Annotated in this window: 51 protein-coding genes, 1 tRNA gene, 1 pseudogene and 2 riboswitches (2 of these 55 running past the window's edge); of the genes and pseudogenes, 21 read left to right on the top strand and 32 right to left on the bottom strand. The window is 61.6% G+C overall.

The features are described 5' to 3' along the window. The 5 genes from tnpC to ACMTA2_RS12450 form a co-directional block, all read right to left on the bottom strand. Positions 1–1,330, bottom strand: the 5' portion of a protein-coding gene (gene tnpC, locus ACMTA2_RS12470) for an IS66 family transposase (RefSeq protein WP_212795864.1). The gene continues 206 nt to the left of window position 1, outside the view; the window shows 1,330 of its 1,536 coding nt (coding positions 1–1,330); it begins with the start codon at positions 1,328–1,330; the stop codon falls past the left edge of the window. Positions 1,331–1,379: 49 nt separating this feature from the next. After that, complete coding sequence (tnpB, locus tag ACMTA2_RS12465) at positions 1,380–1,715, bottom strand: IS66 family insertion sequence element accessory protein TnpB (protein WP_244864294.1); 336 nt, start codon at positions 1,713–1,715, stop codon at positions 1,380–1,382. Then, a complete protein-coding gene (gene tnpA / locus ACMTA2_RS12460) occupies positions 1,712–2,044 on the bottom strand; it encodes an IS66-like element accessory protein TnpA (protein ID WP_212795725.1) in 333 nt (110 codons plus the stop codon). The genes tnpB and tnpA overlap by 4 nt, the downstream gene beginning before the upstream one ends. A gap of 155 nt (positions 2,045–2,199) precedes the next feature. Next, complete coding sequence (locus ACMTA2_RS12455) at positions 2,200–3,066, bottom strand: GIY-YIG nuclease family protein (protein WP_413795082.1); 867 nt, start codon at positions 3,064–3,066, stop codon at positions 2,200–2,202. A gap of 482 nt (positions 3,067–3,548) precedes the next feature. Next, on the bottom strand, positions 3,549–4,715 hold the full coding sequence (locus ACMTA2_RS12450; RefSeq protein WP_413795081.1) for a restriction endonuclease: 1,167 nt from the start codon (positions 4,713–4,715) through the stop codon (positions 3,549–3,551). A gap of 264 nt (positions 4,716–4,979) precedes the next feature. Here ACMTA2_RS12450 and ACMTA2_RS12445 point away from each other — a divergent pair, with 264 nt between their 5' ends. Both ACMTA2_RS12445 and ACMTA2_RS12440 read left to right on the top strand, forming a co-directional pair. Next, positions 4,980–5,600: a hypothetical protein gene (locus ACMTA2_RS12445; RefSeq protein ID WP_047294706.1), complete on the top strand. Its 621-nt coding sequence runs from the start codon at positions 4,980–4,982 to the stop codon at positions 5,598–5,600. After that, the gene (locus tag ACMTA2_RS12440; protein ID WP_047294708.1) at positions 5,593–6,705 is read left to right on the top strand and encodes an XRE family transcriptional regulator; all 1,113 of its coding nucleotides are present in this window, start codon (positions 5,593–5,595) and stop codon (positions 6,703–6,705) included. The genes ACMTA2_RS12445 and ACMTA2_RS12440 overlap by 8 nt, the downstream gene beginning before the upstream one ends. A 109-nt stretch (positions 6,706–6,814) precedes the next feature. Here the strand turns inward: ACMTA2_RS12440 and ACMTA2_RS12435 are convergent, their stop codons facing one another. The 7 genes from ACMTA2_RS12435 to ACMTA2_RS12405 all read right to left on the bottom strand — a co-directional run bounded on the left by ACMTA2_RS12435 (position 6,815) and on the right by ACMTA2_RS12405 (position 13,409). Continuing rightward, complete coding sequence (locus ACMTA2_RS12435) at positions 6,815–8,656, bottom strand: tyrosine-type recombinase/integrase (RefSeq protein ID WP_413795080.1); 1,842 nt, start codon at positions 8,654–8,656, stop codon at positions 6,815–6,817. Positions 8,657–8,878: 222 nt separating this feature from the next. Beyond that, positions 8,879–8,954 (bottom strand) — tRNA-Gly (locus tag ACMTA2_RS12430). A 63-nt stretch (positions 8,955–9,017) separates the two neighbouring features. After that, the gene (gene pgsA / locus ACMTA2_RS12425; RefSeq protein WP_003200282.1) at positions 9,018–9,578 is read right to left on the bottom strand and encodes a CDP-diacylglycerol--glycerol-3-phosphate 3-phosphatidyltransferase; all 561 of its coding nucleotides are present in this window, start codon (positions 9,576–9,578) and stop codon (positions 9,018–9,020) included. A 32-nt stretch (positions 9,579–9,610) separates the two neighbouring features. Next, positions 9,611–11,434: an excinuclease ABC subunit UvrC gene (gene uvrC, locus ACMTA2_RS12420; RefSeq protein WP_192263183.1), complete on the bottom strand. Its 1,824-nt coding sequence runs from the start codon at positions 11,432–11,434 to the stop codon at positions 9,611–9,613. Between the two features lie 3 nt (positions 11,435–11,437). Beyond that, positions 11,438–12,079 (bottom strand): response regulator transcription factor GacA, encoded by a 642-nt coding sequence (gene gacA / locus ACMTA2_RS12415; protein ID WP_003200277.1) that lies wholly within the window; start codon positions 12,077–12,079, stop codon positions 11,438–11,440. Between the two features lie 126 nt (positions 12,080–12,205). Continuing rightward, entirely contained in the window at positions 12,206–12,640 is a 435-nt protein-coding gene (locus ACMTA2_RS12410; RefSeq protein WP_413795079.1) for a GNAT family N-acetyltransferase, read from the bottom strand. Positions 12,641–12,647: 7 nt separating this feature from the next. Further along, on the bottom strand, positions 12,648–13,409 hold the full coding sequence (locus tag ACMTA2_RS12405; RefSeq protein WP_413795078.1) for a carbon-nitrogen hydrolase family protein: 762 nt from the start codon (positions 13,407–13,409) through the stop codon (positions 12,648–12,650). A gap of 157 nt (positions 13,410–13,566) precedes the next feature. Here ACMTA2_RS12405 and ACMTA2_RS12400 point away from each other — a divergent pair, with 157 nt between their 5' ends. Continuing rightward, the gene (locus ACMTA2_RS12400) at positions 13,567–13,695 is read left to right on the top strand and encodes a hypothetical protein (RefSeq protein ID WP_257785723.1); all 129 of its coding nucleotides are present in this window, start codon (positions 13,567–13,569) and stop codon (positions 13,693–13,695) included. A 332-nt stretch (positions 13,696–14,027) separates the two neighbouring features. Continuing rightward, positions 14,028–15,098 (top strand): 3-deoxy-7-phosphoheptulonate synthase, encoded by a 1,071-nt coding sequence (locus tag ACMTA2_RS12395; protein ID WP_413795077.1) that lies wholly within the window; start codon positions 14,028–14,030, stop codon positions 15,096–15,098. 159 nt (positions 15,099–15,257) lie between these two features. Here ACMTA2_RS12395 and ACMTA2_RS12390 read toward each other — a convergent pair whose 3' ends face one another. After that, the gene (locus ACMTA2_RS12390) at positions 15,258–16,319 is read right to left on the bottom strand and encodes a hypothetical protein (RefSeq protein ID WP_413795076.1); all 1,062 of its coding nucleotides are present in this window, start codon (positions 16,317–16,319) and stop codon (positions 15,258–15,260) included. Between the two features lie 325 nt (positions 16,320–16,644). Between ACMTA2_RS12390 and ACMTA2_RS12385 the strand changes: the two genes are divergently transcribed. The 6 genes and pseudogenes from ACMTA2_RS12385 to ACMTA2_RS12360 all read left to right on the top strand — a co-directional run bounded on the left by ACMTA2_RS12385 (position 16,645) and on the right by ACMTA2_RS12360 (position 23,642). Then, positions 16,645–17,514 carry an esterase/lipase family protein gene (locus tag ACMTA2_RS12385; RefSeq protein ID WP_413795075.1) on the top strand — a complete coding sequence of 290 codons (870 nt, stop codon included), beginning with the start codon at positions 16,645–16,647 and terminating at the stop codon, positions 17,512–17,514. Between the two features lie 80 nt (positions 17,515–17,594). Continuing rightward, positions 17,595–17,891 (top strand): annotated as a pseudogene (locus ACMTA2_RS12380) (peptidylprolyl isomerase); the annotation flags it as partial. 202 nt (positions 17,892–18,093) lie between these two features. After that, the gene (locus tag ACMTA2_RS12375) at positions 18,094–19,962 is read left to right on the top strand and encodes an extracellular solute-binding protein (protein ID WP_413795074.1); all 1,869 of its coding nucleotides are present in this window, start codon (positions 18,094–18,096) and stop codon (positions 19,960–19,962) included. After that, positions 19,962–21,020 (top strand): microcin C ABC transporter permease YejB, encoded by a 1,059-nt coding sequence (locus ACMTA2_RS12370; protein WP_305489680.1) that lies wholly within the window; start codon positions 19,962–19,964, stop codon positions 21,018–21,020. Before ACMTA2_RS12375 ends, ACMTA2_RS12370 begins: the two co-directional genes overlap by 1 nt. After that, a complete protein-coding gene (locus ACMTA2_RS12365) occupies positions 21,020–22,042 on the top strand; it encodes an ABC transporter permease (protein ID WP_413795073.1) in 1,023 nt (340 codons plus the stop codon). The genes ACMTA2_RS12370 and ACMTA2_RS12365 overlap by 1 nt, the downstream gene beginning before the upstream one ends. 25 nt (positions 22,043–22,067) lie before the next feature. After that, entirely contained in the window at positions 22,068–23,642 is a 1,575-nt protein-coding gene (locus tag ACMTA2_RS12360) for an ABC transporter ATP-binding protein (protein WP_413795639.1), read from the top strand. A gap of 6 nt (positions 23,643–23,648) precedes the next feature. Here the strand turns inward: ACMTA2_RS12360 and ACMTA2_RS12355 are convergent, their stop codons facing one another. The 3 genes from ACMTA2_RS12355 to ACMTA2_RS12345 form a co-directional block, all read right to left on the bottom strand. Further along, complete coding sequence (locus ACMTA2_RS12355) at positions 23,649–24,512, bottom strand: class I SAM-dependent methyltransferase (protein ID WP_413795072.1); 864 nt, start codon at positions 24,510–24,512, stop codon at positions 23,649–23,651. A gap of 26 nt (positions 24,513–24,538) precedes the next feature. After that, positions 24,539–24,928: an antibiotic biosynthesis monooxygenase family protein gene (locus tag ACMTA2_RS12350; RefSeq protein ID WP_413795071.1), complete on the bottom strand. Its 390-nt coding sequence runs from the start codon at positions 24,926–24,928 to the stop codon at positions 24,539–24,541. A 101-nt stretch (positions 24,929–25,029) separates the two neighbouring features. Continuing rightward, positions 25,030–25,923, bottom strand: a complete 894-nt coding sequence (locus ACMTA2_RS12345) for an NAD(P)/FAD-dependent oxidoreductase (RefSeq protein ID WP_413795070.1) — start codon at positions 25,921–25,923, stop codon at positions 25,030–25,032. A gap of 108 nt (positions 25,924–26,031) precedes the next feature. Here ACMTA2_RS12345 and ACMTA2_RS12340 point away from each other — a divergent pair, with 108 nt between their 5' ends. Next, positions 26,032–26,679: a TetR/AcrR family transcriptional regulator gene (locus ACMTA2_RS12340; protein ID WP_413795069.1), complete on the top strand. Its 648-nt coding sequence runs from the start codon at positions 26,032–26,034 to the stop codon at positions 26,677–26,679. Between the two features lie 196 nt (positions 26,680–26,875). Here ACMTA2_RS12340 and ACMTA2_RS12335 read toward each other — a convergent pair whose 3' ends face one another. After that, positions 26,876–27,091, bottom strand: coding sequence for a TIGR02450 family Trp-rich protein (locus tag ACMTA2_RS12335; RefSeq protein WP_413795068.1), 216 nt, complete (start codon positions 27,089–27,091; stop codon positions 26,876–26,878). Between the two features lie 175 nt (positions 27,092–27,266). Here ACMTA2_RS12335 and ACMTA2_RS12330 point away from each other — a divergent pair, with 175 nt between their 5' ends. From ACMTA2_RS12330 to ACMTA2_RS12315, 4 genes are all read left to right on the top strand, one after another. After that, positions 27,267–28,682 (top strand): sigma-54 interaction domain-containing protein, encoded by a 1,416-nt coding sequence (locus ACMTA2_RS12330; protein ID WP_413795067.1) that lies wholly within the window; start codon positions 27,267–27,269, stop codon positions 28,680–28,682. A gap of 304 nt (positions 28,683–28,986) precedes the next feature. Continuing rightward, complete coding sequence (locus ACMTA2_RS12325; RefSeq protein WP_413795066.1) at positions 28,987–30,378, top strand: GntP family permease; 1,392 nt, start codon at positions 28,987–28,989, stop codon at positions 30,376–30,378. Between the two features lie 7 nt (positions 30,379–30,385). Beyond that, positions 30,386–31,162, top strand: coding sequence for a 3-hydroxybutyrate dehydrogenase (locus ACMTA2_RS12320; protein ID WP_413795065.1), 777 nt, complete (start codon positions 30,386–30,388; stop codon positions 31,160–31,162). 98 nt (positions 31,163–31,260) lie between these two features. Beyond that, on the top strand, positions 31,261–33,216 hold the full coding sequence (locus ACMTA2_RS12315) for an acetoacetate--CoA ligase (RefSeq protein ID WP_413795064.1): 1,956 nt from the start codon (positions 31,261–31,263) through the stop codon (positions 33,214–33,216). A 117-nt stretch (positions 33,217–33,333) separates the two neighbouring features. Here the strand turns inward: ACMTA2_RS12315 and ACMTA2_RS12310 are convergent, their stop codons facing one another. Beyond that, positions 33,334–34,449: a PilT/PilU family type 4a pilus ATPase gene (locus ACMTA2_RS12310; RefSeq protein WP_413795063.1), complete on the bottom strand. Its 1,116-nt coding sequence runs from the start codon at positions 34,447–34,449 to the stop codon at positions 33,334–33,336. A gap of 132 nt (positions 34,450–34,581) precedes the next feature. Here ACMTA2_RS12310 and ACMTA2_RS12305 point away from each other — a divergent pair, with 132 nt between their 5' ends. Together ACMTA2_RS12305 and ACMTA2_RS12300 are read left to right on the top strand one after the other, a co-directional pair. After that, the gene (locus tag ACMTA2_RS12305) at positions 34,582–37,119 is read left to right on the top strand and encodes a hybrid sensor histidine kinase/response regulator (protein WP_413795062.1); all 2,538 of its coding nucleotides are present in this window, start codon (positions 34,582–34,584) and stop codon (positions 37,117–37,119) included. 48 nt (positions 37,120–37,167) lie between these two features. Then, on the top strand, positions 37,168–37,443 hold the full coding sequence (locus tag ACMTA2_RS12300) for a peptidylprolyl isomerase (protein WP_003182808.1): 276 nt from the start codon (positions 37,168–37,170) through the stop codon (positions 37,441–37,443). Between the two features lie 124 nt (positions 37,444–37,567). On the opposite strand, the gene ACMTA2_RS12295 is transcribed toward ACMTA2_RS12300, so the two are convergent. The 14 genes from ACMTA2_RS12295 to cobW all read right to left on the bottom strand — a co-directional run bounded on the left by ACMTA2_RS12295 (position 37,568) and on the right by cobW (position 53,688). Further along, on the bottom strand, positions 37,568–38,482 hold the full coding sequence (locus tag ACMTA2_RS12295) for a sugar kinase (protein ID WP_413795061.1): 915 nt from the start codon (positions 38,480–38,482) through the stop codon (positions 37,568–37,570). 152 nt (positions 38,483–38,634) lie between these two features. Continuing rightward, positions 38,635–39,852, bottom strand: a complete 1,218-nt coding sequence (locus ACMTA2_RS12290) for an amino acid deaminase (protein ID WP_413795060.1) — start codon at positions 39,850–39,852, stop codon at positions 38,635–38,637. A 40-nt stretch (positions 39,853–39,892) separates the two neighbouring features. Continuing rightward, complete coding sequence (locus ACMTA2_RS12285; protein WP_413795059.1) at positions 39,893–40,657, bottom strand: IclR family transcriptional regulator; 765 nt, start codon at positions 40,655–40,657, stop codon at positions 39,893–39,895. Positions 40,658–40,888: 231 nt separating this feature from the next. Continuing rightward, complete coding sequence (locus tag ACMTA2_RS12280; RefSeq protein WP_413795058.1) at positions 40,889–41,275, bottom strand: RidA family protein; 387 nt, start codon at positions 41,273–41,275, stop codon at positions 40,889–40,891. 25 nt (positions 41,276–41,300) lie between these two features. Beyond that, entirely contained in the window at positions 41,301–42,107 is an 807-nt protein-coding gene (locus ACMTA2_RS12275) for an amino acid ABC transporter ATP-binding protein (RefSeq protein WP_413795057.1), read from the bottom strand. Beyond that, on the bottom strand, positions 42,104–42,766 hold the full coding sequence (locus ACMTA2_RS12270; protein ID WP_028236639.1) for an amino acid ABC transporter permease: 663 nt from the start codon (positions 42,764–42,766) through the stop codon (positions 42,104–42,106). The genes ACMTA2_RS12275 and ACMTA2_RS12270 overlap by 4 nt, the downstream gene beginning before the upstream one ends. A 9-nt stretch (positions 42,767–42,775) precedes the next feature. Continuing rightward, entirely contained in the window at positions 42,776–43,438 is a 663-nt protein-coding gene (locus ACMTA2_RS12265) for an amino acid ABC transporter permease (RefSeq protein WP_014338685.1), read from the bottom strand. Between the two features lie 54 nt (positions 43,439–43,492). After that, on the bottom strand, positions 43,493–44,341 hold the full coding sequence (locus ACMTA2_RS12260; protein ID WP_413795056.1) for a transporter substrate-binding protein: 849 nt from the start codon (positions 44,339–44,341) through the stop codon (positions 43,493–43,495). 389 nt (positions 44,342–44,730) lie between these two features. Continuing rightward, positions 44,731–45,072, bottom strand: coding sequence for a YdcA family protein (locus ACMTA2_RS12255; protein WP_413795055.1), 342 nt, complete (start codon positions 45,070–45,072; stop codon positions 44,731–44,733). Between the two features lie 56 nt (positions 45,073–45,128). Beyond that, positions 45,129–46,775 carry a phospholipase D-like domain-containing protein gene (locus ACMTA2_RS12250; RefSeq protein WP_413795054.1) on the bottom strand — a complete coding sequence of 549 codons (1,647 nt, stop codon included), beginning with the start codon at positions 46,773–46,775 and terminating at the stop codon, positions 45,129–45,131. A gap of 200 nt (positions 46,776–46,975) precedes the next feature. Continuing rightward, positions 46,976–47,533 carry a vWA domain-containing protein gene (locus ACMTA2_RS12245; protein ID WP_413795638.1) on the bottom strand — a complete coding sequence of 186 codons (558 nt, stop codon included), beginning with the start codon at positions 47,531–47,533 and terminating at the stop codon, positions 46,976–46,978. Positions 47,534–47,634: 101 nt separating this feature from the next. Then, positions 47,635–48,639, bottom strand: a complete 1,005-nt coding sequence (locus tag ACMTA2_RS12240; RefSeq protein WP_413795053.1) for a magnesium chelatase ATPase subunit I — start codon at positions 48,637–48,639, stop codon at positions 47,635–47,637. A gap of 207 nt (positions 48,640–48,846) precedes the next feature. Next, positions 48,847–52,620, bottom strand: a complete 3,774-nt coding sequence (gene cobN / locus ACMTA2_RS12235) for a cobaltochelatase subunit CobN (RefSeq protein ID WP_413795052.1) — start codon at positions 52,618–52,620, stop codon at positions 48,847–48,849. Positions 52,621–52,623: 3 nt separating this feature from the next. Beyond that, on the bottom strand, positions 52,624–53,688 hold the full coding sequence (gene cobW, locus ACMTA2_RS12230) for a cobalamin biosynthesis protein CobW (protein WP_413795051.1): 1,065 nt from the start codon (positions 53,686–53,688) through the stop codon (positions 52,624–52,626). A gap of 99 nt (positions 53,689–53,787) precedes the next feature. Beyond that, a riboswitch (cobalamin riboswitch) is annotated at positions 53,788–54,002 on the bottom strand. Between the two features lie 209 nt (positions 54,003–54,211). Further along, a riboswitch (cobalamin riboswitch) is annotated at positions 54,212–54,434 on the top strand. A 101-nt stretch (positions 54,435–54,535) separates the two neighbouring features. On the opposite strand from cobW, the gene ACMTA2_RS12225 reads away from it, so the two are divergent. The 4 genes from ACMTA2_RS12225 to cobM form a co-directional block, all read left to right on the top strand. Further along, positions 54,536–54,724: a CbtB domain-containing protein gene (locus ACMTA2_RS12225; RefSeq protein WP_413795050.1), complete on the top strand. Its 189-nt coding sequence runs from the start codon at positions 54,536–54,538 to the stop codon at positions 54,722–54,724. Positions 54,725–54,735: 11 nt separating this feature from the next. Continuing rightward, positions 54,736–55,431 (top strand): CbtA family protein, encoded by a 696-nt coding sequence (locus ACMTA2_RS12220; RefSeq protein ID WP_413795049.1) that lies wholly within the window; start codon positions 54,736–54,738, stop codon positions 55,429–55,431. After that, a complete protein-coding gene (locus ACMTA2_RS12215; protein ID WP_413795048.1) occupies positions 55,428–55,832 on the top strand; it encodes a cobalamin biosynthesis protein in 405 nt (134 codons plus the stop codon). Before ACMTA2_RS12220 ends, ACMTA2_RS12215 begins: the two co-directional genes overlap by 4 nt. 76 nt (positions 55,833–55,908) lie before the next feature. Beyond that, positions 55,909–56,406, top strand: partial view of a precorrin-4 C(11)-methyltransferase gene (gene cobM / locus ACMTA2_RS12210; RefSeq protein WP_413795047.1) — the 5' portion only. It continues 249 nt past the right edge of the window; the window shows 498 of its 747 coding nt (coding positions 1–498); it begins with the start codon at positions 55,909–55,911; its stop codon lies off the right edge, out of view.

Here is a 56,406-nt window from a genome sequence, read left to right as displayed (position 1 = left end):
GCGCCCATGGCCTAATTGTGTTTTCGACCGGGTTGTTGTCGATAGGCACGGCACCATCATCCAAGTAGCGCATCAGTGCTACCCAGCGTTTCAAGCTGTAGTCCAAAGCTTTGGCCGTAGCCGATCCTTCGGGCACAAGCTCGCGCTGAGCCAACATCCACTCATGCAGTTTATTTGCGATTGGCACAGCCATTTTCTGGCGCAACTGCCTGCGGTCTTCATCGCTCATTTCCTTGGCTTGTCGCTCGACCTCGTACAAGCCACCGATTGAGTGCAGTGCCTGCTCTGCCAGCTGACTTTTGTTCGCCACATGCAGGTCGAAAAACTTGCGGCGCGCGTGGGCCATGCAGCCGATTTCGGTGATGCCCAGCTCGAAGCTGGCCTTGTAACCCGCGAAGTCATCGCAGACCAGTTTGCCACTCCAAGTGCCAAGGAAGGTACGCGCATGTTCGCCTGCACGACTAGGGCTGAAGTCGTAGACCACTGCTTTCAGTGCTGAGAACGGCGCTGTGCAGTAAGCCCAGACATAGGCGCGGTGCGTTTTCTTCTCGCCCGGCGCCAACATCTGTACGGGCGTTTCATCGGCATGCACGACTCGCTGGGCTAGCACCGCTTCGCGCAGTGCATCTACCAACGGCTGGAGCTGCACGCCAGTTTGTCCGACCCACTGAGCCAGCGTTGAGCGCGGGATGGCCAAGCCTGCTCGGCCAAAGATCTTTTCTTGGCGGTACAGCGGCAGATGATCGGAGAACTTGGCCACCATCACATGGGCCAGCAGACCGGCAGTGGGGATGCCCTTGTCGATGACTTGCGCGGGCACCGGCGCCTGGATCAGTGTTTCGCACTGACGGCAGGCCCACTTTCCACGCACGTGCTGCTCGACAGTGAACACGCCTGGTGTGTAATCCAGTTTCTCGCTGATATCTTCGCCGATACGCTGAAGCTGGCAGCCGCAAGCGCACTGGGTGTTCTCTGGCTCGTGACGAATGACGGTACGTGGGAATTGCGGCGGCAACGGCACACGCTTGGGCTTTTGACGGGTTTCGTCCGGCGTTGGGGCAGGACGAAGTGCGTTTAGCTCAGCCTCAATGGCTTCAAGGTCAGTGTTGAGCAGGTCATCCAGCAAGTTGCCTTGCGCTGGGCTGATTTGCTCACTGCGCTTGGCGAACTTGTGGCGCTTGAGGATGGCAATCTCGTGAGAGAGCTGCTCGATGGTCGTCTCGTCACGGTTGATTTTTCTGCCCATGGTGTCGACCTTCGACAGCAACTGCGCAGCGAGAGCGCGCAGTTGATCGGGCGTCATTTGGTCGAGATTAGGCGAAGAAGTCATGCCGTGGATTTTACCAAAGCGACTCATCCGCCACAGCTGAAAGAAAGGGCTAAATCATTGTAATCGCGCCGTTAGCGCCGACCCGTTGCCACGGCAGGCCGAGCACCAGCGCTTGCAGTTGTTCGGCATCAAGTTCGACTTCCAGACCACGATGAATACCAGGCCAGTGGAACTTCCCTTGGTTTAGCCGTCGTGCAGCAAGCCAGATGCCGACGCCATCGTGCACGAGCACCTTCATCCGATTGGCGCGGCGATTGGCGAATAGATAAGCGGAGTGCGGCTTCGCCGCACCGAATACGGCGACCACGCGGGCCAACGCTGTATCTGTGCCCGCGCGCATGTCCATGGGTTCGGTGGCGAGCCAAATGGCATCGATGCGAATCACCGCAATAGCTCTCGAATAAAGCTTGCGCAGGCGACGGTACTGTCCACCGGCCAAGTCATTTTGACGGGTATGCGTGGATGCTGAATTTCAAGGCAGATGCTGGAAGGCTGATCAAGTGATCCACCACTCAGCGCCTGCGTATGCAGCGGGATGAACGCGGGCTGGATCGATTTGGCTTCTTGATTATGCAACCGAATCCACTTGTGAAGGAGGTTGGCGTTGAGGCTGTAGCCCAAGGCGATATTTGCGATGGAGGCGCCAGGTTCGGCGCACTCCTGAATGATCTGGGCTTTGAAGGACTTACTGTAGGTACGGCGCTGAGGGGGCATGAGAAATCCGCTTGATGGGCCAGAACTGGTGTCCACTTAAATTAGGTGGACACCATGGCCTTCGGCGGTTGCGTCAGGAAGGTGTGTTGGCCGGACGGATACCTTTCAACCTGGGGATCCACTGCTCATCTGCAGCGACGACGACTACGTCTAGGTTATGGAACCCCCTTCACTCTCGAATAAGTATTCCCGCTGATGATGTTTTGGATTTGGTCGACTCTCGCCCCTGTTCTCTTAGCAATCTCTTGCGGGCAATGGCTGGTGGCTAAGTCACGAATGGCCGTGATTTGGAGTATTGAAAGGCGGTCTGAACGGCTGCATATCTGGGCGGCGGCCCAAGCCTCGTCCTGCCACCTGTCGGCGATAGTTATGGGAGGAAGGCTTTTCCCTTGATGGCCAGTGAGCCACGCATCCACGACACCGTCTCGCTCATCCGGTGTAGCAATTACTCCGTCATTGAGTATTGAATGTTCCCTAAGGTATCGGAGACCAGCCTTGCCACCTGGGATCATGTTGAGCCTTCGCTCATCATCCCAGTGTCCCTCGATCAAAAATTTCTCAGTGTTGTAGAGTTTATCCAGGTCGTCCGTGATCGCCATCACCTTATGATGGATGTAAGTAATCCTTCCCGCTTCCCTCTCCTCTCTAAATTTTTGATGAAAATGTAGATTACTTCCCTTCTCCACTGCTCGAAGATGTTCAGCCCACCGGGTTTGCCATCGTCGCTTGGTTATCCCCACATAGAAGAAACCATCGTCGGGATAGGAATTACCCATTCCAAAAATGTGCTGATAAAGCGCGTACGCTTTGTCAGGCCATCGTTCGGGTGAGAGCAGGTAGTGTGCTGGAATGGTAAAAATAATGCTTGGAGCCTTGACTCCCGGAACGTGTGCTTCGAGTCGAAGTTCTTTGGCTGCACTGATGAGCGCCTCGTCGCTCACTATATCCAGCCGGATCAAAGGTCCTATAGCTATTTCGTCTTCAGCAAGAGGGCGCCCAGAAGCAAAGTCGCGCGCGCCCACGAACCTATGCCCAACCCTCACTGGTTGCTGGGGGACAATGAAAATTGGTCGGCTACCGAGAGCGACTAGGTGCACTACGGGAATAAGTTGGCCGGGAAGAAGCCTAAGTGCTTGTCCTGGGATTCGAGCAACCTTCAGCCAGTGGCGCCCATAATCAGTGTTACACCAGCCCGACAGTAGCTGCTCCACTTCAACTAATCGACGATGCATCGATTTGGGAGCCAAATGCTGCCACCAAAGGCGATTCAATCTTATCGTCACGCTCTGTGGCCTCTGAGTTAAGTTATGGGCGGTTTCCGCCTATGCGTGGTGATTCCTTGCTCTTAGGGGTCAAGCCAGCTTCTGACACCGACGTAAAAAATTAACTTGAGGGTAAAGATGATGCCTGGGCTCGCACGCGGTCAGCTTCCGGCGAACTAACCTAGCACCGTGTCACAACGCCGCCCTGCTGCTTATGTTGATGAACTCCAAAGGATCCATCTCTAGGCACTTTCTTCCTCTGCCTGGAAGACCTCGATGAGCTTCTGATTGTAGTCATCAAGGTAGCTTTGAAGCCCATCCCGGTCGATTAGCCGCACGCCCGCCGTGCTGGCCAACTCTTTCGCTGATTTCGTGTAGTAGGAGTTCGTGACGACCATGGCCTCGTCACACCCGTAGAAGGCTTTAGCAGAGATGGCCTGCTGCACAGCAGCATTGCCTACAGAGCCAGAGTAGTTCTTGGCCTGGATGACCATGTTTTTACCGAAGCGGGTAACAAAAAGGTCGGCGCCCTGATCAGCAGTCTTCTTGGTCTCTTTGACGTCATAGCCGATGGTCTGAAAGATCTCAACCAGAAAGGCTTCGAACTGAAATCCGTCCATGGCATCCACCAGGTACATGGTGATGAATTGGTTCGGATTGAAATGCTCCAACTGAGACCCCAGTCGCTCGACGAGAATGTCGAAATAAATCTCCTCGCAGAGGCTCAGACCGTTTCGAAAAACCTGTAGTGAAAGAAGTGGTATGCCAGATGTGGAGGCAGCCTGGGGGTTGAATTGGACATTGGGAAAAGCAACATCATTTTCCCAAAGGTAGTAGTAGAACAGGGCCAAGTCAGACCTAAACGTTGTCCCGGCCTCTTCAATCCAAGAGCGCAAGGTGTCGGCCAGGTCAGCTCGAATGTGGCGGGTCAGCTCTCTCGAGAAACCCAGATAGACCGAGTTGAAGGCGGTTGTTTGCAGCAGCTTGTCCATGAGAGATGGAAGCCCTTCAAGCTCGTCAAAGCCTTTGCGAATCAAAACCTCCCTGAAAAGCTCCCTCTCGCTGTACACACCATCCAAGCGTGGGCCAGGCACGCCCGCGTCATCACTACTACTCGCATTCTCGCGGGTCGTGTGAATGAAATTTGTGAAGTATGGATGCTTCAACTCCGCATATTTTCTCAAGACGTTGTTCAGAAGATCGTTGAGCTGGGCTTGCTCTTTCTTCTTACCGAAGAAGTCTTGAATCAAGCCTTTGGATCGGTATTGAAAATCGGGGTAGAACGAAGGATCCAGCGGAGTGAGGTGCCGCAAAGTAAGCTCTGATGACGGCGAAACCTGGGAGCCCACGCACCATGGGCATGCCGTCTCGAAGGTAGTCCTGCTGCATCCATTGCATTGGTAAATCATTGTACCAACCCCTGTCCTAAGTCATCGCGCGGGCTCGCACGTAATCTTGCAGCGAACATAGCTCAGTGCCATCTGCGCGTCCATTGAGACTACCCTGGGCAAGCAATTCGTCCTCATTCAAATCTCTTAACTGCTAATGAAAGCCAGCTGTCACGGCCGGAGTAGTCTCAGTACGCCAACGCCCGAGTGGTTGACAACCAATAGAAAATGCACAAAAATGGCGGTTGACACTACTTAATATTTGCACGCTTTTCGGAGAGCCGAATGCCAGAATTCCAGCATCCAAGCGAGCTTGAGCCTAAGCTCAGTCGAGCCCACCTCGATGTCGTTTTCAATAATCTCTTGGACGCTGCGTATAAGGCACTGGAAGCCACTTCGACAGACGATGACACCAATTGGACACGAGGCGTTTTTCCTTATGGGCGCATCCATGGTCGCTTCATACGTCTTCAACGTGAGGGTAACCTCTCTTGGTTTCGGCTCGTCAACAAAACACTGGATTACACGGTCAGCGTCAATGGAGTTTTGATGCAGTTCGTGACTGATGACCCTGACCTACGCAAGAAAGGACATCGTTTACAGAAGAACCAAGTTGAGCGATATCACGACAGCCTTCTCGGGCCAGCCAACGATGGCAACCTCACTTGGCGGGTATACGTAGATAGTGACCGCAACCCTGATGGGCCGACCCTGACAGTCTCAATCCTGGGTTTCGACACGAACCGGAATGTAATCTGCAAATGGGTTCACAACTACGAGCCTCTGGTCTCGGTTCGCACGACCGCACTGTCGCCAGTCGTTGAGATTGTTGACTCGCTACCAATCCGTCGCGACAAAGACGCCGCACAGACAGAAATGAAAGATACTGACTCGAAAGATGAATAACACGACAGGCCTTCTGCCTTGGGGTGACGAGTTTTCACCCGACAAGCTCCGCCTCGCCAGGTGTGCGGCGGGGCGATCCCTTGCTGAGATTGGCGAGCTACTTGGCGTTACCAGGCAGTACGCGCACAAACTTGAGGTCAACGCGATACCCTCCCCCAATCAACTGGAGCGGCTTTGCGAAGTCCTGCGTGTTGAAGAAAACTTTTTCTTTGCCCCCCGAAAAAGTGGCGTCGAGCTAGAGCAATGCCATTTTCGGAGTGTTCGAACTTCGACCCTAACTCTCAAAAAAACCATCGCCGCCCAAGTGGAAATGTTCGAGTTGCTGGTTGATGAGCTGGACAAAGAGGTCGCATTTCCTATCGTGGACTTCGCTGCCCTTGATGAACCTGTCACCGGTGCAGGCAAGATTGAATTAGTAGCAGAGCGATTTCGCAGGGAACAAGGATTAGGCTTAGGCCCACTCTCGAATGTGACAAAGTTAGCAGAGAAGATTGGCGTTCTCGTGGTCAACCTTGCAGACGCTGATGACCGAGTTGATGCTTTTTCTCTCTTTAACAAGCGTCCTTTAATTGTTCGCAATACATCCAAGGCCAACCCTGGAAGGCAACGGTTTGACCTGGCTCATGAGCTCGGCCATCTAGTCATGCACCAAGGAATCGAGACAGGGTGTCGTGAAACTGAGGAACAAGCCAACCAGTTCGCCAGCGCACTCTTGATGCCACGAGCAAGCTTCGCAGCCGAATTCCCAACTATGAGAGGGAAGTACCTAAACTGGACAGCGCTCAAAGAGCTAAAGCTTCGTTGGAAAGTTAGCTTCAAGGCATTAATCTATCGGGCTCGTGCGTTGGATCTGCTAACTGCCGATCAAGCGAAGAGCGGCTTTACCTACCTCGCGCGTAAAGGGTTTACGAAAAGCGAAGAGTTTGACGAGTTGATTCCGATGGAGTCCCCCCTCCTCGTTCAGCGCGCAATCGACTTACTGGACTATACGACTTGGAATCGTGTGCTTGCTGCTGCCGGCTTGAGCACGGAGATGGTGAAGAATCAGTTCATGTTAAACGTACCTATCGCCCCTTTACGGTTAGTGAACAATGCCCAACGCTAGGCCTCCGCCGCACCTCAGGCATCGTGAAGTCCACGCATTCGGGGTGTGCCCGAGCTAGATAGCCCCAAGCAAGCAGCGACATCCGTTATCGCAGCACGAAGACAGCATCTCAGCTTGAACTCAGCGCACTGCAAACGATTCGTGCGGTCCCGTCGAAATTTGCCATATTGAGCACATCGATTGGCGCGCGACCTTTTAATCGCTCATGAGGCTTACAAAGGGCGCCATAAAGCCTCCACGCATCGACATCCGGAAATTGCGCTAACGCCGCAAGCACCAACTTGTGCCGCAGTGGATCAAGCTGCCAATCGGGAATACGCTGACCGCGATTCCCGAGGCTCAGAGACAGTAGGCGCCGAGCCTTGATATCGCGGTTGATCTGATCGCGGGATTTGCCTGCCAGTTTGGCGAAGACAAGCAGCGGCAAATTATTCGAAGCTTCATAGGTGGCTAGCATCTCGGCGCGCTGACGTTGTATCTCAGATACTTGGGGTTCGCGCAGCTGTTCAGTCTGCGTTGAAGCAGATAGGACAGGTGAATACTGAGCCACGTTAAGGACCGGTTCGTTGCTGACGGACATTTTGGAGGCTGGGACCGTCGTCACTGGGAGGCCACTGCTGTACAGAACGGCGTTTGTGTTCGCGCTTTCCAACGAAGGTAACGAAGCTGCGCCCTCTAAACGAATAGTAAGCGGAGAGCTTGCCGCTTTCAGCTGGCCCTGCCCCCACAGATCCAGGCGGTTCGCCCAATCCTGCATCATCGTCCGGCGCTGCTCCACGTATTCCGCGTGATTGTAGGCCGCACTCACCTTGTCCGGATCGGCATGAGAAAGCTGAGCATCCACCCACACCTTCGGGTATCCGATCTCGTTCAGCGCCGTCGAGATCGTCGCCCTCATGCCATGACCGGTGAGTTGATCGGCATACCCCATCCGGCGCAACGCGCCATTCAGCGTGTTCTCGCTGATACGCTTGCTCAGATCGCTTCGATGCGCAAACAAGTAGCGTTGTGCGGGGACAACCTGGTCCAGCAAGTGACGCACAATCTCCAGAGCCTGGACCGACAACGGCACGATATAAGGCGGTACATTTTGGGTCTGCTTACCTGGCTTTCGCATGGCTAATTGGAGCTGTTTCACCACCTCCGCCGGTATCACCCACAACCGCTTCTCCAGATCGAACTGGTCGGGTGTTGCCAACCGCAATTCGCCCGTGCGGACACCGGTCAGCAGCAACAACCGAAGGCCAAGCCGTGTTTGGTCGGCACCGCCGTAATTTCGAAGAGCAACCATCAATCCCGGGAGCTCGTCCATACGAAGAAATGGATTGTGCGTAACCGGAGGTTTGGGGAGTGCAACTACATCAAGGTCTGAAGCTGGGTTGTGTTCCAGCCCCTCGATCTTCACCAGCGCATAGCGGAACAATTGGTTGAACCAGGTCCGACATTTCTCGGCTGTCGTTAAGGCCTTGCGCTGTTCGATCCTGCTCAGTAAATCCAGCAGATCGTGACGATTGATATCGTAGATAGACCGCCCACCCAGTAGGGGCAGGACGTCTTTACTGAAGATTCTCAAGATCTGCGAGAGCGTGCTCTGGCGCCCTTCCTTCAGGCTTAGCCTGCGGAACTCCACCCACTGCTTGAACACCGCCTCGAAGGTGTGCTCCTTCGCAGCATGAACAGCAAGCCGCTGTTGTTTGCGATGCTCATAGGGATTGATACCTTGGGCAACCAAGGTACGGGCTTCATCACGACGGGTACGGGCTTCTTTAAGCCCAATTTGGGGATAACTACCGAGGGACATGCGCTTCTGCTTGCCCGCCCAGTAGTAGCGGAAGAGCCAGACTTTTCCGCCTCTGGCCGTCACATTGAGTGTAAGACCATCACTGTCGCCGAGGGTGTAGTCATTACCGGTGATTCGGGCGTGCCGAACTGTCATTTCTGAGAGTGCCATCGCGAGCTCCTGAACAGAGTCAGGGCCAGATGCTCATCTCGTTGCGCAAACTGCTCCAGCATCAAACCGATTCGGTACGCGTCAGGATTCTGGACTCAATCCTGGACTTAAACGCACCGGATAGTGCTGGATTTCAGTGGTTCCCGCTGGAACGAAAAAAGGGCCTAAAGGCCCTGATTTCAATCACTTACAGAATTCAGTGGAACTCTGTAGCGCAATATTTGGAGCGGGAAACGAGACTCGAACTCGCGACCCCGACCTTGGCAAGGTCGTGCTCTACCAACTGAGCTATTCCCGCGTCTTGGTGTGGCGCATTCTATAGATTCAGATTACGCCGTCAACCCCTTGATTCAAAAAAGTTTTATTTCGGCTCTACATCCGTCCGCAGATGCGGCCAGGCGGCGCGCAAGTACTGGACCATTGACCACAACGTCAACCCAGCGGAAACCAACAGCAGTGCGTAACCCAACAGCACCCAGAAGCTGAAATCCGAAGGGTTCGCCAGCAGGATCACCAACGCGAGCATCTGTGCGGCGGTTTTCCATTTGCCCAGGTTCGACACGGCGACCTGGGCACGAGCGCCTAGCTCGGCCATCCATTCACGGAGCGCCGAGACGACGATTTCGCGACCAATGATCACCGCCGCTGGCAAGGTCAGCCAGAGGTTGCCGTGTTCCTGTACCAGCAGCACCAGGGCCACCGCGACCATCAGCTTGTCGGCCACCGGATCGAGGAACGCGCCGAACGGCGTGCTCTGCTCCAGGCGCCGAGCCAGGTAACCATCCAGCCAGTCCGTCGCGGCAGCGAAGGCAAAGACCGAGGCGGAGGCCATGTAGCTCCAGTGGTACGGCAAATAGAACAGCAAAATGAAGATCGGGATGAGCAGGACGCGTAGGACGGTAATCAGATTTGGGATATTCATCGGCACAACTGGCTGCGAGGTTGACGGGCATTCTACTCGCTATGCAAGTTTGCATAAATCGACTCTGCGAGCTTTTTACTGATACCGGGTGCTTTGGCTATCTCCTCGATGCTGGCACGAGACAGTTCCTGCAATCCACCAAAATGTTTCAACAAGTCGCGACGGCGCGTCGGACCGACGCCTGCCACACCTTCCAGTGTAGACGTCCGGCGCGTCTTGCCACGGCGGGCACGGTGTCCGGTGATGGCGAAACGGTGGGCTTCGTCGCGAATCTGCTGGATCAGGTGCAGCGCTGGCGAATCACCCTTGAGGGTGAATTCATGGGCGGCATCATTCAGGTACAAGGTTTCGAAGCCGGCCTTGCGCGTCGCGCCCTTGGCCACGCCCAGCAGGATCAGGTCGGGCACCATCAGCTCATTGAGCACATCGCGGGCCATGGACAACTGGCCTTTGCCACCGTCCACCAGGAGGATGTCCGGCAACTTGCCCTCCCCATCCTTCAGCTTGCCGAACCGGCGCATCAACGCCTGATGCATCGCCGCGTAGTCATCGCCCGGCGTGACGCCTTCGATGTTGTACCGGCGGTAGTCGGATTTGATCGGGCCTTCCGGTCCGAACACCACGCAGGACGCCACCGTTGCCTCGCCACTGGAATGGCTGATGTCGTAGCACTCCAGTCGCTGCGGCGGCTCGTCCAGGTTGAGGACATCGGCCAGGGCATCGAACCGCGCCGCGACGTGTTGCCGGTTGGCCAGGCGCGCGCCCAGGGCCTGTTCGGCATTGGTCACGGCCAATTGCTGCCAGCGGGCACGGGTGCCGCGAACGCGGTGGCTGATGGTCAGTTCACGACCGCGAAGCTTGTCGATGGCTTCGATCAGGGCCGGGAAATCCTCGTGGACCACGTTGACGATCAACTCGGCAGGCAGGTCGCGTTCCGGGCTGCTGATGTAGTACTGGCCCAGGAAAGCCGCCATGACCTCGGCCACGTCCTCCTCGATGCCCACTTGGGGAAAGAAGTTCTTGCTGCCCAGCACGCGACCGCCCCGTACGCTGATCAAATGCACGCAAGCGCCGCCCGGGTTGATGAACGCGGCGATCACATCGACATCACCGCTGCCACCTTCCATGCTTTGCTGGTCCTGCACGCGGCGCAGCAGGCCGATCTGGTCGCGCAGCTCGGCGGCCCGTTCGAACTCAAGGTTGACCGCCGCGTCTTCCATGGCTGCCGACAGTTCATCGGTCAGCGCATTGCTGCGGCCCTCCAGGAACATCACCGAGTGACGCACGTCCTCGGCGTAGACCTGCGGCTCGACAAACCCTACGCAAGGCGCCTTGCAGCGCTTGATCTGGTATTGCAGACAGGGCCGGGTGCGGTTCTTGTAGTAGCTGTCTTCACACTGGCGAACGAAAAAGGTCTTCTGCAGCAGGCTGAGGCTTTCACGAATCGCACCGGCGCTGGGGTAAGGACCGAAATATCGCCCCTTGGCCTTTTTGGCACCCCGATGAATGCTCAGGCGCGGAAAAGCCCCGTCGGACAGAAACACGTAGGGGTAGGATTTGTCGTCGCGCAACAGGATGTTGTACGGCGGGCGCCATTCCTTGATCAGCGTCTGCTCGAGCAGCAGCGCCTCGGTTTCATTGGCGGTGATCGTCGTTTCGATTTGCGCGATGCGCCCAACCAGGGCGGAGGTCTTTGGCGCGAGGCCGGTTTTACGAAAGTAACTGGCCAGGCGCTTCTTGAGGTTCTTGGCCTTGCCGACGTAAAGCAGGCGCGCCTCGCTGTCGAACATGCGGTACACGCCGGGGCGACCGCTGCAAGTGGAGAGGAACGCGCTTGGATCAAACAATTCGGTCATTTTTCAGGCGCTGGCATCGACCATGCCGTGGCGCACCGCCAACAGCGTCAATTCGACATCACTGCTGATCGAAAGCTTCTCGAAAATACGGTAACGGTAGGTATTGACGGTTTTAGGCGACAGGCACAGCTTGTCGGAGATGATCTGCACCTTCTGGCAACCGACAATCATCAGCGCAATCTGGATTTCCCGCTCCGACAGTGCGTCGAAGGGCGAATCGTTGGTTGGCTGGAACGACTTGATCGCCAATTGCTGGGCGATCTGCGGGCTGATGTAGCGCTGCCCGGCAAAAACCAGACGAATGGCCTGGACCATCTCGTTCAAGCCCGCGCCCTTGGTGAGGTAGCCCGCCGCGCCCGCCTGCAACAGCCGGGTGGGAAATGGGTCCTCTTCGCAGACGGTCACCGCGACCACCTTGATATCCGGGTGACTGCGCAGCAGCTTGCGCGTGGCTTCAAGGCCGCCGATGCCGGGCATCTTGACGTCCATCAACACCACGTCGGGCTTCAATTCACGCGCCTTGATCAGGGATTCTTCCCCGGATTCAGCTTGGCCAACTACCTGCAGGCCATCGATGTCAGCCAGCATTCGTGTAATGCCCGTACGGACGAGATCATGGTCATCGACCACTAACACCCTAATCAAGCAGACACCTCACGATTTGGTCTTATTTGGGTTGCACAACACCTTAGCAAAAAGCGTCCGGCAGACCTAGCGCAAAGGGACAGATAAAAGTTACAACACATCTTTATTGATACAACGTCCGAGGCGTCAAGCACCGGCGTCTCGCTGCATCCTCAGGAAACACTCATCTTCGCCCACGACACGCAGGCCCATGCGTTCGTACAACGCCCTGGCCGGATTATCCTTGAACACCGTCAGGCGCAGCGCCGGGCGACGCTCCAGGCCCACCAAGTCCCAAACCTGTCCGATCGCCCAGGTACCGGCACCCTGGCCGCGAAACGCCTCGGCGATCTGCAATTCCCGGATATACAACGCCCGGGCATCACGACTGAGGCTGACAAAACCCAGCGGCTGGCCTGCACGGCTGATGATCCAGTTCTGGCGAATGATCCAGGCCAGGTCGAACGCTTCGTCCTGCCAGAGCAAATCATGCCTGAGGTAATAAGCAAGCATGTTGTCGCAGGTCAGCTGCCGGGCAAAGTCGATGTCCCCTGCCGTTGCCGCACGCCACTCGAAGCTCATGAACACCTCATCCAAGCACTGCCACCGGCACGACTTGCCCAGCCCAGTTGTTGACTTCGCGGCGGGCGATCACCAACAGCTCGCCCGCGCCGGGCGCTGCCGCGAGCAGCGAACCGTCCGGCCCCCAGATGGCACTGCGACCAGCCGATTCCCAGCCTCCGGTGGCGCCGCCATGATTGGCCATCAGCACGGTCATGGCATGCTGCCGGGCATATCCTTGCAGCAATGCCGTATCGGACTCGTAGCCAGCCTCTGTGATCAACACCCCCGCCGCATATAGCGTAGCGCCCTGCCCGGCTGCCACGGCAGCATGACTGGCGTGGGAAAAATCGGCGCATACCGCCAGGGCGATGCAATCCTGCCCCATCGCCAGTATCGAGCCGCCATGCCCCGGGGCGAAGGCTACTTCTTCCCCAGGATGCAGATGCTGCTTGCTGTACACCTCGAGGGAACCGTCAGCGCCGAGGACCAACGCCCCGATCAACACAGGGGCGTCCGCCGACAGGCGAATCGGCATGCCCACCACCGCTGTCAGGCCGAGCTCGCGGGCCAAGTCGCGCAGCGGTTGCAATACGGCATCCTCCGGCAGGATGGCCAGATCCGCCGCCAGGCCGCGTTCGTAGCCGGTGAGTGACAGCTCGGGAAACACTAGCAACTGCACGCCCTGTTCAGCGGCCGCCTGCATGAAATGCTGATGACGCAGGAGGTTGGCGCGAACGTCCCCCGCGATGGAGATCGACTGGGCGGCGGCGAAGGCTGGAGCGGTCATGGGTCATCCTTGGGGAGGCGCTGCAAACCTGAAGTTTGTCATAACGCCCAGCGGACTCAAGCCGGGGACGAACAATTGCATGCCCTCGATAGAATTTTCTGATTGAACCGGCGCCCCGCCCTCTAGTAAGCTCAGGGCCATTCATCGGAGACAGACCATGTTCAACGCCCTTTCACCGCTTCAAACCGCCAGCGCCCCGCGCTCGGTTGCGGCTGCCTGGGCGAACAGTGTTCAAACTCCGGTCAGCTTTTATTTTGGGTATTGGTTTAGCCACTGGCGCGCCTGATACCCAACCGGCGCCCACTTTAAACGGGTCGCCTTCCAGAGTTTTCCAAACCCCCGGTCGGCCTCCCGACCGGGGGTTTTGTTTTTTCAGGCCCCACACATTTGCAACACCAGACAACTTGAGGATTGAGCCATGAACTACGCCACTTATTACCGTTACGACAGTTTTTCCGCCTGGCGATTTACCAGCCACCGCTCGGGACAGCCTGCCGCCTCCGATCGGTCACCTACCGGTGGCAAGCCTCAATTGCGGGCCAATCCGGCCAATTGTCGAACACCCCACTAGGACCGGCGCGCGGGAATGAACCCGCCGCCCGTCCAGGAAGCCAGATCATGAATTCGTCCGTCTCCGCTTTGCCGCTGTCCACGCTCAACCCTGCCAACGAAGCCCTGACCCTGCGTCTGCCGAGCTCGTTGCAACTCAAGCACCAATTGCCGCTCAGCACCGCGTTGAGCCATCAAGTGAGCGCCCATCGCCAGGCCATCCGCGCGATCCTCGACGGTGAAGACGCCCGCCTGCTGGTCATCGTTGGCCCCTGCTCGATCCACGACCCGAAATCCGCCCTTGAATACGCCGCCAACCTGGCTCGCGTGGCCCATGAAGTGAGCGACAGCATGCTGCTGGTCATGCGCGCCTACGTGGAAAAGCCCCGTACGACCGTAGGCTGGAAAGGCCTGGCCTACGACCCTGGCCTGGATGGCAGCGACGACATGGCCGCCGGCTTGACCTTGTCCCGGGAACTGATGCGCGAAGTGCTGCAACTGGGCCTGCCTGTCGCCACCGAACTGCTGCAACCCATGGCCGCCAGTTACTTCGATGACTTGCTCAGTTGGGTCGCCATCGGTGCTCGCACCACCGAGTCGCAGATCCACCGGGAAATGGCCAGCGGCCTGGGCATGCCCGTGGGGTTCAAGAACGGTACGGACGGCGGGGTTGGCATTGCCTGCGACGCCATGCGCTCTGCCGCCCACCCCCATCGGCATTTCGGCGTCGACAGCCAGGGTCATCCGGCGATCATCCAGACGCCGGGCAACCCCGACACCCACCTGGTGCTGCGCGGTGGCCATCGCGGGCCGAACTATGATCGCCAGAGCGTCACGCAGATACACCACGACCTGACCCGCCTCAAGATACCGGCGCGGATCATGGTGGACTGCAGCCACGCCAACAGCGGCAAAGACCCGTTGCGCCAGCCACAGGTGTTCAATGACGTGCTGGAGCAACGGCTGCAAGGGAACCGTTCCCTGATCGGCATGATGCTCGAAAGCCACTTGTTCGAAGGCTGCCAGCCGGTAGGCCCATCGATGCGCTACGGCGTCTCGGTCACGGACGGTTGCCTGGGCTGGGAGTCCACCGAGCAGTTGTTGCGCGAGGCTCATCACAGGTTGCAATTGACAGCCTGAAGTCCCGAACCCGCCTTTCCCCTGCAACCAGGGGCAGCATGGGGCTCTTTGTGGGAGCGAGCCTGCTCGCGATGGCGTCAGCTCAGCCAGCATCGGTGGCGCCTGACACACCGTCATCGCGAGCAAGCTCGCTCCCACAAGGGTGCGCCAGGACTTCGCTCAGCCTGACGCGCTGGAGCGCACCCGGACCGTCACCCACTCGGAGCGTTGGCTGACGTCATCCAGGCGTTCGACCTGATAGAACACGCTCACCGACCTGTCGCGCTGGTCTTGCCAGTAACTTGCAGGAATCACAAACACGAGCGGTCTACCGGCCGTGGCCTCGGTGATTTCGCGCTCAAGCACATAAGCGGAGCTGCCATTGCACTGCAACCAGACCACCTCGCCCGCCTCAAGCCCGGGGTCATCGATGACAATCGTCGCCCCCTCTTGCAGCTCGTCCACCTCCAGCCACCCGTCGTTCACCTCCCGGATCCGAAGGGTCTTCAGCGCAGGGCGCCGCAGCGGACCGATGTGCAACGACAAAGGCTCGGCACGACGCACCGAATGCCCGCGCCTGATGACATAGGCCAAGGCCAGGTCGTGCCCCACATGGGGTGCAATCAGCGAATGATCGACCCAGAGCGATACCCCACGGCCCACCGCATGGGCTTCTATGTCCAGCACATCACGCCACAGCGCGCTGGAATCCTTGCTGGCAGTCAGGATCAAGCGATCGCCCACGGCCATCCGGGCGTAGGGCCGAATGTTTACCCAGGTTCCTTCAGGCACCCGATCCGGATCGAGGCTGCCCCCCACCGCATCGCTGGCAATGATAGGAAGCAGTTGCGGCGATGCATCACCGATGTCCAGTTGCAGGCATTCCGAAACCAGGGTGGCCGGCAACCGTTTGCCCGTTACCTGGTAGGAGATCTCCAGCGAGCCACCGTCCAGTTCGGCGATATGGGGTTCACGCACGACGAATACGACGTCTCGCCCCACTTGCCGCTCCGTGACGAACCCGGCCACTTCATGCCGGTAGGGTTCGCCATCGTTATTGAGGCCGTGCCAACGCAGCAGCACCTCATCCCCACACGTCATCAGGGGATACGGCTTGACGGTAATCACGGTCTTGCGCCAGGCGGGATTGATGACGCCGTCTCTGGCCGCTGCCAGGACCGGAGGCGGCAGCCTTGCGCCTGAGGTTGAACGGGATCGTTGAATCGAGGGGTAGGTGATCATGTACAGGCTTCCAGTCCTTGGATAGAGGCACCGTTCCCATAACGGCACCAGGTGGAGCCATTAAAACCCGCTCACGGCCAACCCACAGCCAGACGAGGCGACAGTGGGAGTGGTCCCTTGGCGCTCCAACCTGTAGCTGCAAACGACAACGCTTATAGGAGGCCTCCTACATCTTTGCGCACAGCCGGGTTTCTTCCCACTCTTCCCACTCCTTTTATTCCGGTTTCCTTGGATCAGGGAGGTTTCCTCCTACACCGCACGGGATGAGCCTGCATTAGAGTGAAGTCGCAAATTCAAGGTGAACCTCTTCGAAAAAGGTACGAACATGCAACGGAATGCAACCACTCAATTTCCCATCCTGTTGGTCCATGGATTGTTCGGGTTCGACAAAATCGGCGGCGTCGGCCTTTTCCAAGGCGTCAAGCAGGCCCTACGCGCGGGCGGTGCCCGGGTGTTCATCCCGCACCTGTCGGCCACCCACTCCAACGAGGCCCGAGGCGAACAACTGCTGGCGCAGATCGATCGGGTCCTGGCCGGCACCGGTACCGCCCGGGTCAACCTGATCGGCCACGGCCAGGGCGCGCTGGCCGCCCGCTATGCCGCCGCGCTGGCCCCCGACACGGTGGCCTCGGTCACCTCGGTCAGCGGCCCCAACCACGGCTCCGAACTGGCCGACTTCCTGCGCAAGGCCCTCACGCCAGGACGGCTGCCAGGGCATGTAGCAAGCGGCGTCGCCACACTGTTCGCCGACTTCATCTCGCTGCTGGACGGCCAGGCGCAACTATCGCAGGCAGCCGTCGCCACCCTGGCGGCGTTGACCACCGAGGGTGTTGGCGCCTTCAATGACAAATACCCTCAGGGCTTGCCGAAGAACTGGGGCGGAAACGGTCCGGACCGGGTCAACGGCGTGCGCTACTACTCGTGGAGCGGCACGTTGCAAGCGTCGACGGGGAAAGAGCTGGCGCCTTTGCAGAGTTTCTGCCGCGCCTTTTCCGAATATTTCATCACCGAAGCCGGGCAGAACGACGGCCTGGTCGGGCGCTTCAGTTCGCACCTGGGCCAAGTCATTCGCTCCGACTACCCCATGGACCACCTGGACGCTATCAGCCCTGGAGACGGCAAGGCCTGTAAAGGAACAGCCCCCACAGTGCTTTACCTGCGTCACGCCGAGCGCCTGCGCAAAGCCGGCCTTTGATCGCCGGGTCCAAGGTTTTGACGCAATTTTGACAACAATCCGTTAATGAATCCGGTAGGCTCAACACCTTTAAATACAGCGAAAGGAATTTCCCCATGGCCAAAGCCACTGCCCGTCACATCCTGGTTTCCACCGAAGACAAGTGCAACGAACTCAAGGCCCAGATCGAAGCCGGCGCCGATTTCGCCGAAATCGCCAAGGCCAACTCCTCTTGCCCGTCCAGCCGTCAAGGCGGCGACCTGGGTTCTTTCGGCCCGGGCCAGATGGTCAAGGAGTTCGACACCGTGGTGTTCAGTGCACCGATCAATACCGTCCAGGGCCCGGTCAAGACCCAGTTCGGCTACCACCTGCTGGAAGTCACCAGTCGCCAGGATTGATCCAGGTCCAGAGACCGTTCACTCAAGGCTGATGTGATTCAGTGTGACGAGAGCTGCTCCCGCCGGACTGCCAAGCGGGCCTAACCCTTTGTTGGCCCGCTGCGCGGCGAGGCGCGAGCAAGCTCCTCACCCCAAGGGCTGGCGATTCACGCGCCGCTCGCGTACAAATCGCGTCATCGATCACCCGGCTTTAAGGCTGACAATGCGACTGGCGTTCCCTTCACTGCTATTGACTGCCGTGTTCCTGCTGACAGGCACCTCAGGCGTCGATGCAGCTCCGCAACATGCCCTGACCGTCTATGGCGAACCCGCCAGATATGCCGAAGGCTTCGGCCACTTCGCCTACGCCAACCCCCTGGCCCCCAAGGGCGGCACCCTGCGCCGCTCGGCCGTGGAGATTGGCCACTTCGACCACATCCTGCCCTACATCGACAAAGGCATCGGCGTCAGCCAGATCGACGGGATGCTGTATTCGCCGCTGGCCCAGCGCTCACTGGATGAGCCCTATACCGTCTATGGCCTGGTGGCGCAGAAAATGGAGCGTGCCGACGACGGCCTGTCCCTGCGTTTCTACCTGAACCCCAAGGCCCGTTTCGCCGATGGCAAGCCCATCACCGCCCAGGATGTGCGCTACAGCTTCGAGCTGTTGATGACCCAAGGCAGCCTGCGTTATCGCACCCAGTTCGCGGCGGTCAAGGACGTCGTGGTCGAGGACGAGCGCACCGTACGCTTCAACTTCAAGAACAACGAAAGCCGCACCCTGCCCTTGGATATCGCCACCTTGCCGGTCTTTCCCGAACACTGGTGGAAGACCCGCGATTTCGCTAACGGCGGCGGCTACGAGCCCCCGCTGGGCAGCGGCCCCTACCGGGTAAGCAAAGTCGATTCCGGGCGCAGCATTACCTTTGAACGTAATGCCGATTGGTGGGGCAAGGATCTGCCGGTCAGTCGCGGTCTCTACAATTTCGACCATTTCAGCATCGAGTATTTCGGCGACACCGATGTGGCCCGCCAGGTGTTGCGCGGCGGCGCGTACGATTACAACCGCGAGTTCTCCGCCACCGGCTATGCCATCGGCTATGACAGCCCAGCCCTGCGCGACGGTCGCCTGCAAAAGGCTCACCTGGCCAAAGAGGCGCCGCAGACGGCCCAGGGTTTCGTCTTCAACCTGCAACGCCCGCAGTTTCAGGATCGCCGCGTGCGCCAGGCCCTGGCGATGCTCTGGGATTTCGAATGGAGCAATCGCCAGATGATGCGCAACGTCTATGTGCGTCAGCAGAGTTACTTTTCCAACACTGAACTCGCCGCTCGAGAACTGCCCGATGCCGGCGAACTGGCAATCCTCGAGCCGTTGCGCGGACAGATTCCCGACGAAGTCTTCACCCAAGTCTTCCAGGCTCCGAAAACCGACGGCAGTGGCGTGATCCGCGACAAACAACTGCAAGCCCTGGCACTGCTGGAACAGGCCGGCTGGAAACCGGACGGCGACCGTCTGGTGAATGCCGAAGGCGAGCCGTTGAGCTTCACCTTTCTGAACACCCAGAACGGCATGGATCGCCTGTTGCTGCCGTACAAGCGCAACCTGGCGCAGATCGGCATCGACATGAACATCCGCCGCATCGATGCGTCCCAGTACGTCAATCGCCTGATGAGCCGCGACTACGACATGATCGTCACCGGCTATCCGGTCAGCACTTCGCCGGGCATCGAACTGTATAACTACTTCGGTTCGGCGGCGGCCAACGATCCGGGGGCCAACAACTACATGGCCTTGAAGAACCCGGCGGTGGACACCCTGATCGACGGGCTGGTCAGGGCCACCACCCAAGCCGACATGCTGCGCCATGCCCACGCCCTGGACCGGGTGCTGCAATGGAACTACTACTGGATCCCCAACTATTACCCGCCGGGCAGCTCGACCGTGTGGTGGAACCGCTTTGGCATTCCGAAGGTCCAGGCCAGCAATGACGAGGCCATCGAGAGCTGGTGGGAAGTGAGCACCACGCCATTGACCAACGAACAGATGACCGCCGAGCGCATCAAGCGTGGCGCACCCGGAGGGCGGCATTGATGTGGGCCTATATTGCGCGGCGCCTGCTGCTAATCATCCCCACGCTGGTGATCATCCTGCTGGTGAACTTCGTCATCGTCCAGGCCGCCCCCGGCGGGCCGGTGGAACAGGCCATCGCCCACCTGCAAGGCATCGGAGGCGCCAGCGTCGGCAGCTCGGGCAACGCCATGACCGGCAGCTCCCGCGCCAGTCGCGGCCTGGACCCGCAACTGATCAAGGACATCGAGAAACAATACGGCTTCGATAAACCGGCCCATGAGCGTTTGTGGCTGATGCTCAGCAGCTACGCCCGCCTCGACTTCGGCAAGAGCTTCTTCCGCGGTGCCACGGTCACCGACCTGATCCTGGAAAAAATGCCGGTGACCATTTCCCTCGGGCTCTGGGCGACCTTGATCACGTACCTGGTGTCGATCCCCCTGGGCATTCGCAAGGCCGTGCGCCACGGCTCGGCATTCGATGTGTGGAGCAGCACCGCGATCATCATCGGCTACGCCATGCCGGCGTTCCTCTTCGCGATGTTCCTGATCGTGGTGTTCGCCGGCGGCACCTCGCTGAACTGGTTTCCGGTACGCGGGCTGGTGTCGGACAACTTCGAGTCGCTGTCGACGCTGGGCAAGATCGCCGATTACTTCTGGCACTTGGTGCTGCCGGTCACCTCGCTGGTGATCGGCGGTTTCGCCACCCTGACGATCCTGACCAAGAACTCGTTCCTCAATGAAATCACCCGCCAGTACGTGGTCACCGCGCGAGCCAAGGGCATGAGCGAACGCCGGGTGTTGTACGGCCACGTGTTCCGCAATGCGATGCTGCTGGTGGTCTCGGGCATTCCCCAAGCGTTCATCAGCGTGTTCTTCGCCGGTTCCTTGCTGATCGAGGTGATCTTTTCCCTCGACGGCCTGGGACGCATGAGCTACGAGGCGGCGGTGTCCCGGGATTATCCGGTGGTGTTCGGCTCGCTGTTCATCTTCACGCTGTTCGGCCTGCTGATCAAACTCATCGGCGACCTCTGCTACACCCTGGTGGACCCGCGCATCGACTTCGCCGCGAGGAACGCCTGATGTTCAAGCTTTCCCCCCTGGGCCGCCGACGCTTGGAGCGGTTCAAGAAAAACCGTCGAGGCTGGTGGTCGCTGTGGCTGTTCATCGGCCTGTTCATCCTGAGCCTGGGCGGCGAGTTGATCGCCAATGACAAACCGTTGGTGGTCAGCTACCAGGGCTCGCTGTATTTCCCGGTGTTCAAGCGCTACACCGAGCAGGCATTTGGCGGGCAGTTGCCGTTCCAGGCCGACTACCGCAGCAGCTACGTGCAGAACCTGATCCACAAGGACGGCGGTTGGCTGTGGTTTCCACCGATCCCGTTCAGTGCCGACACGCCCAACTACGACCTCAACCAGCCGGCGCCGAGCCCCCCCACATCGGTGAACTGGCTGGGCACCGACGACCAGTCCCGGGATGTGTTGGCCCGGGTGATCTTCGGCGCGCGGGTATCGATCCTGTTCGCCCTGGCCCTGACCGCCATCAGCGCGCTGATCGGCATCGCCGCCGGTGCGTTGCAGGGGTATTACGGTGGTTGGGTGGATTTGCTGGGGCAACGCTTGCTCGAAGTCTGGTCCGGCCTGCCGGTGCTCTACTTGCTGATCATCCTGTCCGGCTTCGTCGAGCCGAATTTCTGGTGGCTGCTGGGGATCATGGCGCTGTTTTCCTGGTTGGCCCTGGTGGACGTGGTCCGCGCCGAGTTCCTGCGCGGGCGCAACCTGGAATACGTGAAGGCCGCCAGGGCCCTGGGCCTTTCCGACCGCAAGGTGATCGTGCGGCATATCCTGCCCAACGCGATGAACGCCACCCTGAGCTACCTGCCCTTCATCCTCACCGGGGCGATCTCCACCCTCACCGCCCTGGACTTCCTCGGCTTCGGCATGCCGGCCGGCAGCGCCTCCCTGGGCGAATTGATCGCCCAAGGCAAGCAGAACCTGCAAGCCCCGTGGTTGGGGCTGACGGCGTTTTTCACCCTGGCGCTGATTCTTTCCCTGCTGGTGTTTATCGGCGAAGCGTTGCGAGACGCGTTCGACCCTCGATCGTGAAACGACCATGAAGCGCAATCTTGAAATGAGCGACAACCTGATCGAAATCCGTGACTTGAGCGTGGCCTTCAACGACCAGACGGTGGTGCGCAACCTGTGCCTGGACATCCGCCCCGGCGAATGCCTGGCCCTGGTGGGCGAGTCGGGCTCCGGCAAGTCGGTGACAGCCCATTCGATCCTGCAACTGCTGCCCGAGACCGGCACCCGCACCACCGGCAGCATCCGCTACCGCGGCCAGGAACTGCTGGGCGCCGAGGCCAAGACCCTGCGGGAGTTGCGCGGCAATCGCATCGCCATGATCTTCCAGGAACCGATGACTTCGCTGAACCCCCTGCACAGCGTCGAAAAGCAGATCGGTGAAACCCTGATGCTGCACCGGGGCCTGGGCGGCAAAGCGGCGCGCCAGCGCATTCTGGAGCTGCTGGCCCTGGTGGGTATCCAGAAACCCGCCGAGCGACTCAAGGCCTACCCCCATCAACTGTCCGGCGGCCAGCGGCAACGGGTGATGATCGCCATGGCCCTGGCCTGCGAGCCGGAGTTGTTGATCGCCGACGAACCGACCACCGCGCTGGACGTGACCGTGCAGCGCAAGATCCTGCTGCTGCTCAAGTCCTTGCAGCAACGGCTCGGCATGTCCCTGCTGCTGATCAGCCACGACCTCAACCTGGTGCGCAGCATCGCCCAACGGGTGTGCGTGATGAAGGCCGGGGAAATCGTCGAACAGGCGCCTTGCGAAACCCTGTTCAGCGCGCCGAAACATCCCTACAGCTGTGAGCTGCTGCACGCCGAACCGGAAGGCGAAGCCCTGCCCCGGGACGAGCGCGAAAACGTGTTGCAGGTGCGGGACCTGCGCGTGAGTTTTCCCTTGGGCGGCGGGCTGTTCCGGCGCAAGGAATACTTGCGCGCCGTGGACGGTATCAGCCTGAACATCCAGCGCGGCAAGACCTTGGGCATCGTCGGCGAATCCGGCTCCGGCAAGTCCACGCTCGGCCAGGCGATCCTGCGGCTGATCGACTCCGAAGGGAGCATCCACTTCCAGGGCCAGGCCCTCGAGCAGTTATCCCACAAGGCATTGTGGCCGTGGCGCAGGAAGATGCAGGTGGTGTTCCAGGATCCGTTCGGCAGCCTCAGCCCGCGAATGTCGGTGCAGCAGATCATCAGCGAAGGGCTGGAGGTGCACAGCCCGTCCAGCCCTGAAGAATGCGAAGCCAAGGTGATCCAGGCGCTCAAGGAAGTCGGTCTCGACCCGCTGAGCCGCCATCGCTATCCCCACGAATTCTCCGGCGGCCAGCGCCAACGCATCGCCATCGCCCGGGCCTTGGTACTCAAGCCGGCCCTGATCCTGTTGGACGAACCGACCTCGGCCCTGGACCGCACCGTACAGAAACAAGTGGTCGCGCTGCTGCGCCAGCTCCAGGAAAAGCACGGCCTGACCTACCTGTTCATCAGTCACGACCTGGCGGTGGTCCGCGCCTTGGCCCACGACATGATCGTGATCAAGGACGGTAAAGTGGTCGAGCAAGGCGCCAGTCATGACGTGTTCGACTCGCCCCAGCATCCTTATACGAAGGAACTGTTGGCGGCGGCGCATCCCGGGTAATCCCTGTCAGCTTACGGGATTGCGTGCCGTGACGATCCACGCCGCGCCGTCGATCATCACCGACCGCTTGCCGGGGAGGCCCGCGAAGGCGGCACGAACCGCAGCCCAGGCACGAGCGCGGATGCCGTCGGGCTGGTCAGCGAGCACAAGCGACAGCGGGCCGCCCTCGAATGCCATCTTCACCGCTTCTTCGATCGCCTCGTCCCGCGTCTCGCCCTCGCCGAACGGGATGGAAGCATCGAAGGGCGCGATAGCAATATCGGTGAAGCCGGCCGCCGTCAGGATGCGCGTCACTCGCCCCCGGTCGCCGAAAGAGAATGGGCCGGGCGCTTCGGGATCGGTCGGTGCGGTCAGTGGGACGATGCCCTTGATCGCGCCCATCGGCAGGCGCACCCAATCGTTCTCGCCCACGCCGCGCCAGCAGACGAAAGCGACCCGCCCGCCCGGCCGGAGCGCGCGTCGCATATGGGTGAAGGCCCCTGTCGGATCGTCGAAGAACATGACTCCGAAGCGCGAGAACAGGATATCGAACGCGCCCTCGGGCAGCTCGGCGCTGCTGGCGTCGGCTACCCGGAACTGGGCCGGCGTATCCTGTGGCACCAGTGCGCGCGCTCGGCCGATCAGCGGTTCAGATATATCCACGCCCAGCACATGGCCGCCCGCGCCGACGCGGTCAGCCAGAGCCAGACTCGACGCGCCCGCACCGCAGCCGATGTCCAGCACACGTTCGCCCGTGGCGGGCGCGGCGGCTTTGATCGCGGCTTGGCCGAATACCGCAAACATGGCGTCGAGCCGGGCCTGGTTGGCGGCCCAGTACTCTCCGCTTTGGCCATTCCAGTCGGCGACCTGATAGGCATTTTGCTCTGTCATGACAATTCCTCGTATTGATTCGTTCTTCAGGCCGTGCAAAAGCCGGGGACGGCGACCTTCTGGAACAGGTGCGGGCTGCCTACGACGGATGACGGATAGGCCGAAAGCTTCGCGACGAACTCAGGATGGGTGAGGCCGGCGCGGACCGTCTCGGTGGATTCCCACACCACATAGTTCAGGTAAGTCGGGCTATCGCCGACCGCTCGATGCAGCTGCATGGAAATGAAGCCCGGTTGCGTCGTTATGATCTCGGCAGCCGCCTTGAAAGCGTCCAGGAAGCCAGCTTCGTCAGCGTAATCGAGCATGAAGAGGTTAATGAGCACGACCGGCGCGGCCGCGATGCCAAGTTGGCGCTCAAGCGGGAATTTATCGTCTAGCGGTTTGAATTTACGGTCTTGCGCCTTTTGGTCGGCCATGATGGTGCTCCCGTCTAGTGTGAAATTGAAACCGGCGTGATCGATGCTGCTTCGAAGCAACCTTTAGAAATTGCGACAACCAAAAAAGGGCATCTGTGCTCTCAAACCAGCATCGACTGCTGGGCGAAAATACCCGCCATCGCGCCCTGCCATGATGCCGTGGTGACCGAGGGCATGACGGGATTGGCAAGGTCGCCGGCGGCGTAGATGCCGGGCATGCTGGTTTCGCGGCGCTCATCGACCTTGAGGGCGATGCCCTGGGGTGTATCGACCGTGGCGAGCCCCAGCGATTCATGCAGGCGTGCAGACGGCTTGTTGCGCGGATGCGCGAACAGGATGTCAACCGCGACAGAGGGGCCGGCGTCAAGCCTGACGGTAGCGTTATGGCTCTCGTCATGGTCGATTTCGGTGATCCGGCCATCGACGACAGGGATGCCGCGGCGCGCCAGATCCGCCCGTATGTCGGGTGGAATGTCGTGACCATTGGCGAAGACCGTCAATGTGTCGGTCCAGTCGTGGTACAGCCTGACGTAGTTATGCGACGGCGGGCCGGACCAGACGAGGCCCCAATGCCGGCCGGCGACTTCAAAGCCGTCGCAATAGGGGCAGGGCACGATGGAGGAGCCCCACCCTTCGGCAAAGCCGGGAACTTCAGGCATCTGGTCGGCGACGCCATAGCTCAGGATCAGGCGGCGCGCCCTGAGGGTGTCGCCCTTGCCCGTGAGGACGGAGAAATCGTCGATAGCGCCGGAGACGCTCTCGGCCCGGGCATTGACCAGCTGGATCGTGGGATAACGCGCCAGTTGCTGCCGCGCCTCGGCCAGGATCTCCAGCGGTGGCTTATGGTCGTGGCCGAGCAGGCCATGCGAGTGATCTGCGAAGCGATTGCGCGGCAGGCCGGTATCGAGAACGGTGACCTTTCGCCGGGCACGGCCGAGTTGCAAGGCGGCGGCAAGACCGGCAAAACTGCCGCCGATGATGAGGACGTCATTCATGGTGTTAGGCTCCGCGCTGTGGATGAAGGGAGATCGGCTTGCAAAGTTAAGATACTGCGAAGTACCATAATTTACTAATTTGAATACTGTCAAGTACTGGAATTTTTTATGACCGAAAACAGCCAGGCCCGGCGCGGCCGGCCCGCCAACGAGGCGCTTGGCCAAACGATCGTCAACGCCGCGGGCGAACTTTTTGTGGAATTGGGTTTTCAAGCGACGACAATGGACAAGGTCGCCCAGCGGGCGAAGATATCCAAGCTAAGCATCTATCGGCACTTCGAGAACAAGGAGGCGCTGTTCAGTGCGGCCATTGCGGCCCACTGCCATCAGTTTGCACCGCAGGCCCTTATTGAGGGAGTCGGCGGTTCGGCGGCAGATCAACTCATGGCGGTGGGAACATCCCTGCTTCGCACACTGTTAAGCCCGGACGTGCGCAGTGTCGAAGCCATGATCATGGCCGACAAAACCAATCAAAAGTCGTTAAGCAAGCGCCAATACGAAGCCGGCCCCGCCTATGTCATCGCCCAGATCGAGGCCCTGTTGCGTCAGTTACACGCGAAGGCGGTGCTGAACGTGCCCGATCCTCTGGGGTCCGCCCGCTTGTTTGCCGCGCTTTTCAAAGGATCCGATCTCTTGACGATCGCCCGCTTCGATGAGGCGAGAGCAGCGGATGACAATGAAGTCGAATCCTATTGCCGGTCGGCCGTTGCCATGTTCATCGCCGCGCACGGTGGCGACGACCACGCGGGAGGATGATTATTTGATCACTCCGGGCAGGCTGGCCGAGCTTGCACAGATCGCGGTGCCCATCGTTTCTGCCAACGATGAGAAGACGCTCGCCTCTACTGCGGTCCAGGCTTCCGCCTGGATACGGTCGACGTCCTCCTCGAAAGATTGTACAAAATTACAAGCATGAACAATAAATAATGAAACAGCGATATCACCTGACAGTTTATTGCCAGCCGACTTTCCAGCGCTTGTCGTCGCGCAGTTCAGTCCAGTCGAACACCTCCACTCGCCCGCTATGTACCGCCTGAAGCTCAATCCTTACGGGAACTCCCGCTTCGTCACAGAACAGTTGGGTGACCATGAAATGCTTTTCCTGATTGACCGGCGTACAGGCCGTCCATTTGGAGAGCTTCAATTTACGGGGATTGAATGTGTTCAAGTGCGCTCCATGAAAGGCAGGAAGTCCAAGCAAAATCATGTACAAAAGCATAAACCCGTACAAGCTGATCCGAAAATAACGGCGGCGCTTCGATCCTAGGACTTCCCCCGGCATAATGCGGCTCTTGGCACCCGTCCATGGCTGCCGGCAAATCCCTCCTTTCTGGAAATGCCCGATGAACCCCACCGAAAGCCTCAAGGATTACAAGCGCGTCCGCACGCTGGCGATCCGTTCGTTGTTCGAGATCATCGAGCAGTCCAGCGAAGGCACGGTGATTGTCGACCGTGACGCGAACATCGTCTGGATGAACGAACGCTACGCCCGCCGCTTCGGCCTGAACTCGGCGCAGGAGGCGATTGGTCGGGCGTGCGAAAGCGTGATTCCCGGCAGCCTGTTGCGGGAGGTTGTGCGCACCGGGCGCCCGATCCTGCTGGACATGCAGGACACGCCCAAGGAACCCCTGGTGGTGATGCGCCTGCCGATCCACGACAGCGCGGGTGCGGTGATCGGTGCCATCGGCTTTGCCTTGTTCGATGAGTTGCGCAGCCTGTCACCGATGCTCAAGCGCTACCAGAGCATGCAGGAAGAACTGGCCTCCACCCGGTCGCTGCTGCGGGCACGGCAGGCCAAGTACAACTTTGCCCATTTCATTGGCACCAGCAGCGCCGGCCTGGAGGTCAAGCGCCGGGCCCGACGCAGCGCCAGCGCCGATTCGCCGGTGCTGCTGCTCGGCGAAACCGGCACCGGCAAGGAGCTGCTGGCCCAGGCCATCCATAGCGCTTCGCCACGGGCGCACAAGGCATTCGTCAGCATCAACAGCGCGGCGATTCCGGAATCACTGCTGGAGGCCGAATTCTTCGGCACCGCCCCCGGGGCCTTTACCGGGGCCGACCGCAAAGGCCGCGCTGGCAAACTGCAGATTGCCCAGGGGGGCACGCTGTTCCTCGACGAGATCGGTGACATGCCGCTGCCGCTGCAAAGCAAACTGCTGCGGGTGCTCCAGGAAAAGGAATACGAACCGGTGGGCTCCAATGAGGTGCTGCAAAGCGACGTGCGGGTAATCGCCGCCACCTCCATGGACCTGGAAGCGGCGATCAAGCGCGGAGAGTTTCGCGCCGACCTGTATTACCGCCTCAACGTGCTGCCGATCCAGGTCCCGCCGTTGCGCGAGCGCCTGGATGACTTGCCGGCCTTGAGCGAAGCGATCCTGGAAGAGCTGCGCAGCCAGCACGAACTGAACCCCACCGCCCTCGACCTGCTGCGGCAACACGCCTGGCCAGGCAACATCCGAGAACTGCGCAATGTGCTGGAGCGGGCCGCGCTGCTCAGTGATGACCTGGTGCTGACGGCGGCGGACATCCGCGCGGCCATCGGGACCTTTACGCCAGTGATGCGCCAGGAGGGCATGAGCGTCGAACCCCTGCCCCATGAAACCTTCAGCCAGGCCCGGGCGCGCTTCGACCGGCAACTGATCGAAACCACCCTCGCGCAATGCGGGGGCAAGGTGGTCGAAGCGGCCGAGCGGTTGGGGCTGGGGAGGTCGACGTTGTACAAGAAGATGGTGGCGCTGGGGATTGCGGAGTCTCAATAGAGAGACTTTATTCTCAAGATATAGACTTGTGATTTTTGAAGCGCTTTGCGCTCATCGCGAGCAAGCTCGCTCCCACAGGGGATTGGAGTTCCTCTGAAGTACGCGATCCACTGTGGGAGCGAGCTTGCTCGCGATGAGGCCTGCACACCCCACAAAAATCTCAAAACAGAGACAAACCTCACATCCCCGCCCTACAAACTCAAACAATTTCCTTATATTTCAGCAAGTTACACACCTGGCACAAAACTCGCTAAAGCCCTCCCCACAGCTTCACCACAACAATAACAATCCCAGGAGACACACCATGAGTGTGATCATTGCCTTGGCAGCCCTCACGCTGCTGATGGTCGCCGCCTACCGTGGCTACAGCGTTATCCTCTTTGCCCCCATCGCCGCCCTCGGTGCCGTCCTGCTCACCGACCCGTCCGCCGTAGCGCCCGCCTTCACCGGGGTGTTCATGGAAAAAATGGTCGGCTTCATCAAACTGTATTTCCCTGTATTCCTGCTTGGCGCCGTGTTCGGCAAGTTGATCGAGTTGTCGGGCTTCTCCCGCTCCATCGTGGCCGCGGCGATTCGCTTGCTAGGTACGCGCCAGGCCATGCTGGTGATCGTGCTGGTCTGTGCGTTGCTGACCTATGGCGGCGTGTCGCTGTTCGTCGTGGTGTTCGCGGTGTACCCGTTCGCCGCCGAGATGTTCCGCCAGAGTAATATCCCCAAGCGCCTGATCCCGGCCACCATCGCCCTCGGCGCGTTCTCGTTCACCATGGACGCCCTGCCCGGTACGCCACAGATCCAGAACATCATCCCCAGCACGTTCTTCAACACCACCGCCTGGGCTGCACCGTGGCTGGGCGTGATCGGTACGATCTTCGTGTTCACCCTCGGCATGCTGTTCCTGCAACGCCAGCGCAACAAGGCCCTGCGCGTGGGCGAGGGTTACGGCACCGAGTTGCGCAACGAGCCGGAAACCGCCGAAGACATCAAGCTGCCGAACCCCTGGATCGCCGTTTCGCCACTGTTGGCGGTCGGGCTCATGAACCTGTTGTTCACCCAGTGGATTCCCCAGTGGTATGGCAAGACCCACAGCCTGGCGCTGCCGGGCATGGCGACGCCAGTGACCAGCGACATCGCCAAGCTCACCGCGATCTGGGCGGTGCAGGCGGCGTTGCTGGTGGGCATCATCATGGTCCTGATATTCGGTTTCCGGGCCATTCGCAGCAAGCTGGCCGAAGGCAGCAAGAGCGCCGTGGGCGGCGCGTTGCTGGCGGCGATGAACACTGCGTCGGAGTACGGTTTCGGCGCGGTCATCGCGTCCTTGCCGGGCTTCCTGGTGCTGGCCGACTGGCTCAAGAACATCCCCAACCCACTGGTCAACGAAGCGGTGACGGTTACGCTGTTGGCGGGCATCACCGGTTCCGCCTCGGGAGGCATGAGCATCGCTTTGGCGGCGATGTCTGAAACCTTTATCAGCGCCGCACACGCCGCCAACATTCCCCTGGAAGTGCTACACCGGGTGGCCGCCATGGCCAGCGGCGGCATGGACACCCTGCCCCACAACGGCGCGGTGATTACCCTGCTGGCGGTGACCGGGCTGACCCACCGCGAGGCCTACAAAGACATTTTCTGCATTACGCTGATCAAGACCCTCGCGGTGTTCTTCGTGATCGCGGTGTTCTACGCCACTGGCATTGTGTGAGGTTCCCATGACAACCCCTCTTTCGGGCAAGACCGCCCTGGTCACCGGTTCTACCAGCGGCATCGGCCTGGGCATTGCCCTGAGCCTGGCCAAGGCCGGCGCCAACCTGATCCTCAACGGCTTCGGCGATGCCTCGACGGTGATCGCCGAGGTGAAACAGTTCGGTGGCAAGGTCGGGCACCATCCCGCCGATGTCAGCGACCCGGCGCAGATCGCCGACATGCTCGCCTATGCCGAGCGCGAGTTCGGCGGCGTTGACATCCTGGTGAACAACGCCGGGATCCAGCACGTGGCCGCCGTGGAGGATTTCCCGGTGGAGCGCTGGGACTCGATCATTGCGATCAACCTGTCCTCGGTGTTCCACGCCACCCGCCTGAGTCTGCCGGGCATGCGTGCCAAGGGCTGGGGGCGGATTATCAACGTCGCCTCGGTGCATGGCCAAGTGGGCTCGGTGGGCAAGGCGGCGTATGTCGCGGCCAAGCATGGGGTGATTGGCCTGACCAAGGTGGTCGGCCTGGAGACCGCCACCAGCAACGTGACCTGCAACGCCATCTGCCCGGGCTGGGTGCTGACGCCACTGGTGCAAAAACAGATCGATGATCGCATTGCCGCCGGCGTCGATCCGCAACAGGCACAGCATGACCTGTTGGCCGAGAAACAGCCGTCCCTGGAATTCGTCACCCCGCCGCAACTGGGGGAACTGGTGCTTTTCCTATGCAGCGAAGCCGGCAGCCAGGTGCGCGGCGCGGCGTGGAATATCGATGGTGGGTGGTTGGCTCAGTAGACCCCTTGCGATCCCTTGTGGCGAGGGGGATTTATTCCCTCACCACAAGAATGGGTCGCTCTATAGTTTGTGTGTACACAAAAAATAAGAGGCACCCCATGTCCGACATCCTCTGGCAACCCAGCCCCGAACGCATCGCCCAGTCGCGCATGAACGCCTTTCGCCAGTTCGTCAACGCGCGACATCAACTGCAGCTGCACGACTACCCGACCCTGCATGCCTGGAGCATCGACCAGCGCGAAGCCTTCTGGCAGGCCATTGTCGATTTCTTCGAGATCCGCTTTCACCAAGGGCCCGAGGCGGTACTGGTGGAAGGTGCGCAAATGCCCAGCGCCCGGTGGTTCCCAGGCGCCACGCTGAACTTCGCCGAACACCTGCTGCGCCGCCGCGATGACGCCGTCGCAGTGGTGGCGCTGGACGAAAACGGCGGCCAGGAACAACTCACCTGGGCCGAACTCGCTGCCCATGTCGCTGGCCTGCAAACAAGCTTGAAAGCCGCCGGCGTCACCCAGGGAGATCGAGTCGCCGCTTGCATGCCCAACACCTGGCAGACCCTGGTCGGCATGCTCGCCACCACCAGCCTGGGGGCTATCTGGTCGTGCTCGTCACCGGACTTCGGTACCCAAGGGGTCATCGACCGGTTCGGCCAGATCGAGCCCAAGGTGTTGATCACCTGCGCCGGTTATCGCTACGCTGGCAAGGCCATCGACCAATGCCCCAAGGTCAATGAAATCCTCGAACGGCTGCCGTCGCTGCAACAGCTGATCGTGTTGCCTTATGCGCAACCGGAAGTGCGCATCGAGGCATTCAAGACCTCGGCCGCTGTCGCGTTGTGGAACGACTTCTATCAACCCGGTGGCGAACCGGCGTTCGTCAGCGTTCCGTTCGACCACCCGTTGTACATCCTGTACTCCAGCGGCACCACCGACGTGCCGAAGTGCATTGTCCATGGCACCGGCGGCGTGCTGCTGCAACACGTCAAGGAACATGGCCTGCACGTCGACCTCGGCCCCGAGGACCGGCTGTTCTACTACACGACCTGCGGCTGGATGATGTGGAACTGGCTGGTGTCGGCCCTCGCCGTGGGCAGCACGGTGGTGCTCTACGATGGTTCGCCGTTCCACCCCGGTCCCGAGCGCTTGCTCGACCTGATCGACCAGCAACGCATCAGCGTATTCGGTACCAGCCCCAAGTTCCTCGCGGCCCTGGAAAGCGAAGGCCTCAGGCCGCAGCAGACGCATCGCCTGGACAGCCTGAAAACCCTCCTGTCCACCGGTTCGGCGCTAGCGCCTCACAGCTACGACTACGTGTACCGGGACCTCAAGCCCGATGTCTGCCTGGCCTCAATGTCCGGCGGCACCGACATCGTCTCCTGCTTCGTCAACGGCAACCCGCTGTCGCCGGTGCGCCGGGGCGAAATGCAGGGCAAGAGCCTGGGCATGGCCGTGCAGGTCTGGAACGAGGCCGGCAGTCCGGTCATTGGTGAAAAAGGCGAGTTGGTGTGCACCCGGCATTTCCCGGCGATGCCCATTGGTTTGTGGAACGACCCTCGGCAGGAAAAGCTTCGCGCCTCCTACTTCGCCCAGTTTCCCGGCGTGTGGGCCCAAGGCGACTACGCCGAGGAACTGCCCCACGGCGGCTTCCTGATCCACGGGCGTTCCGACGCCGTGCTCAACCCTGGCGGCGTGCGCATCGGCACGGCGGAAATCTATCGGCAGGTGGAGAAGGTCGAGCAGGTATTGGACAGCGTCGCCATTGGCCAGCAATGGCAAGGTGATGTGCGAGTGGTGCTGTTCGTGCGATTGCGCGATGGCGTGGTCTTGGATGAAACCTTGGCGCAACGGATACGCCAGGTCATCCGGGCCAACACCACACCACGGCATGTGCCGGCGAAGATCCTCGCGGTCAGTGATATTCCGCGAACCATCAGCGGCAAGGTGGTGGAGCTGGCGGTGCGCAATGTGGTGCATGGCGAGGCGGTGAAAAACACCGATGCCCTGGCCAACCCCGAGGCGCTGGAGCAGTTTCGGGATCGGCCGGAGCTTGCGAGCTGATAATTAAGGCCTCATCGCGAGCAAGCTCGCTCCCACAGGGTCTGCCAATCAACGCAGATCCATTGTGGGAGCGAGCTTGCTCGCGATGAACGATAACGCGGTTTCCCTATAAACCAATCAATCCATAAGCCCCCACTCTCCCGCCGCCGGATCGGCCGGTGGCACCGCGCCCGACTCGCTATGCAACTTCAGCCGCAACCGCAGGTTGTTCGCCGAGTCGGCATTTTTGAGCGCTTCTTCCTCATCGATGGCGCCTTCGACCACCAGGCTGAACAAGGCCTGGTCAAAGGTTTGCATCCCCAACTCCTCTGACTTCTCCATGATGCCCTTGAGCTCGCCCAGTTCGTTGCGCCGGATCAGGTCGGCCACCGTGGGCGAGCCCAGCATCACCTCCACCGCCGCCCGGCGCTGGCCGGAGCGGGTGCGCACCAGGCGCTGGGAAACGAATGCCTGGAGGTTGTTGGCAAGGTCGTTGAGCAGTTGCGGTCGGCGTTCTTCCGGAAAGAAATTGATTACCCGATCCAGGGCCTGGTTGGCGTTATGGGCATGCAAGGTGGAAATCACCAGGTGCCCGGTGTCAGCGAAAGCCAGGGCATGCTCCATGGTTTCCCGGTCGCGGATCTCGCCGATCAGCACCACGTCCGGCGCCTGGCGCAGGGTGTTTTTCAGGGCCGCATGGAAACTGCGGGTGTCGACACCGACTTCCCGTTGGTTGATGATGGATTTCTTGTGCCGATGGATATACTCCACCGGGTCCTCGATGGTGATGATGTGGCCGCTGCTGTTGCGATTGCGGTAATCGATCAGCGCCGCCAGGGAAGTCGACTTGCCCGAGCCCGTCGCACCGACAAACAGCATCAACCCCTGTTTCTGCATGACGCTGTCCAACAGCACCCGGGGCAGTTTCAGGTCTTCGAAGCGTGGGATGTCCAGCTTGACGTTGCGGATCACCATGGACACGTCATTGCGCTGTTTGAAGACATTGACCCGGAACCGTCCGACACCGGCCAGGGAGATCGCCAGGTTCATTTCCAGTTCCCGATCGAACTCGACGCGCTGTTCGGCGTCCATCAAAGACTCGGCGAGCCTGGCAATGTCGCCGACCTTGAAAGCCTCGTTGCCCAAGGGCTTGAGCACGCCCTCGAAACGCGCACACGGCGGCGCCCCCGTGGACATGTAAAGGTCGGAACCATTCTGGCTCGCCAGGATTCGCAACAACGGATCGATTTCCATGGACTGAAACTTCCGCGAGACATCAATGAAACCAGCTGAGCCGAACATGAAAGCCTTCCGACCCACCCGCACTTACCTTCCTCAAAGGATAGTAGACGCCGTGGTACAGACACGACAGCCAGGGATTGCGTGATGAACGCAACACCTGCCAGCAGCGACACACAGCGCCTGGCCAGCCAGGTGGACTGGGCCCAGACCCCATTGGGCGCTGCCCGGGACTGGCCCCAGAGCCTGCGCACCGCCGTGGACATCGTGCTCCATTCCCCCATGCCGATGGCCTTGCTGTGGGGACAGCAGCTGTCCCATCTTTATAACGACGCCTTCGCCCGACTGGCCGGTGACAAGCACCCCCGGGCGTTCGGCCAACCGACCCATGCAGCATGGCCCGAACTCAAAGGTTCGAGCGAAGGAATTTATCAGCGCGTGTTGCAAGGCCAGGGGCACACCTGCCGCGACCAACACTGGCGCGTGCCCTTCGCTGGCCGCCTCTGCGATGTCTGGCTGGACCTGACCTACAGCCCGGTGCGCGACGAAAGCGGCAGCGTCGCCGGCATCCTGATCACCGCCATCGAGACCAGCGAACGACGCCGCCTGGCCACGGAATTCGAACGACGCTCCGAAGCCAGTCTCAAGGCCCAGCACGAAAGCGAAGAACGCCTGCAATTGGCCCTGGCCGCCGCCGACGCGCTGGGCACCTGGGATTGGGACATCAGCGAAGACCGTTTTATTGCCGACGCACATTTCGCTTTGTTGCATGGCGTCGATCCAAACCTGTCGCGCCAGTTGCCGATCAGCGCCTACCTCGAAGGTGTGCATCCCGAGGACCGGGCGATGGTTGCCCGCAGCATCAAGCACTGCATCACCCACGGCACCGAATACGCCGAGGAGTACCGGCTGCTGCAGCCCGACAATGAGTTGCGCTGGGTGTACGTGCGCGGCCGTTGCTACAAGGACCGCCACGGCCGCCCCAAGCGTTTTCTTGGCGCGGCCCTGGACCTGACCGAACGCAAGCGCACCGAGCAAGCCCTGCGCCAGAGCCAGACCGAGCTGCAACTGATCATCAATGCCATGCCGATCCTCATCAGCTACGTGGACCGCGAAGAGCGTTTCCGGCTGAACAATAGCGCTTATCTGGACTGGTACGGCCTGACCCCGCAGGAGCTCTACGGCAAGACCATCCGCGAAGTGCTCGGCGAAGAGGCCTATGCCGCCCGCGCCCAACAGATCGCCGATGCCCTGGCCGGCAAGCCATGCAGCTTCGCCGTGCAGTCGGACCACCGCGACGGTCGCCCGCGCCATTCTCTGATCAACTACCTGCCTCGCCACGGGCCGGACGGGGCGGTGAACGGCTTCTACATCTTCGTGATCGACGAAACCGAGAGCCGCAAGACCGAGGAGGCCCTGCGCAACCTCAACGAAACACTGGAGGAACGGGTCATCGCCCGGACCCAGCAACTGGCCGAAGCCAACCACCGCCTGCAAAGCGAGATGTTCGAACGCGAGCGCGCCGAAGAAGCCTTGCGCCATGCGCAGAAAATGGAAGCCGTCGGCCAGCTCACCGGCGGCATCGCCCATGACTTCAACAACATGCTCACCGGCATCCTCGGCAGCCTCGACCTGATGCAACGCTACATCGCCACTGGCCGCACGGCCGAGATCGGGCGATTTACCGAAGCGGCGGTGTCTTCGGCCAACCGCGCCGCGGCCCTGACGCACCGGCTGCTGGCGTTTTCCCGTCGCCAGTCCCTGGACCGCAAGCCACTGGATGCAAACGAGCTGGTGCGCTCGCTCGAAGACCTGCTGAGCCGCACCACCGGCGATCACATCGTGCTACGGCTGCAACTGGCCAATGAGCTGTGGCCGGTCAGCACCGATGCCAGCCAGTTGGAAAACGCCCTGCTCAACCTGGTGATCAACGCCCGGGATGCCATGCCCGAGGGCGGCGAATTGATCGTCGAAACCGCCAACGTCTATCTCGACGGCACTGACATCAACAGCCTGGAGCCGGTCAAGGCCGGCGACTACGTGATGATCGCCGTCAGCGACAACGGCAGCGGCATGACCCCCGCCGTGCTGGCCAAGGCCTTCGACCCGTTCTTCACCACCAAGCCCATCGGCCAGGGCACCGGCCTGGGCTTGTCGATGATCTACGGGTTTGCCCAACAGTCGGGTGGGCATCTCAACCTGGACAGCGTGCCGGGCCAGGGCACCCGGGTGCAGCTGTACCTGCCGCGCCTGCGCGTGGCGCCAGCCCAACAACCCCTCGCACCGGAGACGGTCGACGTACCGCCGGCCATCGCCGGGGAAACCGTGTTGCTGGTGGAAGACGAGCCCGCGGTGCGCATGCTGGTGCTCGACCTGTTGAAGACCTTGGGCTACACCGCCCTCGAGGCCCGGGACGCCATGACGGCCCTGCCCATGCTGGAATCGGACCAGCGCATCGACCTGTTGGTGACCGACGTCGGGCTGCCGGGCATGAATGGCCGGCAACTGGCGGAAATCGCCCGTCAGCACCGCCCGGGGCTCAAAGTGCTGTTCATGACTGGTTACGCGCAGAAAGCCGCCGAACGCCAGGGGTTCCTCGAGCAAGGTATGGACATGGTCGCCAAGCCGTTCGCCCTGGATCTGCTGGCCAACAAGATTCGGACGATGATCAACCATGGCGCCTGACTTGAGGCATAATCGCCGCCCCGTCGCACCGTTCAGGTCACCGCAGCAATGAAAGCCCAAGCCCGCCATATCCTGGTGAAAACCGCCGAAGAAGCCGAACAGCTCAAGCAACGCATCGCCAAGGGCGAAGCCTTCGATGTGCTGGCAAAAAAATACTCCACCTGCCCCTCGGGCAAACGCGGCGGCGACCTGGGTGAAGTACGGCCGGGGCAGATGGTCGGCGTGATCGATGCGGTGATTTTCAAGAAGCCCCTGCGGGTGGTGCACGGGCCGATCAAGAGCAAGTTCGGCTATCACCTGGTGCAGGTGTTCTACCGGGATTGAAACTGAGCCTGGCGCTTGTGGGGGCGAGCTTGCTCGCGATGGCGGCGACATAGCCAATATGTCTGCAAGCTGACCCACCGCTATCGTGAGCAAGCTCGCTCCCACAGGTAGTGCGCCCCACTTATTATTTTGGCATCAATGCCCCCGGCACCTGGATCACCCGGCTCGCCAGCCGATGCCCCGCCTCGGCCGCCTCCACCGGGCTGCCGCCCAACAGGCGGCTCGCCAGGTAAGCGGCGCTGAAGGAGTCCCCGGCCGCCGTGGTGTCCACCACGCGCTCGACGCGCTGGGCGGGCACTTCGTAAGACTGTCCATCGCAACGGATCAGGCAGGCCTCGGCGCCGCGCTTGAGCACCACCTCGGACAGACCCAATGGCACATAGGCGGCGAACACCGCCGCGCTGTCTGGATAACCGAACAGCGCCTGCTCGTCGTCCACGGTCAGCAACGCCAGCGTCACGTGGGGCAGGACACTGCGATACGCCGCGCGGGCCGCGTCGATCGAGGCCCAGAGCCTGGGCCGGAAATTATTGTCGAACACCACCTGGGCCCCGCGCTGGCGTGCCTGGACCAGGGTCTCGATGAGCCTGGCCCGCCCCTGCTCCCCCAGCACCGCCAGGGTAATGCCGCTGAAATACAGCACGTCGTAGTCCGGCAGCGCCGCCAGGATCGGCGCCGCGGCCGGGGTGGTAAAGCAATCGCGCACCGCCGCCTCGTTGCGCCAGTACAGAAACCGACGCTCGCCGGCTGCGTCGGTCTGGATGCAATACAAGCCCGGCAGGCGCCCGGGCAAGCGCTGGACCCGTTCCAGCCCGATGTTTTCCGCCGCCCAGGCCTGGCACATGGCATCGCTGAAACTGTCGTCGCCCAGGGCGGTGACGTAATCCACCTCGCCCCTGTCGCCCAAGGCGCGGGACAGGTACACCGCGGTGTTCAGGGTATCGCCGCCGAAACTCTGGTGCAGGCTGCCGTCGGCGCGTTGTTGCAGCTCGATCATGCATTCGCCGATCAGGGCGATGCGGGGTTTGGGGTTGCTCATGGATGATCCTGATAATTCAGCGGTGTCTGGCAGGCCGCTATCGCGAGCAAGCTCGCTCCCACAAGGGGATCATGGCGATCACAAATATTGTATTCGCAACAATCCAGTGTGGGAGCGAGCTTGCTCGCGATAGCCGCAACTCGGTTCAAAGGCTAGAAACACGTCTCCATGCTCTCGACCACTCGCAACTGTTCATCCACCAGGCACCCCACCCGCCACTTATCAAAGGTCAGGCACGGATGCGAGGTGCCAAACGAAACAATATCGCCGACCCGCAACTCAACCCCCGGCGCCACGGTCATGAACGCATGCTGGTCCATCACCGCCGTCACCTTACAACCACTCACGTCGTCCCCCATCACCGAATCCGATCCGGGCTGGTAGCGCTTGAGCGGCACCGGCAGCCCGGCGTCATAGGCCACGTCGCGCTTGCCCAGGGCGATCACCGCGAAGCCCGGCTCCGGCAGCGATTGCACATGGGCCCAGACTTCCAGCGCCGGGCGCAGGCCTTCGTGCAAATCGCTACGACGCTCCAGTACGCAGCACTGGGCTTCTTTGTAGATGCCATGGTCATGGGCCACATAACTGCCGGGGCGCAAGACGCTGAGGAAACGCCCATGGGCATTCTGGGCCTCGAAGGATTCGGCGATCAGGTCGTACCAGGCCGACCCCGAAGCGGTGATGATTGGCCGATCGAGGGCAAACGCGCCGCTGTCTTGCAACTGCACCGCCAGGCGTACCAGGGACTCGGCGAATGCGCGGATGCCGCTGATGGCGTGATCACCGTGGATCACCCCTTCGTAACCTTCGATACCGGTCAACGCCAGCGCCGGTTGCGTCCGGATCGCTTCGGCCAGGGCCAGCACTTCAGCCTCCGTACGGCAACCACAACGCCCACCGACCACGCCGTACTCGATCATCACATTGAGCCGCACGCCACGAGAAGCGAAGTACGCGCCCAGGTCAGCGACATTGTCCGGATGATCCACCAGGCAATGGAATTCGAACGCCGGGTCGGCCAGCAGATCGGCAATCAGCGCCATGTTCGGCGTGCCCACCAATTGGTTGGCCATCAACACCCGGCGCACACCATGGGCGTACGCCGCACGGGTCTGCACGGCGGTGGCGAGGGTCAGGCCCCAGGCGCCGGCCTCCAGTTGCCGGCGAAACAACGCGGGGGTCATGCTGGTCTTGCCGTGGGGCGCCAGTTCGGCACCGCTATTGGTGACGAAATCTTGCATCCAGTGGATGTTGTGCTCCAGGGCTGCGCGGTGCAGCACCAGCGCCGGCAGGCTGACGTCCCGTAGCAGGTGAGCGCCGACGGGGGCGGCGCCCTTCTCGACGGCGGCATTAAGGATGGCGGATGACATGTTCGAACTCCTCGCGCACGGCCGCTAGTGCCGTTGCTGTCTATTCATTGATACGACGGGCCAGGTGGTTGGCGCTTTCGATCAGCACCCGGCGGTAGTCGGCGTAATTGTTCTTGGCGTCGGCCCGTGGGGCGACAATGCACAGGGTGGCGATGGCCACGCCACGGGGGTCTTTGACCGGCGCGGCGAAGCAGTGGGTGAAGGTGTCGGCCACACTGTCGAACGAAAAGAAACCCTCATCGCCGGCCTGGCGGATTTCCTTGAGGAATTGCTCCAGGGGCAGGCGCTCGCCGTCCGGCAAAATGAAGTCGTCGGGATCGATCAGGTCGACGATCTGTTGGTCACTCAGGTGAGCCAGCAGCAGGCGCCCGGACGCCGTCCACGGGATCGGCGCGTTTTCACCGATGTCCGATGAAATGCGGAAATGCCGCTCGCCCTCCTTCATCAGCGCGACGGTGTATTTGCGCCCGTTAAGCAGGCACATCTGCGCCGTTTCCCGGGTCTGGCGCACGATCTCCTGCAAGGCCTGGTCAGCCTCGCGGCTCAAATCGAAATGCCGCAGGTGCGCCTGCCCGAGGAAATACAACTGGCGGCCCAGGTAAACGTGGCCGTCCTTGCCCACCGGCTCGAGGATGCGCCGCTCCAGCAGCGACGCCACCAACTCATAGACCGTGGACTTGGGGCTGCCGATGCCGCTGGCAATATCGTTCGGGCGCAGCGGCTGGCCGATCTCCTTGAGGAAATCGAGGATATCGAACGCCCGATCCAATCCTCGGGCCCGGCGCTTGATGGTGTCTTCGGTCATGTCTTGGGTTCCCATTCAGTTGGCCGCGAGTGTAACCAGACTACTGCGCCGCCCACAGCTCCCTGTGGCGAGGGGATTTATCCCCGCTGGGCTGCGTAGCGCCCCCCAATAAAGCCGATTGCATCCAATCTGACACACCGCAGTGGCTTGTTGGGGGCTGCTACGCAGCCCTGCGGGGATAAATCCCCTCGCCACAGGGTTTTGTACAACACAGACATCCAAGCTAAGGCCTCACTTTTTCTTGTACGCAATGCAATCGATCTCGACCTTGCAATCGACCATCATGCTCGCCTGCACACAAGCCCGGGCCGGGGCGTGTTCCGGGCTGAAGTACTCGCCGAACACCTTGTTGAAACTCCAGAAATCCCGCGGGTCTTCCAGCCACACACCGCAGCGCACCACATCTTCCAGTCCATAACCGGCCTCTTCGAGAATGGCGACCAGGTTCTTCATGGTCTGGTGGGTCTGCTCGACGATCCCGCCGACAATGATCTCGCCGTTCACCGCCGGCACCTGGCCGGACACGTGCAGCCAGCCATCAGCCTCCACGGCGCGGGCGAAGGGCCGTGGCTGGCCGCCGCCTGCAGTGCTGCCGGTGCCGTAGCGCGTAATGCTCATGGTTATCTCCTTGTTGAATGAAAAGTTAAAAACGCGTGTTCTTGAGAAATTCCGCCAGACGCGGCGATTGCGGCCGCTCGAACAGTTCCTTGGGTGGCCCTTGCTCTTCGATGCGGCCTTGGTTCATGAACACAATCTTGTCGGAGACCTCGAAGGCAAAGCGCATTTCGTGGGTCACCAGCAGCATGGTCATGCCGTCTTCGGCCAGGCCCTTGATCACGTTCAGCACCTCGCCGACCAGCTCCGGGTCCAGGGCCGAAGTCACTTCGTCAAACAGCATCAGGCTGGGGTTCATGGCAATCGCCCGGGCAATCGCCACGCGCTGCTGCTGGCCGCCGGACAACTGGCCGGGAAAGTGATCGCGCCGCTCCAACAGGCCCACCCGCTCCAGCCATTTCTCGGCTAGGGCCACCGCCTCGTCCTTGGCCAGCTTTTTCACTTTGAGCAAGCCCAGGGTGACGTTCTGCAAGGCGGTCAGGTGCGGGAACAGGTTGAATTGCTGGAAGGCCATGCCGGTCATGGCCCGGTGCCGGGCGATGACTTTCTCGGGGTGGCGTACGCGCTTGCCGTCGACCTCGTCGTAGCCGATGGACTCGCCGTCGAGCACGATCCGGCCACCCTGGAATTCTTCCAGCATGTTGACGCAGCGCAGCAGCGTGGTCTTGCCCGAACCACTGGAGCCGATCAGCGTGACCACGTTGCCGCGTTGCATGCTCAGGTCCACGCCCTTGAGCACTTCCAGCGGGCCGTATTGTTTGCGCAGGCCGCGAATGTCCAGCAGCGGCTGGGTACTGGAGGGCTGCGTATTGGAGAGATTCGAAACGTCAGTCATGGCAAGGCCACCCGCTTTTCAATGTGTCGCCCGAGCAATTCGATGGCGTAATTGATGATGAAAAAGAGAAAACCGGCGAACAGGTAAAACTCCAGGGTCATGAAGGTCCGGGCGATGATCTGCTGGGTGCTGAGCAGCAGTTCGGCGACGCCGATCACCGACAGCAGAGTCGAGGCCTTGACGATCTCGGTGGACGAGTTGACCCAGGTCGGCAGGATCTGCCGCAACGCCTGGGGCAACAACACATAGCCCAGGGACTGGTAGAACGTCAGGCCGATGGCCTGGCTCGCCTCCATCTGCCCACGGGGCAATGCCTGCAACGCACCGCGCACGATCTCGGCCACGTGGGAACCGCAAAACAGCGTCAAGCCCAGCACACCGGCCTGGAAGGCACCGATCTGCCAGCCCAGGGCCGGGGCCATGTAGAAGCAGGCCAGGACCAGCACGAACACCGGCGTGCCGCGGATCAGGTCGACGTAGAAGCGAAACGGCGCGCGCATCCAGGTCCGGCCGTAGGTCAGCACCAGGCCGGCGACCAGGCCGATCAAGGTACCCAACACGATCGCCAGCAGCGAACACTGCACGCTGGTCAGGAAGCCGGCCCACAGGGTGTCCCGGGCAACCCACAACTCATGCAACCAACTGGGGGATTCGTACATGGGAGACTCCTAACGGCGGATCGCCAGGCGCTGCTCGAAATACCGCAGCAGCATGGCAATGAGGTAACAGGCCGCGACATACAGGGCCGTGGTCACCAGCCAGGTTTCGATCACCCGGTAGCTCTCCACGTTGATCTTGCGGGCGTAATAGGTCAGCTCCGGCACGGCAATCGCCGCCGCCAGGGAGGTGTCCTTGAACAACGAGATAAAGTTGTTCGACAAGGCCGGCAACACGTTGCGCAGCATCACCGGTACGGTGACGTAGGCTTTCACTTGCCACTCACCCAGGCCGATGGCCAGGCCCGCCTCTCGCTGGCCCTTGTGAATGCTCAACAGCCCGCCGCGAAACACCTCGGTCAAATAGGCCCCGGCGTACAGCGAGAGGGTGATGACGAACGACGGCAGCTTGTCCAGACGGATGCCCAGGCTCGGCAAGGCGAAGTAGATCAACAGGATCAACACCAGGATCGGCGTATTGCGGATCACCGTCACATACACCGACGCCAACACTCGCAAGACCCGATGTTTGCTCAGCAGCGCGAACGCCATCGCCAGGCCGATCACGCACCCGATGGCGATCGACACCAGCGCCAGGGAAAGCCCCAGGCCAAGCCCCGCCAGCAAGGTGTCGAAATCGCGCCAGACGGCAGCAAAGTTCAACTGATAATTCATGGTCGGCAGTACCTTCGACGGAGCGCCCGCAAGGGGCGCCCCGGGCTCACAGGGTCATTTGAATTCAACGGGGAAACCAATCGCCGGTGATGGCAGCTCGACGCCAAACCACTGCTTGAACGACGCCGCATAGGTGGGGAATTCCACGCCGGTCATGGCTTCATGCAAGGTGGTGTTGACGAAGTTCAGCCAGTCCTGGTCGCCGCGCTTGACCGCACAAGCGTAGGTTTGCGGGCTCCAGGCGTAGGCCGGGCTGCGATAACGCCCAGGGTTCTGCACCATCAGGTACTTGACCGAGGATTGGTCGGTGGCGGCGGCATCGGCGCGGCCGGAGTTCACCGCCTGATACATCAGGTCGACGCTGTCGTACTGGTCGACCTTGGCCTTGGGCAGCGCCTGGTGCACCAGTTCTTCGGCGTAGACGTTCTGCAGCACCGCCACGGTGACCCCATCGCCCGCCGCCTTGAGGTCTTCGATTTCCTTGTACTTGCTGTTGGCCGGCAGCAGCAGCCCCACGCCTTCGCGGTAGTACGGCAGGGTAAACGCCACTTGCTGTGCGCGGCTGGCGGTGACGGTGATGAACTGGCAGCTCATGTCGACCTTGTCGGTCAGCAGGTTGGGAATCCGTGCATCGGACGACTGCACCACGAACTCGACTTTCTCCGGGTCGTTGAACAGGCCCTTGGCGACCATCCGCGCAATATCGATATCGAAACCCTGCAACTTGCCATCCGCTCCCTGGAAGTGCCACGGCGCATTGGTACTGCCCGTGCCCACGATCAATTTCCCCCGTTGCAGCACGCTGTCCAGCTTGCTGTCTGCCGCCTGGGCGACACCTACGGCAGCCATCGAGGCCGCGAAGAGAAAAACACACGCTTTGAATAAGGAAGGTCGGCGTTGCATGGCTAGCACTCCAGGATGAGTTTATTCCGCTATACCGGAACGTGGTATGTAACAACGGAATAGACAGCAGAAAGTGTGCCACAGGTTTGATACCCGCGGGAGAGCAAAAAGGAAAGTTAAGGAAATCAGGGAGATGGGGAAAACAGACGCCAGGACAGTGGCACCTGCATACGGACACTGTTGCTACCGTCGGCCACGACGCACGGGTAACAAGACCCCAATCCGGGTACCCGGCGCACCGAAACAGAGCCACTCCGGAATTTGTAAATGGATAACCTGTGGGAGCGAGCTTGCTCGCGATGGCGGTGTATCAGTCAATATTGATGGTGACCGACCTGACGCTATCGCGAGCAAGCTCGCTCCCACCATTGTTCGGCGGTGTGCCTGGGCTATTTGCGCTTGTAGCTCTTGCTGCCACCGGGCGTGAGGCAATAGACGCCACCCCGGGGCCCGACGCAATAGTTGCCGCTGCCACATTGGCAACCGTCGGCTTGCTTGAGCAATGGTTGCGGCCGAGCTTCGTTGCGAAGCCCCAGCACAGCGGAACAGGACTTTTTCGAAGCACTGATGGACCCGTCATTGCACAGGAACGTATCGCCATCACACCCGGCAATCCCGCCCTTGCGCCCGGAACAGGGTTGGTTGGCGGCGAGGGCCGAAGTACACAGCGCCAACAACAGGGTCGCAACGCAGACGCGAAGTAAAGCAGACGTTCCGTGACAGAGGTTCATGACAGCTTCCAGGCTGATTAGATGGCCCTATGCTAGCACTGGATAATCTACGGCACCTAACGTCCGCAAAACCTCACCCTGGATAACATCCGCAAATCCCCCTCGCGGTAATAGTCATCACTCCAACTGTCGTCCACCGCCAGGGGCTTGACCTGCTTAAGGGCGAGTTTTTTTGCGAAGTAGCGAAAGCGGTAATGTTCATAGAAACGCAGCAACTCCAGCCCGTAGCGGTCGGCCAGGTCGGTGTCGCCCTGGATGATCAGGTAATTCTCGTCGTTGCCGCTGCTGGCCGCGGCGCTCAGGTTGTGACTGCCGCTGAGGATGGTCGGCGTATCGCTGGTGAAGTCGGTGACGATGGCTTTGGTATGCACCAACAAGTTGCCCTTCTGGCCTTTCATGTTTTCCCGCAGCCAGCCCTCCAGACCGGTGTTGAGCAGCGCGGTGGCGGCAAATTCGGCGGTGCGGTCGGCGTGAAAGCCAGTGATGCGGCTCTTGGTGTTTTGCAGGCCGTAGCGCAACACATCGTCATTGGGCTGGCCGAGCAACGCGTCGAGGATGCGCTCGGGCAACACAAAGGCGGTGACGAACAACAGGTCCTTTCGCGCGCCCTTGATGATGTCGACAAAGCGATCCAGGTCGCCCTCCCCGGTGCGCGGCGAGAACCCGGCGAACAACGCCTCTTGCGGCGCCATGGCGTTGTTCAGGGTCAGCCACTGGCGAGTGGCATCGACGTCCCGGGGCGTCGCCCAGATTTGCTCGAAGACCTGGAAGTAGCTACCGCTCACCCGAGGGTCATCCAGTACATGAACGACGTTGGCCTGGCGGTAGACACCGTTGGCGGTGAAGTTGGTGCTGCCGCACAGCACTGCCTCCGGTTGCAATGAACCGTTGCCGTCCACCTTGCTCAGCACAATGAATTTGTTGTGGAAAATATTGTGGGTGACCCGCCCACGCTTGTTGGCCGCCGGCATGTTCTCGAGGCTGGCTTCGTTGCGCGCCGTGGTGTCATCCCCCGGCTCGGCGTGGTACAGCACCCGCACCTTCGCACCGCGAGCATGGGCGGCAGTCACCGCGTCGACGATCGCCGGCAGTTCGTATTCATAGATGGCGACGTCCAAGGCCCAACTGGCATCCAGCGCCCGGTCGATGAATCCGGTCAAGCGTCCCAGCAAGCCGTTTTCCAACCAGCGACGCGGGGCGTCGGGCCAGTCCTCGATGGACAGGTGCTTGTTGGCGTCAATCAACGCGTCCAGCTCGGGAAACTTGCGCTGGAACGCCTGGCTGGCGGCCACGGCACGGTTGAAGATGACCCGCTGGTCGGCCGGCTGCCCGTCGTCGCTGGTGACGGTGACGGCCAGGGATTCGCCCAACTGCGGTGAATCGGGGCCGCCATAGGCCAGGTGCACACGGTAGTGAATCGTCACGCCGGGGTTGACGGCGTAGTCGGCCCAGCGAAATTTCTGCAGGGGTGCCTTGTCGCTGGGGGTGGCATGGAACTGGGGAAAGGTATGGGCCTTATCGGGGAAGGTCAGGCTGTTGAACAGGAACAGCCAGGGCTTGTCACCCTGCTGCTTCTCGATGGCAAAACCCAGCAGGCCCTTGCGTCGCGGTTCGGCCAGGTCCATGGCGAGCAGCACGCCGTTGGTGCCGGCGTAGGCCTTGACCCGAAAATCGTCCTGGGGGTTGGTGACGAGTACGCGCATGGTTCACTCCTGTGAGGGGCAGCCTGAGCATAGTGCAGTGATGCAGGTCAGGTGGTCAGATCAGGGACCAAGCTGATGCTAATCGCGAGCAAGCTCGCTCCCACAGGGGGCCCGTGGTGTTCATCCGTTATGTGTGCACAACGAAAGCAAATGTGGGAGCGAGCTTGCTCGCGATGAGGCCTTCACAACCGAAGAACAGTTCAAGTGGTTTCATCGATATGCCGATACTCCGCCTGCAACTGCCCCGCCAACTGCCGGGCCCGGCCCAGGCGAATCGGGCCTCTTTCGATGTCGATCAACAGGCACGGGCAATCCAGTCCCGCCGGGGAAAGCCCCTCCTTGACGCGTCCGTCGGTCATCACCAACACCCGTTGCTGCTCCGCCGGGTAGCGCTTGCGTCGCGCCACCAGCCAGCGCCCGGCCTCGTTCAGCGCTGCCAGCAACGGTGTTCCGCCACCGGCACCCAACCCATCGAGCCAGGCGCGCAGGCCCGCCGAGGCCTTGAGCCCTTGCACCTGCCAATTGGGGAGCGTGCCGCTGGCCGTCAACAGCGCCAAGCGGGCGCGTTGTCGGTAGGCGTCGTCGAACAACTGCGCCAGCAGGCCCTTGCCGTCACTCAATGCACGATGACGACGGGTCGAAGCCGACGCATCGACGATGACCAGCCACAGCTCATGGGGCGAGCGATGACGACCGTGCCAGCGCAGGTCCTCACGCAGGCGCGGCCGGCCATTGAGCAACGTCCCCGGCCAGTTCACAGCACCGCTGGCCGCCGCTTTGCTGCGGCCCTGGCGGCCCTGGTCGAGTCGTCCGGCACGGGGTCTGGCATTCGCCCCCGCCGGCGAACGGGAGCGAATGCCTAGGGCTTTTTTGGCCAGCTCGGCACATCGCGCCGGACCCCGGTCGGCAATGCCCGGGCAGGCAGGTCGCCCCACTGGCCTTGGCCTTCATGGGGTTCAGTGGTTTTTTCCGCCCCCGTTCCCGTCGGTGCCTGGGACGGTGCCGGTGCCGACTGCCCACGCCGTCGGTGACGCAAGGCAAATTCGGCGACCGCATCGATGTCTTCATCGGCAATCGCCCCGGCGCCGCGCCAGGCCGCATGGGCCCGGGCCGCCCGCAGCCAGACCAGGTCGGCGCGCAAGCCATCGACCCCGGCGGCAAAACAACGCTCGGTGATCTGCGCCAGCGCCGCGTCGTCCAGGGCGATGCCGGCCAAGCGGTCACGCGCCTGTTGGCAACGTTCGCGCAACTGCTGCTGGGTCGCCTCCCACTGCCCGCAGAACGCCAGCGGATCGCTGTCGAAATCCAGGCGCCGCCGAATGATCTGGCCCCGTTCAGCTGGTGCGGTGTGACCGTCGAGGGCGACGTTCAGACCGAAGCGGTCGAGCAACTGCGGGCGCAGCTCACCCTCTTCCGGGTTCATGGTGCCGATCAGCACAAAGCGCGCCGGATGCCGATGGGAAATGCCGTCACGTTCGATCAGGTTGGTGCCACTGGCGGCCACATCGAGCAGCAGATCCACCAGGTGATCGGGCAGCAGGTTCACTTCGTCGACATAGAGCACGCCACCGTCAGCCTTGGCCAGCACTCCGGGGGAGAACTGCGCGCGCCCTTCCCCCAGCGCCGCGTCCAGGTCCAGGGTGCCCACCAGCCGCTCTTCGGTGGCACCGAGGGGCAAGGTGACGAATTGACCGCTGGCCAGCAGGTCCGCCAGGCCCCGGGCCAACGTGGATTTGGCGATGCCCCGCGGCCCTTCGATCAGCACACCGCCAATTTTCGGGTCAATGGCGGCCAGGCACAGGGCCAGTTTCAGGTCATCGGCGCCGACCACGGCGGAGAGCGGGAAATGGGGGGTGTCGGTCATGGTGAATTCTCGGGAGTGGTCGGTAAGCTCAGTGTGTACACAGTCTTTGTGGCGAGGGGATTTATCCCGCTGGGCTGCGCAGCAGCCCCAAAATATCACCGTGGTAAAACTGGCACACCGAGGTGGGCTGATAGGGGATCGCTTTGCGATCCAACGAGGATAAATCCCCTCGCCACAGGTTCTGCACATGCCTGCTGATTGTGCACATCAGCCATCTTCCTCAATGTCGAGCAACAGATTCTCCAGCGCCTCGCGGTATTCGCCCGGCGCCTGCCACATGCCCCGCTGCTGCGCCTCGAGCATGCGCTCGGTCATGTCCCGCAGGGCATCAGGGTTGTGCTGGCGGACGAAATCCCGCGTGTCCGGGTCGAGCAGGTAGGCATCGGCCAGCAAGGCGTACTGGTGATCGTCGATCAACCGGGTGGTGGCGTCGAAGGCGAACAGGTTGTCCACCGTCGCCGCCAGTTCGAACGCGCCTTTATAGCCGTGACGCTTCACGCCGTCGATCCACTTCGGATTCGCTGCGCGGGAACGGATGACGCGGTTGAGCTCTTCCTTCAGGGTACGGATCTTGGGCAAATCTGGCTGGCTGTGATCGCCATGGTAACTGGCCGCCGCATCACCACTGAGGGTCTCGACCGCCGCCAGCATGCCGCCCTGGAACTGGTAGTAATCGTTGGAATCGAGCAGGTCGTGCTCGCGGTTGTCCTGGTTCTGCAATACGGCCTGCACTTGGCTCAAGCGCCGGGAAAACTGTTCCTGGGCGGCGGTGCCTTCATCGCTGGCACCGTAGGCGTAGCCGCCCCAGTTCAGGTAAACCTCGGCCAGATCCTCGCGGCTCTGCCACAAGCGACCGTCGATCGCGCCCTGCACGCCTGCACCATAGGCACCGGGCTTGGCGCCGAAGACCCGCCAGCCGGCCTGGCGCGCCGCCGCATCCGCTTCAAGCCCCGACGCCAGCAAGGCGTCGCGCTCGCTGCGCACCTTGGCCGCCAAGGGGTTCAGGTCGTCCGGCTCATCGAGGGCGGCTACGGCCTGCACGGCGGCATCGAACAAGCGGATCAGGTTGGCAAAGGCATCCCGGAAGAACCCGGACACGCGCAACGTGACGTCGACCCGAGGCCGGTCCAGCAGGCTCAGCGGCAAGATCTCGAAGTCATCGACCCGCTGGCTGCCGGTGGCCCACACCGGACGCACGCCCATCAACGCCATGGCCTGGGCGATGTCGTCACCACCGGTGCGCATGGTGGCGGTGCCCCACACCGACAGGCCGAGCTGACGCAGGTGGTCACCGTGGTCCTGCAAGTGCCGCTCAAGAATCAGGTTCGCCGACTGGAAACCGATGCGCCATGCCGTGGTGGTGGGCAGGTTGCGCACGTCCACCGAGAAGAAGTTGCGCCCGGTGGGCAACACGTCGAGGCGCCCGCGACTCGGCGCACCGCTGGGGCCGGCAGGCACGAAGCGCCCGTTCAGGGCATCGAGCAAGCCGCGCATTTCCGCCGGGCCGCAAGCGTCCAGCCGCGGAGCCACGATGGATCGCAGGTTTTCAATGATGCTGCCCACCACCTCCCAACCCGGCGCGTCGAGCTGCTCCACTGCACCATCCAGCGCCTGCTCGATCAACTGTGCCGCGAACAGCTCCAGGCGCTCGCGGGTATCACCGGCGGTACGCCAAGGTTCGGCGCTGACCTGACGCAACGCCTCGGGACGGTCGCCAGCCCAGGGATCGGCCAAGGCACAGTCCAGCGGATCGAAACCCAGCCCGAACGCCTTGGCCAGCGCCCGCAACAGGCTCGACTGCGCGCCTTTGCCGTCGCCCCGGGGAATGCGCAGCAACGCCAGCAACGTGTCGATGCGCAACCGCCCGCTGGGCGACTCGCCAAAAATGTGCAGGCCGTCGCGGATCTGCGACTCCTTCAAGTCGCACAGGTAGGTGTCCAGGCGTGGCAGCCAGATCGCCGCGTCGGCCTCGCTGTCGAGGGCGACATCCAGTTGCAGCTCGCGGTCGATGTGGGTTTCGCGCACCAGGTCGAGAATATCCCGCTGCAACTCCCGGGCGCGGCGCGGATCGAGTAATTGCGCGTCGTAATACTCATCCGCCAACAACTCGAGGTGACGCAACGGCCCATAGGTTTCGGCCCGGGTCAGGGGCGGCATCAAGTGGTCGATGATGACCGCCTGGGTGCGACGCTTGGCCTGGGCGCCCTCACCCGGGTCGTTGACGATGAACGGATAGATATTCGGCAGCGGCCCCAACAGCACGTCCGGCCAGCAGTTTTCCGAGAGCCCGACGCCCTTGCCCGGCAGCCATTCAAGGTTGCCGTGCTTGCCGACGTGAATCACCCCGTGGACGCCGTAGGTGTGACGCAGCCAGAAATAAAACGCCAGGTAACTGTGGGGCGGCACCAGGTCCGGGTCGTGGTACACCGCACTCGGGTCGACCTGGTAACCCCGCGCCGGCTGGATGCCGACGAACGTCAGGCCCAGGCGCAGGCCGGCGACCATCAAGCGTCCCTCGCGGAACATCGGATCCCGCTCGGGCGAGCCCCAGCGCGCCAGCACCGCTTGGCGATTGGCTTCGGGCAGTGCGTCGAACAAGGCCTGGTACTCGGCAAGGGCCAGGCTCTGGTGACAGGGACGCAAGTCGAGGCTGTCCAGGTCGTTACTGACCCCGCCGAGCAATTGCTGGATCAACGCAGTGCCGCTCGCCGGCAGTTCAGCCGGCAATGGATAGCCTTCAACCTGCAGGGTCTGCAAGATATTCAAGGCCGCTGCCGGGGTGTCCAGACCCACACCGTTGCCGATGCGTCCGTCGCGGGTCGGGTAGTTGGCGAGGATCAGCGCCACACGCTTTTGGGCATTGGGCAAACGCGCCAGGGTGGTCCAGCGTCGGGCCAGCTCGGCGACAAAGTCCATGCGTTCGGGCGTGGCGCGGTAGCAGACCACATCGCTCTGGCTGCGCTCGCTGCGCCAGGCCAGGTCCTTGAAACTGATCGGGCGGCTGATGATCCGGCCGTCCAGTTCCGGCAAGGCAATGTGCATTGCCAGGTCCCGCGGGCCCAGGCCCTGCTCGCTGGCACGCCAGCCAGGTTCGTTGTCCTGGGCGCAAATGGCCTGGATCACCGGGATGTTGCGGCGAAACGGCCGCAAGTGCGGGGCTTCAGGGCTGGATTGAGCGAAGCCGGTGGTGTTGAGGATGACCCCTGCCTCCACCTCGTCCAGCCAGTCCTCTACCTGCGCAAGGCAAGCCGGCTCCTTCAGACTCGCCACGGCAATCGGCAACGGATTGAGCCCGGCGGCGTGCAGGCGCTGGCAAAACACGTCGATGAACGCGGTGTTCGCCGCTTGCAGGTGGGAGCGATAAAACAGCACCGCCGCCACCGGCTGCCCGACGCTCCAATCGGTTTGCCAATCGCCAAGGCTGGCGCTGGTTTTCAGCGGGTGATAGATCGCCGTGCGTGGCAGGGCCTGTGGCTCGGCCCACGGATAATCGCGGCCGAACCATTGACTGCCGAGGTTGTGAAACAGGTCCAGGGCATTGCCCAGGCCGCCCTGGCGCAAGAACTGCCAGAGCCGGTCGCGGTCCGCGGCGGCCACGTTGCTCAGGTCACTGAGTTCCGGGTCCGGTCGATCGTCCCCCGGCACCAGGATCAACTTCACTCCGCGCCCGGCCAACGCCATCAGCCGTTCGATGCCGTAGCGCCAATAGCCGATACCGCCGTGCAGCGACAGCAGGATGACCTTGGCGTGGCGCAGCACGTCTTCGAAATACAGGTCCACCGAGGCGTGGTTCTGCACCTGCATCGGATTGGCCAGGCGAAACTCCGGGTAGTCGTCCGGTAACTGCCGCGCCGCTTCGGCCAGCAGCGCCAGGCTGGAGTCGCCGCTGCACAGGATCACCAGTTCGGCGGGGGTTTGCCCCAGGTCGGCAATGTTGTCATCCGACACGAAACCGCCGGGCTGGGTCCTGAGCAGGTGCATGGCTCAGGCGCTGAGGGCGGCGCGCAACTGCGCTTCGAGCAGTGCGGCATCGAGCGCCTGGCCGATCAGCACCAGGCGGGTGACCCGCGCTTCCCCGGCGCCCCACTGGCGGTCGAAATGCTTGTCGAAACGCGTGCCGACGCCCTGGATCAAAAGGCGCATCGGCTTGTTCGGGATCGCCGCGAAACCCTTGACTCGCAGTACGCCGTGCTGGACCACCAGTTGCGTCAGTGCGTCGAGCAACAGGCTTTCGTCGGCCTGGGGCAATTCGATGGAAATGGAATCGAAGGCGTCATGATCGTGGTCATCATCGTCGCCATCGTGGTGGTGATCGTGATGGCTGTGGCGGCCGTCGATGTGTTCTTCGGAACCGGCCCCCAGGCCGATCAGCACATCCAGCGGCAGGCGACCGCTGCTGGCTTCGATGACCTTGACTGCCGGTGGCAGCTCTTCGGCGACTTCCAGGCGAACTTTGGCCAGGTCTTCTGGGCTGATCAGGTCGGCCTTGTTGAGGATCACCAGGTCGGCGCTCGCCAGTTGGTCGGCGAACAGTTCGTGCAGCGGCGATTCGTGGTCCAGGTTCGGGTCGAGTTTGCGCATGGCATCGACCTGGTCGGGGAAAGCAGCAAAGGTGCCAGCGGCCACGGCCGGGCTGTCGACCACGGTGATCACCGCATCGACGGTGCAGGCGCTGCGGATTTCCGGCCATTGGAAGGCCTGGACCAGCGGCTTGGGCAGGGCCAGGCCAGAGGTTTCGATGAGGATGTGGTCGAGGTCGCCACGCCGGGCCACCAGTTCGCGCATCACCGGGAAGAACTCTTCCTGCACCGTGCAGCACAGGCAGCCGTTGGCCAGTTCATAGACGCGGCCGTTGGCTTCCTCTTCGGTGCAGCCGATGGAGCACTGCTTGAGGATCTCGCCGTCGATGCCCAGCTCGCCGAATTCGTTGACGATCACGGCGATACGGCGGCCCTGGGCGTTGTCGAGCATGTGCCGCAGCAAGGTGGTCTTACCCGAGCCGAGGAAACCGGTGACGATGGTGACAGGGAGTTTGGCCAGTGTTTTCATCGGATGCCCTTTGGCAAGGTGGCGGGCAAACGGGACGACAACCGCTGGCACAGGCGTGCGCGGAAGATTTCGCCACCGGATCACCCCGCCCGGTTGTAGTGAAAAATCTGTCTCGAGGCAGGTCTCCTGGCTGACGGCGGGCCAATCTTTCGACTGGCAATTGCTGCGCCTTCCCGTGCGCCTTGCGTAAAAAGGCATGCACAGTGGCCTTGCAGAAACCTCACCGTTCACAGTTGCGGGGGCAGCCGCGGCTTTGACCGCGTTCCCTTCTTAGCTTCGGCGCAGGCCGAAGAACCTCGAAGGCGCAAGGCTACGCAGGGTGTGGGGGCGGGTCAATCTCCGCAAGTAAGTTCTGCGGTGTCCTTGCTACCGCCATCGCGAGCAAGCTCGCTCCCACATTGGATCTGCATTGGTCTTGAATTTTGGGCCCGGCGCAAATCCTTGTGTGGGAGCGAGCTTGCTCGCGATTGGGCAGCGCAGCGGCCCTCTCTCCGCATTGACGCCCGCCCCCCGCCCATGCTCTCCTGTGCGCCTAGTTACGGGTGCCCTTCACAGGGTGAAACGGGAAACCGGTGAATCGTGTGCTTTACTCCAAGGCCACGTCAGTCCGGTGCTGCCCCCGCAACGGTAAGCGAGCGAAGCGTCTGAACCACTGTGTCCCAGGACATGGGAAGGTGACGCTTGCAGGCCAGGCGCAAGCCCCGCCCCTCGCGAGCCCGGAGACCGGCCCATGACTCATGCATCAACAAACCCGCGGTGGGCGGGCGCTGTTCGAACCTTGGCGGGCTTTCGCCCGGGGTCTCATCGCGCTCGCTTCCCCCGCGGAACAAAATCAGAGGGAAGCGCCATGTCGACCATCAGCAGCACCGCCCGCACCGCCAGCAGCAGCACCACCTTGAGCCAACGCCTGAGCGCCGCGATCCTGGCGTCGATCCTGGGTGCGGGGCTGGTCTATTTCGCTGGCTTTTCCCACATCGAAGCGGTGCACAACGCCGCCCACGACACCCGCCACAGCGCCGCCTTCCCCTGCCATTGAGAACTGACGACATGATCAAGCGTATTGTGCAGACCGCCGGTTTCAGCGGCTTGCTGGCCGCCCTGCTGCTGACCCTGTTGCAGAGTTTCTGGGTATCGCCGCTGATTCTCCAGGCGGAAACCTTCGAGAAGGCTCCGGCGGCCGAGGTCCATGAACATGCCGACGGCGTTGCTCACACTCACGACGCCGAAGCGTGGGAGCCGGAAGATGGCTGGCAGCGCGTGCTGTCCACCACTGGCGGCAACCTGGTGGTCGCCGTGGGGTTTGCCCTGATGCTGGCGGGCTTGTACACCTTGCGCACACCGACGCGCACTGCCCAGGGCCTGCTCTGGGGCCTGGCCGGTTATGCCACGTTTGTCCTGGCGCCGACCCTCGGCCTGCCCCCGGAACTGCCCGGCACCGCGGCGGCCGACCTGGCCCAGCGGCAGATGTGGTGGATCGGCACCGCGGCATCCACGGCGGTGGGCATCGCCCTGGTCGCCTTTGGTCGGCATTGGCTGCTGAAACTGCTGGGCGTGGCGACGTTGCTGGTGCCCCACGTCATCGGAGCGCCGCAACCCGAAGTCCACTCGATGCTGGCGCCCGAAGCACTTGAGAGCCAGTTCAAGATCGCCTCGCAGGTGACCAACGTCGCATTCTGGCTGGCCCTGGGCCTGATCAGCGCCTGGCTGTTTCGCCGTGACGGCCAGGCCCACCACGACGCATGAGCAACAGGCCGATGCTGGTGGTCGGCCTGGGCTGCCAGCGTGGTTGTCCGGCCGGCACGCTGCGGGCCTTGCTCGAACAGACGTTGCGGGCCCATGGCATCGAGCTTCACCAGGTACGAGCCCTGGCCAGTATCGACCTCAAGCGTGACGAGCCCGGGCTGCTGGAACTGGCCGGGCAACTGGCCCTGCCGCTGACCTGCTTCAGTGCCCGACAGTTGGCCGGCTACGAACAACGGCTCAGCCACCGCTCCGAGATCGCTTTCGAGCGAACCGGCTGCTACGGCATCGCCGAAAGCGCCGCCCTGGCCATGGCCGACCAGTTGGGCACGATGGCCGCGACGCTGTTGATTACTCGCCAAACAGGCCCCAAGAGCACGTTGGCATTGGCGGTCGTGGCGTAAATCCCGATAATCGTCGCCCAGGATCATGAGCGATCTTCATCTGGCGGCGCTCACCCACCTTTCACAGGAGCCGGTCATGACCGTGTACTTCATCGGCGCCGGCCCCGGCGACCCGGACCTCATCACAGTCAAAGGCCAGCGATTGATCCGCCAATGCGCGGTGATCATCTACGCCGGCTCGCTGGTGCCGACCGCCGTTCTTGAAGGCCATCGCGCCGAGCAGGTGATCAACAGCGCCGAGTTGCATCTGGAACAAATCATCGAATTGATCAGGAACGCCCATTCCAAGGGCCAGGACGTGGCCCGGGTGCATTCTGGCGATCCAAGCCTGTACGGCGCCATCGGCGAGCAGATTCGTTGCCTGCGGGAACTGGACATTCCTTTCGAGATCATCCCGGGCGTGACTGCAACCTCAGCCTGCGCCGCCCTGCTGGGCGCCGAACTGACCCTGCCGGACATCTCCCAGAGCCTGATCCTCACCCGTTACGCCGATAAATCCCCGATGCCCGCTGGGGAGGAACTGGGCAGCCTGGCGCAGCACGGGGCGACCATGGCGATTCACCTGGGGGTCAAC

Origin of the sequence: Pseudomonas medicaginis (assembly GCF_965119365.1) — a bacterium.
Taxonomy (GTDB): Bacteria; Pseudomonadota; Gammaproteobacteria; order Pseudomonadales; family Pseudomonadaceae; genus Aquipseudomonas.
The sequence above is the reverse complement of the archived record's forward strand: the minus strand, read 5'-3'. Positions and strand labels throughout refer to the sequence as shown.

What these genes read in the sequence shown, in the direction of transcription:
- tnpA (WP_212795725.1), bottom strand. Translation starts at nt 2,044, where the DNA reads ATGCCCCCTCAGCGCCGTACCTACAGTAAGTCCTTCAAAGCCCAGATC.
- ACMTA2_RS12450 (WP_413795081.1), bottom strand. Translation starts at nt 4,715, where the DNA reads ATGATTTACCAATGCAATGGATGCAGCAGGACTACCTTCGAGACGGCA.
- ACMTA2_RS12445 (WP_047294706.1), top strand. Translation starts at nt 4,980, where the DNA reads ATGCCAGAATTCCAGCATCCAAGCGAGCTTGAGCCTAAGCTCAGTCGA.
- ACMTA2_RS12440 (WP_047294708.1), top strand. Translation starts at nt 5,593, where the DNA reads ATGAATAACACGACAGGCCTTCTGCCTTGGGGTGACGAGTTTTCACCC.
- ACMTA2_RS12435 (WP_413795080.1), bottom strand. Translation starts at nt 8,656, where the DNA reads ATGGCACTCTCAGAAATGACAGTTCGGCACGCCCGAATCACCGGTAAT.
- pgsA (WP_003200282.1), bottom strand. Translation starts at nt 9,578, where the DNA reads ATGAATATCCCAAATCTGATTACCGTCCTACGCGTCCTGCTCATCCCG.
- uvrC (WP_192263183.1), bottom strand. Translation starts at nt 11,434, where the DNA reads ATGACCGAATTGTTTGATCCAAGCGCGTTCCTCTCCACTTGCAGCGGT.
- ACMTA2_RS12410 (WP_413795079.1), bottom strand. Translation starts at nt 12,640, where the DNA reads ATGAGCTTCGAGTGGCGTGCGGCAACGGCAGGGGACATCGACTTTGCC.
- ACMTA2_RS12405 (WP_413795078.1), bottom strand. Translation starts at nt 13,409, where the DNA reads ATGACCGCTCCAGCCTTCGCCGCCGCCCAGTCGATCTCCATCGCGGGG.
- ACMTA2_RS12400 (WP_257785723.1), top strand. Translation starts at nt 13,567, where the DNA reads ATGTTCAACGCCCTTTCACCGCTTCAAACCGCCAGCGCCCCGCGCTCG.
- ACMTA2_RS12395 (WP_413795077.1), top strand. Translation starts at nt 14,028, where the DNA reads ATGAATTCGTCCGTCTCCGCTTTGCCGCTGTCCACGCTCAACCCTGCC.
- ACMTA2_RS12390 (WP_413795076.1), bottom strand. Translation starts at nt 16,319, where the DNA reads ATGATCACCTACCCCTCGATTCAACGATCCCGTTCAACCTCAGGCGCA.
- ACMTA2_RS12385 (WP_413795075.1), top strand. Translation starts at nt 16,645, where the DNA reads ATGCAACGGAATGCAACCACTCAATTTCCCATCCTGTTGGTCCATGGA.
- ACMTA2_RS12375 (WP_413795074.1), top strand. Translation starts at nt 18,094, where the DNA reads ATGCGACTGGCGTTCCCTTCACTGCTATTGACTGCCGTGTTCCTGCTG.
- ACMTA2_RS12370 (WP_305489680.1), top strand. Translation starts at nt 19,962, where the DNA reads ATGTGGGCCTATATTGCGCGGCGCCTGCTGCTAATCATCCCCACGCTG.
- ACMTA2_RS12365 (WP_413795073.1), top strand. Translation starts at nt 21,020, where the DNA reads ATGTTCAAGCTTTCCCCCCTGGGCCGCCGACGCTTGGAGCGGTTCAAG.
- ACMTA2_RS12360 (WP_413795639.1), top strand. Translation starts at nt 22,068, where the DNA reads ATGAGCGACAACCTGATCGAAATCCGTGACTTGAGCGTGGCCTTCAAC.
- ACMTA2_RS12355 (WP_413795072.1), bottom strand. Translation starts at nt 24,512, where the DNA reads ATGACAGAGCAAAATGCCTATCAGGTCGCCGACTGGAATGGCCAAAGC.
- ACMTA2_RS12350 (WP_413795071.1), bottom strand. Translation starts at nt 24,928, where the DNA reads ATGGCCGACCAAAAGGCGCAAGACCGTAAATTCAAACCGCTAGACGAT.
- ACMTA2_RS12345 (WP_413795070.1), bottom strand. Translation starts at nt 25,923, where the DNA reads ATGAATGACGTCCTCATCATCGGCGGCAGTTTTGCCGGTCTTGCCGCC.
- ACMTA2_RS12340 (WP_413795069.1), top strand. Translation starts at nt 26,032, where the DNA reads ATGACCGAAAACAGCCAGGCCCGGCGCGGCCGGCCCGCCAACGAGGCG.
- ACMTA2_RS12330 (WP_413795067.1), top strand. Translation starts at nt 27,267, where the DNA reads ATGAACCCCACCGAAAGCCTCAAGGATTACAAGCGCGTCCGCACGCTG.
- ACMTA2_RS12325 (WP_413795066.1), top strand. Translation starts at nt 28,987, where the DNA reads ATGAGTGTGATCATTGCCTTGGCAGCCCTCACGCTGCTGATGGTCGCC.
- ACMTA2_RS12320 (WP_413795065.1), top strand. Translation starts at nt 30,386, where the DNA reads ATGACAACCCCTCTTTCGGGCAAGACCGCCCTGGTCACCGGTTCTACC.
- ACMTA2_RS12315 (WP_413795064.1), top strand. Translation starts at nt 31,261, where the DNA reads ATGTCCGACATCCTCTGGCAACCCAGCCCCGAACGCATCGCCCAGTCG.
- ACMTA2_RS12310 (WP_413795063.1), bottom strand. Translation starts at nt 34,449, where the DNA reads ATGGAAATCGATCCGTTGTTGCGAATCCTGGCGAGCCAGAATGGTTCC.
- ACMTA2_RS12305 (WP_413795062.1), top strand. Translation starts at nt 34,582, where the DNA reads ATGAACGCAACACCTGCCAGCAGCGACACACAGCGCCTGGCCAGCCAG.
- ACMTA2_RS12300 (WP_003182808.1), top strand. Translation starts at nt 37,168, where the DNA reads ATGAAAGCCCAAGCCCGCCATATCCTGGTGAAAACCGCCGAAGAAGCC.
- ACMTA2_RS12295 (WP_413795061.1), bottom strand. Translation starts at nt 38,482, where the DNA reads ATGAGCAACCCCAAACCCCGCATCGCCCTGATCGGCGAATGCATGATC.
- ACMTA2_RS12290 (WP_413795060.1), bottom strand. Translation starts at nt 39,852, where the DNA reads ATGTCATCCGCCATCCTTAATGCCGCCGTCGAGAAGGGCGCCGCCCCC.
- ACMTA2_RS12285 (WP_413795059.1), bottom strand. Translation starts at nt 40,657, where the DNA reads ATGACCGAAGACACCATCAAGCGCCGGGCCCGAGGATTGGATCGGGCG.
- ACMTA2_RS12280 (WP_413795058.1), bottom strand. Translation starts at nt 41,275, where the DNA reads ATGAGCATTACGCGCTACGGCACCGGCAGCACTGCAGGCGGCGGCCAG.
- ACMTA2_RS12275 (WP_413795057.1), bottom strand. Translation starts at nt 42,107, where the DNA reads ATGACTGACGTTTCGAATCTCTCCAATACGCAGCCCTCCAGTACCCAG.
- ACMTA2_RS12270 (WP_028236639.1), bottom strand. Translation starts at nt 42,766, where the DNA reads ATGTACGAATCCCCCAGTTGGTTGCATGAGTTGTGGGTTGCCCGGGAC.
- ACMTA2_RS12265 (WP_014338685.1), bottom strand. Translation starts at nt 43,438, where the DNA reads ATGAATTATCAGTTGAACTTTGCTGCCGTCTGGCGCGATTTCGACACC.
- ACMTA2_RS12260 (WP_413795056.1), bottom strand. Translation starts at nt 44,341, where the DNA reads ATGCAACGCCGACCTTCCTTATTCAAAGCGTGTGTTTTTCTCTTCGCG.
- ACMTA2_RS12255 (WP_413795055.1), bottom strand. Translation starts at nt 45,072, where the DNA reads ATGAACCTCTGTCACGGAACGTCTGCTTTACTTCGCGTCTGCGTTGCG.
- ACMTA2_RS12250 (WP_413795054.1), bottom strand. Translation starts at nt 46,775, where the DNA reads ATGCGCGTACTCGTCACCAACCCCCAGGACGATTTTCGGGTCAAGGCC.
- ACMTA2_RS12240 (WP_413795053.1), bottom strand. Translation starts at nt 48,639, where the DNA reads ATGACCGACACCCCCCATTTCCCGCTCTCCGCCGTGGTCGGCGCCGAT.
- cobN (WP_413795052.1), bottom strand. Translation starts at nt 52,620, where the DNA reads ATGCACCTGCTCAGGACCCAGCCCGGCGGTTTCGTGTCGGATGACAAC.
- cobW (WP_413795051.1), bottom strand. Translation starts at nt 53,688, where the DNA reads ATGAAAACACTGGCCAAACTCCCTGTCACCATCGTCACCGGTTTCCTC.
- ACMTA2_RS12225 (WP_413795050.1), top strand. Translation starts at nt 54,536, where the DNA reads ATGTCGACCATCAGCAGCACCGCCCGCACCGCCAGCAGCAGCACCACC.
- ACMTA2_RS12220 (WP_413795049.1), top strand. Translation starts at nt 54,736, where the DNA reads ATGATCAAGCGTATTGTGCAGACCGCCGGTTTCAGCGGCTTGCTGGCC.
- ACMTA2_RS12215 (WP_413795048.1), top strand. Translation starts at nt 55,428, where the DNA reads ATGAGCAACAGGCCGATGCTGGTGGTCGGCCTGGGCTGCCAGCGTGGT.